The organism is Peribacillus sp. V2I11, assembly GCF_030817135.1.
GTDB classification, from domain to species: domain Bacteria; phylum Bacillota; class Bacilli; order Bacillales; family DSM-1321; genus Peribacillus; species Peribacillus simplex.
Genome location: NZ_JAUSYW010000001.1, coordinates 3,292,916 through 3,350,586, shown reverse-complemented (window position 1 = coordinate 3,350,586; position 57,671 = coordinate 3,292,916). Strand labels below are relative to the sequence as shown.

Genomic DNA, 57,671 nt, shown 5'->3' with positions numbered 1-57,671 from the left:
CCGTCGCAACAAACGGAGCCCAGCTCTGGTCGGCCTGTAACTCTTCCCCTTTTCCTATGAGCTGATCTGTACATAGAAATAAATAGCTCAGTTCATGAAGCCGTTCATCCGTAAAGGTGATGCCTAATTTACGTTCGATCCTTTCAAGCTGTAACCGGATCGAGCTGATTTGCTTTTCATGATTTCCCCATATGCACTCCATGATCAATTCACTATTGGGACTGTTCAGTACATCATGCAGGAGACGTTCAATGATATATCTCTTTACTCGGCTTTCCCCAATCACCACGTAGCCATCTTGTTTGGAATACTTGACCTTGAGCGATATGTCCCTGTTTTTCTCTTTAAGCCTTTTTAAATCCTTCAACACCGTATTTCGTGAAAGCCCGGTGATCGTCTGGAAATGATAGACGGACAAATCTTCTGGGCTTAATAGGATCATGAGGTAAAAAACTTTTTCCCTATCTGTCTCTGAAAATATATAATTGCGTTTTGTCAGTTTTACATTCAATTCTTCATCCCTGATTGTTTCAGAAAAGGAGTAGCCCATTTCACGATTATATTGAATCGGTTGATATCCATGAAATTGGAGCCAGTCATTCGCTTTGCTCAGACCATATTGGATTTGCCTTCTCGTCAGACCTGTTTGGGCTTCAAGTTCTTTCATTTTTGAAATGGGCGAATGCTGTAATAGTTTTAGTAAATTGGCGCTTCTTTCATCTAAAAACATTCTCAATCCCTCTCCCTGCTTCTACGATATCTCACTTCTTATTAAAAATGTAGCGTTTCTAAGTCCGAATGTTGTCATAGGTACTGCACAATAATATACTCTTTAAACATTTGTGCACAATACCGCATCTTTTCTTAAGACATTATTTGTTTCGTAAGCGATTTACAATACAAAGAAAATATTTAGAGGAGGCTATTATGTACAATTTGAGGCATATTGGAATGCTTGATATAGAAGTCTGGGGGCAGGGTGAAGCTGAGGGTTTGGAATGATGAGCCGTTTTAAAGGGGTTAAACTTTGGCGATAGAATTCGGAATACGCATTCTTCACCAAATCAAAATGAAAGGGAAAACACCGTTCATATTTTACAAACCCTCAAAAAGTTCTAGATTTCAGAAATCCGCTCCCGGACCGCCGACTGTCTGCCAAGCCTCCTCGACGCAAGCGTCTGTGGGGTCTCGGCTAGCCAGTTATTCGGCAGGAGTGTCGCAAATTTCTTCAATCCAATAAGGTTTCATCCCATAGAAAACAATAAAAAAATCATGGAGTATAACCAAGTTTTGTTTTAAAAAATTTGTAAAAATCACCTCGGTAAAAGGATTCGGGATGATCATTCCCATTAGTTCGACAAACACGAAGAATGCGAGTTCGCCTGCAATTTTTAATATTAAATAAGTTGCAATTGATTGGAACGGGTGTGCGAGAGTCCTGCGGGTAAAGCGCGTCCAGGGAGACCCCGCAGGCGCAGAGAGCGCCGAGAAGGCTCCCGGACCGCCCGCGGAAAGCGAGTGCCTGAAGAGGACAAATTCTATTAATCATAAAAAAAACTGTAGGCAGACTCGATTTTCATCAAGTTTGCCTACAGTCTGAGAGGGAACAAATGTCCCCTCCTTCATTCAATCAGTGCGTTATCTTTATATCTTGCTGAAGTCGCGCTGAGCTCCCCTATAGCTTCCGATTATGTTTTGATAACCGGGAAGCTGGCTGGAAAGTAAAGCACCAAAACCTTCGACATCGTTGCGCCAATCACGTTGTAATTCGCACGCTACGCTAAACCAGTTCATAAGCTGCACACCACCATGGGCCATACGCGATAATGCAGCATCAGCTACCTGTTTGCTGACTGTTCCAGAAGCATCAGTGACAGCGAATACTTCATAACCTGCGTTCAAAGCGGAAAGTGCCGGGAAAGCAACGCAGACATCTGTAACTACACCCGCGATGATAAGTTGTTTTTTACCAGTTTCTTCGATTGCTTTAACAAACTCTTCATTATCCCATGCGTTAATTTGTCCGGGCCGGGCTATTTTTGGTGCATGAGGAAAAAGTTCTACCGATTTCTACCAATTCCTGCATGAGCGGTCCGTTTGGTCCGTTTTCAAAGCAAAAAAGTGATGTTATTCCTAATCAATAAATATGGAAAAACGTGATAGCTGGGTAAAAAGAACTTCCTATTATTGATCATGAATTCTAAATTGCACGTGCCAAAGTTTATTGGACCCCCTTCCATTTCCTGAATATTTACAAGATACTATAAACTATAAGTCGATTGGGAGGCGTGCAGAAATGGATGAAAAGAAAGTTACATGGTTAGAGCTCTTTTATGATTTGTTATTTGTGGCGGCCGTTGCAGGTGCAACTCATGTTTTACTGCATGTTGAAGATGGATATATCCATCCAGAGTATTTATTAAAGTTCGTGTTGATTTTTATTCCTATCTGGTGGGCTTGGGTAGGGCAAACCATATTTATTAACCGGTTTGGAAAGGATGTATTTCATCAACGGATATTCTTGATACTGCAAATGCTTTTTGTCCTAATTATGACATCAAGCTTATCAGCTGATTTTGATCCTTATTATCTTTCTTTTTTAATTGGTTATATTGGCTTAAGAGCCGTGACTGCTATCCAATATCTTGTTGTACAGCGGATAGAAGAGGGATTTCGAAAAAAAGCAGCACTCTTTTTGGGAAGGTATTTTTGGATTGGAATCGTCATTTCATTATTCTCCGTCCTTTTTGATTCTTGGCTTCGATATGCTGTGTTGTATTTGGGCATCCTGATCGATATCATTATCCCAATTATTGGAAGAAAGTGCTTGGAAAATGTTCCTACAAATACGGCCCACTTGTTAGAGCGCTTTGGTCTATTTACCATCATTCTCTTTGGGGAAGCTCTTATCAGCACCCTTGCGGTCATTCAACCTAAACAAGGAAATTGGGATTCGATAGCCTTTTCCATCATTTCATTTGCCTTGATAATAGCTATGTGGTGGCAATATTTCGATAACATGGAGAAGAAAGTCGACAAGTCTGTACAATCTTCCGGTCAAATTATCATTTATGGTCACCTGTTTATTTTAATGTCTATAAGCATGATTGCAGCAGCCATCAGATTATTGTTTTTACATGAGGTCCATTATTCATTTATCCTCTATTTCGTTTTTGGTTCCGTATTGCTCTATTTCATTTCAACCACTTTTGTTTTCCACCAATATAGACACAAGCACCAGCGGTTGCAAATATATCATTTAGGGTTATTCTTAGGGATTTTAGCAGCCTTTTTTATTTTTAATTTGTTTGTCGTGGTACCGAATATTGTGATAATAGGCGAATTAACACTGTTTTTTATCATCTTTGCTAAACTGACGACCACATAATAAAGGAATCAAAGAAACCAGTATCAAATGATAATACTGGTTTCTTTGTATCGAAGATGGAAGTTTTTGCATTTGACACCAAATTGGTTTATTCATAAACTGATTGTGACAAAGAAAGAATGAGGTGACATTCATGAAAGAAAACACAACGAATCCCTCCACATCTAATAATGAGGAACGACTAGGTTTAATGTTATGGTTCCGAATAACACGAATATATAACCAGAGCATTCGGGAATCCAATCAACATTTAAAGAAATGGAATCTATCGGCAGCCCAATTCGATATCTTGGTTCAAGTGGGTTCCCATGAACGATTGTCTCAGCAAGAACTGGCAAACAAGCTTTTTGTGACAAAAGGCAATATCACTCAACTATTAAGGAAAATGGAAGAGTTGGGATTGATTAAACGGGAACAGGAATGGAAAACAAAATACCTTTCATTGACTGAGGAAGGAAAAGAGTTTTTTCATGAAGTTGTTCCAAAACAAGAGCATTTTCAGGCATCACAGTTTGCCAACTTGAATGAGGCGGAAAAACAACAGCTTTTAGATCTACTTAGTAAAGTTCAAAATTAAAAACAGATCACCCGTTTGAATGGTGACTGTTTTTATTTTGATTATCGAATCGAATTTTCACTTTGAGCAGATGTTACTTCGGTTTTTTCATGAACAATGAAAGCACCACATTCACGATGGCGAAAATCAAACTAATTTTAAATACAAGTGATGAACCTGAGGCAGCGGCTGCCGGTAAATCATTTGCCACATCAGTCAAGTAGCCATTTTGGTTCGCAGAGAATAACGAAACCATGACCGCTATCCCAATTGCCCCTGATACTTGTTGAGATGTTTGCGTAATCGCGATGCCTTCCGGATAGAATTGTTTTGGCAATGCATTCAATGTATTCGTTTGTACTGAAGCAAGTACCATGCCTATACCAAGCATCATCACGATATGCGTAACCATCATGATCCATGGTGCTGTGTCTGTTCCATACATTGCATATAGCCCGTAGCCAATGACAACCAGCATCGTTCCTGGTGTAATCACGGCACGAGGTCCATATTTATCAAATAGCTTGCCGATTATTGGGGCAAAAACACAGTTTAATAGACTGCCTGGCAGCATGATCAGCCCAGTAGCGAACGCAGACACCAATAACGCCATTTGCATATACATTGGTAACACAACCAGCATCGATAACATGTTAAGGAACGTAATCATGTTCATCGCAAGACCCAGTACAAATAGTGGGTATTTGAATGCTTTTAAAATCAACATTGGGTTTTCCATCTTCGTTTGACGGATTGCAAAGAGAATTAGGGCGATCAAACCAACGATGATCGTGCAAATTACCGTCATATCCGTCCAACCATGATCCCCGCCTACACTTACACCGTATACAACTCCACCAAAACCAATCGTCGATAACACAACTGACAAGATATCGATTGATACTTGTCGAGTTTCATTGACATTCGGAATATAGATATAGCCGAAGATAAGCGAGAATAACAAGAACGGAATCGTAAACCAGAATATCCAAGGCCATGATAACGTATCTAAAATCATCCCTGCTAATGTAGGACCGAATGCGGGACCCGCCAAGATGACTAAGCCCATCACACCCATTGCCCCGCCGCGTTTATTCGGTGGGAAAATCGTGAAAATGACATTTTGCGTCAACGGCAAAATGATCGCCAGTCCAGCTGCCTGAATGACACGGGCCGTCAATAACACGCTAAAAACCGGCGCTACTGCAGCGATGACCGTTCCGATGATCGAAAAAAATAAAGACGCCATGAACATTTGGCGTGTTGTGAATTTTTGCATTAAAATTCCTGTTACTGGCACTAAAATGCCAAGCGTTAAAAAGTAGCCTGTTGCAAGCCACTGTATTGTCGTCGCATCCACGCCAAAAATGTGGCTCAATTCACCTAAGGCGATGTTCAATGCGGTTTCACTAAATAGCCCAGCAAAGCCTGCTACCAAAAGAGCAGCCATTATCGGTCCTGTTTTAATACTTTTATTATCCACTTGTTAAAACTCCTTCAATATATTGGGTAACAATTGTAAAATTACTTTTAGCGGCTTTGCCGATTTTTCGGCCAAACAAAGCATCATTGCCCCTTCGATAGAGGCTGTCATCATCAATGCAATATTGGAAGCTAACTCTTTTGAATATCCATCTTCCATTAGCTTTTTAAAATAAATCCCTTGAATTTTCGCATATAGTTCGGCGCAAGCCTTTCGTACAGGATCGCTTAATGTGGCCATTTCACTTACCATGCTGCTAAATGTGTAACCCGTAATCGTCCCTTCACTTTCTAAGTTGACGATTAGCTTATCAATCATAGAATTTGTCGCTTCTAACATTGTCGGATACCGTTCAAAAATATCCACGATATCCATCGTAATTACTTCATTCAAAGAATGAAGGCAAGCAATTAATAATTCCTCTTTTCCATTAGGAAAATGGTGATAAAGCGAACCTTTCGTAACATTACATACTCTTAAGATTTCGCTTAGTCCAACACCTTTATATCCTTTTTATTGGAAAAGAACCGTTGCATGATCGATTATCAACGATTTTGTATCCATTTCCGTAGCACACCCCCGCCATACCAACCGGTCTATTTGTAACTATAACAAAAAAATTTCTTTGGATGTAAGTACTTTTTTACTTCTCTAAATAACGAATTCACAATTTAGACAAACCTTTTATAAACTGCATTTTGATTTTTCTATTCGATTATCAGTTAACATTTTGTATACATATGTATACATACATTTAACATAAGATAAAAATTGTATACAAACTTATACACAGAAAGAGGTTTTAACATGAGAAATGAAAAATTCACAAAAGATGGACATCCGGTGGTGAGCATTTCAAAGGAAAAGACCATGGTTCACACCATCGTGGCCCAAAAACGTTTCGCAGCGGAAGGGCAATTGCTTTTTTAGAAATGATGAATCTTAAACGTTCAACCATTAAGGAACAGTTAGATAAACCGGAATTTCAATCCATTAATCAAATCTTAGTCGGTGAATTAAAAGCCATTGATATGTTAATCAACAAATTCATTCAATTATTTGAAATACAAGAAAATGAAGCAGCCGATAAGAAGGAAACTTCCAATAATGGTAAAAAAGGAATGGAAATGATGATTGAAACAAATTAACAGTTATATCGATTCAGTGTTTTATACCAAAGATGCCCTTTTGGAAGAAGTCATTACGTCCATACAAGAAAACGGAATGCCGTCCATATCGGTATCTCCCTCATCTGGAAAACTCCTTACCATGCTGATATCCATTTCAGGAGCTAAAAATGTTTTGGAAATAGGCGCTCTTGGGGGCTATAGTGGGATTTGCCTAGCCAGGGGATTCGGCAGCGAAGGAAAATTAACCTCCCTTGAATTAAAGAAGGAATACGCAAAGTTAGCTTATGGCAACCTATCCAAAGCTGGCTTTGGCGATCAAGTATCATATATGACCGGAGCAGCTCTGCAAAGCCTGGAAAAACTCGTTCGTGATAACAGGAAATTTGATTTTTTCTTTATAGATGCTGACAAGGACAATTATGAAAATCACCTGCAATATTGCATTAAACTGGCAGAACCGGGTACTTTAATCGTCATGGATAACGTACTTGCGGGAGGAAGTGTCGCCGATCAGGATAATAAACCTAAACATTATACTGCATTTATGAAGGCATTCAATGAAACGGTAGCCAATCATCCTCAATTGGAATCCCTGCTTATTCCAATCGGTGATGGTCTCACCATTTCAAAAGTAAAGAAATGAAGTTTGAAGGTATGTAGCTCAAGCTCATGTGTAAATTGCGTTTCACAAGTAAATTGCTTAAATTAACGAGTAAATAGCACAAACTCACGAGTAAACTGCTCAAATTCACGAGTAAAGTGCTTAAACTCACGAGTAAAACAGTTAAATTCACGAGTAAGGTGCTCAAACTCTCGATATATCGCCAAAACTTTCGATATAATCGCTCAAATTCACGAGTAAACTGCTCAAACTCACGAGTAAATAGCACAAACTTACGAGTAAACTGCTCAAACTCACGAGTAAACTGCTCAAATTCACGAGTAAACTGCTCAAACTCTCGATATATCGCCCTAACTTTCGATATAATCGCTCAAACTCACGATTATATCGATCAATCTTACGTATATATCGCCCAAATATCCTTTTCATGAAGAAAAATAAAATGAATTTCTATAATCCTGAATGAAAATGATTTTTATTATCAATAATAAATATGAAAGAAGGGTAACCAGTTTGATGGTTACCCCGATGGATTTAAATTTCTGGATCAAATGTTTTGCAATCCGTTTCTTCGCTATTTGATGCTTGATTCCCTTTATGACTTACAACATAAATAGCATCTGCACTGCATTTGTTTCCAGAATCCCAATATTTACAATTATTCACTTCACATAGAACATCTTTTGCCATCTTATCACACCTCCTCATTTGCTATCATTAACAAAGTTGGGGTTATTGATACTTTCCTTTTTCAGGTTTTTGTGTCTTGATTTTAAGGAAAACGGAATTGAGGTCATTTTCGAACAAAAATCCGGGCAGCTTCCGCCCGGATCTTTTTTATCATGCTGATTTTTCCAATAGTTCTGCTTGAGGGATTTTCCAGAGCTCCCGCCATTTTTTCAAGGCGGCAACCAGAATGATCAAGCCTAGGATTAACATGGTGATCGATAATATTCCGTTCAAGATGCTGAATCCTGCAGAGTCCGGGTTCAGGTATACGTTCTTCACCATCCAGTACCCTGCTACATTAACCGTTACATATAAGTAGGCAAGGGGTACGAGGCATGTCCAGATATACCAGCGTTTGTCTGCAATTTTCAATACGACGGTCGCACCGATGATGAGTCCAATCGAAGCCATGAGCTGGTTGGATACGCCAAAGAGTGCCCAGATCGAACCAATGTCCCCAGAGTAAAGTAGATATCCCCAGATAAAGCAGGCTAACGCGCTGGCGAAGATGTTACCCGGCAACCAGTCGACCCTTTTTAATGGTTTGTAGAACTCCCCGAAGAAGTCCTGGATTAAGTAACGGGCAACACGTGTCCCCGAATCGATTGCGGTTAATATGAACACCGCCTCGAACATGATGACGAATTGGAAGAAAAACGAAGCCAGTTTGTGAAAGAAGGGTATTTCGGTAAAAATATAGGTCATGCCGACAGCAAGTGTAACGGCCCCGCCTGTCCGTCCCTCCAGATTAATGCCGATTTCTTCACTAAGTTCGTTAAGGTGTACGGTTTCCATACCTAAAGTTTGAAACACTTCAGGTGAAGAGTTAATCGCAAAATAATCCCCTGGCTGCAGCGAAACCGCGGCAATCAAAGCCATGATGGCAACGACACATTCGACAAGCATCGCTCCAAAACCAACGGATTTGATATCACTCCAACGGTTTAACATTTTTGGAGTTGTGCCTGATCCGACAAATGCATGGAATCCTGATATTGCCCCACAGGCGATGGTTATTGAAATGAATGGCCAAACAGGACCGGCTACAATCGGGCCCCCGCCATTAATGAATTCAGTAAACGCAGGAAACTGGATTTCTGGATTCACCACGAAAACGCCGATAATCAATGCGGCAAATACACCGATTTTCATAAAAGTACTCAAGTAATCACGGGGTGCCAGCAGCAGCCAAACAGGCAATGCGGCAGCGAAGAAAGCATAGATTGGCAAAATGATGGCAAGTGTGCTCGCTTCAAGTGTCAATAATTCACCAAGTGCCGTTCCTTGAATGTTCGGACCAAGTAAAATTGCGGCCATGATGAGCGCGAACCCGACGATGGTCGCCCCTTTCAGGTTGCCGGTTTTTTTATGGTAAAGCCCTACACCCATGGCGATGGGAATGGTGATCCCGACAGCAAACGTCCCCCATGGATTATTTTCCAAAGCATGCAGAACGACCATTGAAAGTCCTGCCATCGTGATCGTAATAATAAAAAGCATCGCGAGTCCTGTACAGAAGCCTGCTACAGGTCCAAGTTCTTCTTTCGCAACTTCCGAAAGGGATTTGCCGTCTTTTCGCATCGACGCGAAAAGCACGACGGCATCATGGACGGCTCCCCCGATTACAGCTCCGATCAAAAGCCATAATAAACTTGGCAAATAGCCGAATTGTGCAGCAAGGATCGGCCCCACCAAAGGACCAGCCGCTGCAATGGCTGCAAAATGGTGGCCGAATGCCACCCATTTATTTGTTGGAACATAATCTTTTCCATCTTCTAATTTATGGGCCGGAGTCGGCTTGGAATCATCGAGTTTTAATACTTTGAGTGCTATGAATGTCCCGTATAAACGGTAGGCAATCATTAATATACAAATGGAGCCTATGACAATTGTAACCGCATTCATATTCAACCCCCTCTATTTCTTACATCGTAAAATGATGATATCACAATGAAAGCGGCTTTAATGGGTTTTCAAGCTATAATGCAGATATCGGGGGATGGACTGCATTATGAAGAAGATAAAATGCAGAATTATGAAAATTTTTAAAAACCGATAAGCTGCTTTAGCTCCTTCACATACGTGCGGCTTACCGGAATGTTTGATCCGTCAGTCATAATGAGGTTATAAGTCGAGTTGAACCAAGGCTGTATTTCGGATATATGGATGACATTCACGATAAAACCGCGATGCACCCGTAAAAATGAGCGCTTATCGAGCTTCCTTTCAAGCACGATGAGAGGGTCACCGATTTTATATTCATTTTCTTCGGTTTTAATGATCGTCTTTCCTTCCATGAGACCGATGAATAAAATAGTGTCCCGTTCGATCAGAACGATCCGATCATCTATCACTACAGGCAATTTACCTGTCTGTTCCACCGCCGTTCGGCTGGCGGGAGGTGCTGTCCTCGATTCGTCTTCCCCAATTTGACGCTGCTTCATGAGTTTATCCAATGTTTGACGAATCCTGTTTTCATTAAATGGCTTTAATAGATAATCAAATGCATATAATTCGAAGGCTTGGAGGGCAAACTCATCATAGGCGGTCGCAAAAATGAGCGAAGGTGCCGGGTCAAGTTCCGCCAATTGCTTAGCCAAATGTAAACCATTGCCCTCTGCAAGCTCAATGTCCAAAAAGACAAGTTCAGGCTTAAGACGGGAGATATCCCTCATGGCATCTTCTATCCCCTCGGCCTCACCCACGACTTCAACTTGCCTGCTTCTCTTCAGTAGATATTTCAATTCATCTCTTGCCAGTGGTTCATCCTCTACGATAAATGCTTTCAACATCGTTGACATATGCTCCTTTTTCGCTGAGTGGTATTGATATTTTCACTTTTGTTCCGTGCCCCGTTTCACTTTCTATCGAGAGGCTGGCCTGGCCTTTATAGATCCCTTCCAGCCGTTCACTGATATTATGAAGGGCCGTTCCTGTACCTTTAATCGATTCTACAGCATGCTTACCCAATTCATCTATTCTCCCGCTTGAAATCCCATTTCCGTTATCTTCTACAACAATGCGCATCGTATCGTCTTTAAAGTATGCGTGAATGATGATTTCGCCTTTGCTTTTAACATGTGGAAATGCATGGTGTACCGCATTCTCAACAAGTGGCTGCAACGTGAATGGAGGGATGAGAACTTCCTTAAGCCTTGGCTCAATGCGATAGTCGATATGATATTTATCTGGAAAACGGGCCTGCTCCAGTGATAAATAAGCGTTGACATGCTCCAATTCCTTTTCTAGCGGCACCAGTATTTGTCGGGCCCCTTGTAAATTTGAGCGAAAGAAGGCACTGAGCTCCTGCAATAAATTTCTTGCCTTCTCGACATCCGTCCGGCATAAAACGGATATCGTATTGATTGCATTGAATAAAAAATGAGGATGGACCTGTGCTTGTAGGGCCTTAATTTCAGCATCTTTCAATAATTTCGTTTGCATTTCCGCTTTAGCGAGTTCCAATTGAGTGGAAAATAGTTTCGCCAATCCTTCAGCTAACTCTTGTTCCACTTGGCTTAATTTATCCGGATGCTTGAAATACATCTTCAAAGTCCCTACCGTTTTCTGTTGGACCTGCAACGGCAGGACTACGGCCGCTTGCAATGGGCATTGATCATGAAAACAATAAATATCCTTTTTTGTTTTGGCCACGATGATTTTTCCTTGTTCTAGTGCTTTTTTCGTTAAGCCTGTCGCTATTCCCACCTTAGGGACATGGTGATCTGACGCAGCACCCACATGGGCAAGTACACTATGTTCATTGGTAATGGCCACGGCGTCGGCTTCAGTCAGCCCCAAGATGATTTGGGCGATTCTCTTGCATGAAGTTTGATTCAGACCTTGCCGGAAAAAGGGCAAGGTCTGATCCGCAATCAGGAACGCAAGATTGGTTTGTACCGCCCGCGTCCGTGCTTCGTCCCTCGTGATCGACTGAATGATGAGCATGAATAGTAAAGTCCCGAAACCGTTGATGATGATCATGGGAAGTCCGATTACTTGTACGAGCTCCCACGACCTTTCAAATGGTTTGGCCGTCACCAGGATGATGCCCATTTGGATCGCTTCCAAGGTCATGCAAATGGGAAGGGCAAACCAAGGGGTGATCGTCCCATGCTTTCGGCGCCTTTTCCCCAAAAACCCCGATAAGAACCCAGCCAAAATCGCGGCGATTGCACAAGCACCCGCCGTAAAACCCCCGAGAAAATAACGGTGAAGCCCCGCAATTATACCTACTCCTAACCCAACAAATGGTCCCCCCAGCAGACCGCCGATAGCTACGCCCATGATCCGTGTATTGGCAATCGCATTTTCGGGAGCAATCTCTGCATGCCAATCACCCTCTGGCATGGCATGATTCCCGATTTCGATTCCTGTATAGTTACTTATGATGCCGAACGTTCCAAAGAGTGCGATAAACATGATTTTCTTTGACATTTCATGTTCATGGCCTATCATTTGCCGAAAGGGTTTCATATAAGAAAGCAGGAATGCAGCAATTACGATGATCCCCACTTTTTCAAACAGCGACGGTAATAAATCAATCAAAGCATTCACCCCATTTCTGGCTTTTTCATTCATCTTACACCAGCCATGAAATCCTTGTCGAATTTTGTTTTTACGATTAACACTGATAATCCTAGGGACGCTAATCAAGAACATGGAAACAAATATGTCACATTTGGGACATACGCCTTCAGATACCTCTCTTCAATATATCTTGAAGAAAAAGCTAGAAGCTGCAGACTATTAGATGGGCGTAGGGAACAATGGAATGCTGTGGGTGGGCTCAATCCCGGTATGATCCATTCTAAAAAAAGCCAATAGATACCAAGGCTTTTTCAATAGGAGGAAATCATTTTATCTGAGTCGTTCATAGAAGAATCTGACATGGTGTCACCATCCTCAGGCAGACATTTAACAAGTTTTTCGTCATAGAAGATCCTGACAGATGAAAGCCAACCACCCCAGCAGTTGTTGGGGACCAAAGGTAGTAATTGAATTATTTTTCATTATCCTTTGGCAGTCTTTGAAATGGAACGCTTTTTTTCAATATTCCTATCACTAACAATAACACCGGGAGAAGAAAACAAATGGTTATGGAAAATGGCGTCCACGCTTTTGCAGTAAAGTTTTGACTATGTACTGTATCTGGATGTGTAATGATGGAGAAGGCAAGAATTAAAAATGCTAATGGGAAGTGAAGAGTTTTGTGATTTTTTAATCCAAATACTTGAGCTAACCCCAGAGAGAGTCCATAATAACCAATCGTTAGCTTGAAATAAACGGAAAGAATCCAAATGAAGGCTACAATGATTTCAATACGTTCCAAAAAATCACCAACACTACACCTTTCCCAATCTATAAGAAGGATAGTTTTGTAGTGCGGTAATATGAGTACCCAATACGAGGATACTGAAAATGATCACTAAGAATAGAACGATGCCTCCTTATAATGTTCCTCGATAAAAGTTTTTTTCATTTCATCTTTTTCATTTACAAATGGCATGATCATCAAAAAGAAAACGAGCTGTACATACGGGAGCGCTAAAGTGTGATATGAGCCCTTAATAATTGGTTTCATGCCACTTCAAAAATAGGTTGTATATGTTCTAATTTGATATCAGAGATAAGAAGTGAAAATAACATGAAAAGCATGAATATTATCCAAGGAAAAAAGATTAATGCAGTTCGGCTGATGACTTCCAATCCTAACCGTACCATAATCATTTCGATAGGTGTTCCAACCAAAATTTGTGTCGTTGAAAAACTCCCAATTTCATATAATAAAGCAGACAAAAGGTACAAAATATAAAAAAGAAAGAGCAGTGCTGAAATTTTCCCAACCCATTTACCCAATATTTTTTCATTAACTTCGACATAGGTCTTTGAAGGATAAATAGATGCTAATTTATTATATAAGAAAATAAAACACAAACTGATGAGAGTAGTTAGTTACATAGGAAATCCAGGCATCCTGCTTTGCTATCTTGACAAGAATAGCAGGTACATTAAGTATCGAACCTCCTATCGTAAATATGATGACCAATATAAGGAATTCCCCAGAGCTAATTTTTCCTTTCTCGAGCATAAATACCCCCTAAGACAGAATCCGTTCCATGAAAAGATGCGAAGGGATCATAAATTTTTGTTATCCAGTCTAAGGGATTAGGGATGACAACATTTTTGATTAATAAAATACTCAACGTCATGCCAACTAAAAGCTATAGAATATAAACGGAGATTTCCTCCAGCATTTATTTTTAATAAGTTGAGGTATTTCAAAAAATGAAATAATTGCTCCAGTAAACACTGTGCCAATGATTGCCCCATTGATCTTTACTCCTCGACTTCTTTTTGAAAGGATTCTGTTATGGTGCCTAAATTGCGAACCTTTGCTTTACAAATCTCGAATCGCTGCTTCAACAGCCAGCTGGACATATAGCAGGTAACATGAATGTTATGGTTATGTTCTCACCTTGGATGAAAATATATCCATTTAAATAAAATAATAAGATGGAGGCGATTAATGTATTGGTAGTTACCACAGAAAAAATTGAAGGTTACAAAATTGTAGAAGTAAAAGGACCCGCCTTTGGTCTGATTGTAAGAAGCAGAGGGATCGGCGGCGATATCATGGCAGGGTTAAAATCCTTAGTAGGTGGAGAAATCAAGCAATATACAGCTATGCTTGAAGATTCAAGAAAAGAAGCTATGGACCGTATGATAAAGAATGCCAATCAAATGGGAGCAAACGCAATTGTAATGATGAGATATGATTCTGGGGAAATCGGTAAAAATATGAGTGAAATTGTTGCATATGGAACCGCCGTTATTGTGGAGGCAATATAATGAAATTCATCATAGGGTACTATATATTACAAATTGTTATAGTTATCTTATGCATTTTACTTGGATACTTTATTTATGATAAACGGTTTAAACGTAATCACGGTGTAAAAGTTCCTGATGGATTTCAATCGACAGATGAAATAAATATAGACCCTGTGACTGGAGAAAAAACAAGGGTGTATTATAATCCAGATACGGGTGAACGCTTTTATAAAAAAGAAAAATGATTATAAAAAGCCACGATTTATACAAAAACGTGGCTTTTTATTGTTTTTTATTTACTGAATCAAATGATACTTCACCATCAAATCCATTATTTGTTTCGCAGAAGTTTGCTAAAACCTAATGCTGATTTTAAATATGAATCCCGTTAAATCAACATATATGGGTAAAAACTGGAACCAAATCGCTTTGCGAATGGGTCATCCAATTATATGCTAATTTGTGTTGCATACAAGGGATTTTAATAACACAATCATTTTTGCATTACAGGCTTATAGTGCCCGGGGATACTTTTGGCTGAAATGGCCAATCGGTTCCAGCCGTTGATCGTGATGATGATGGTAACGAGATCGATATATTGTTTTTCATCAAAATGAAGGCGGACCCGCTCATACAGATCATCAGGCACACCGTTAACAGATATGGCCGTGACCGCTTCCGTCAATTCCAGCGCCGCCCTTTCCGACTCAAGATAGAATGGTGATTCACGCCAAGCACTCAAGCAGTAAATTCTTTGTTCCGTTTCACCCATTGCCCGGGCATCCTTTGTGTGCATATCCAAACAGTACGCACAGCCGTTGATTTGAGACGCACGAATTTTAATCAATTCGATTAACTTGCTATCGATTCCCGTTGTTTTCTTGTATTCCTCCAATTCCATCATTAATTTGACCACTTCCCGATTTGTCTTCATGTAGTTAATGCGTTGTTCCATGTCTATCTCCTCCATTAAATCTTTTTAGGTTACACTTATAAGACAAAATAGGGGTTTGATTTGTGACATACAAAAAAGAGAGCCCGTTAAGAGCCCTCGGTCTACCCTATTAAGGAACAGGAATATGATTTAATTTATCGGGGTTGGAAACAATGAAGATTTTGCGGATATTTTTTTGTTTTGAATCCAATTCAAAGCAGATGACTTTGATCGGCTGCCCGTCCTTCATTTGCAAGATTCCTTCCTGACCATTGACCATCACCGGAAGAAGTTCCCCCATGAAACCTCCTTTAGCAGAAACTCCTTTAAGAAAGGAAGAAACGCGCTTTTTGTTTACAATCGGATTTAATGCAGAAAGCACTTTTCCTCCGCCGTCAGTAACAAGTACAACATCTTCTGTAAGAAGATCCAGAAACTCCTCAAAATTTCCTGTCGCAGATGCTTTTATGAATTTTTTTGCCAAAAGATCGACATGTTTCGTATCCTCCGGATGGACTGGCATATCATTCTGTAATTTACGCTTAGCCCGGCTGTAGATCTTTCTGCAGTTCACTTCATTCTTTTCCAGCATCTCGGCAATATCTTCATAGCTGTAAGTGAATGCTTCTCTGAGCACGAACACCGCTCTTTCAACAGGTGACAGCTGTTCCAGCAAAACGAGGAAGGCATAAGCAACCGTTTCATCCGTTACGACCTTATCTAAAGGCTGCTTTGTTCCGTTTACCCGAGGTTCAGGCAGCCAAGGTCCCGTGTAAACCTCTCTTCTCTTACGGGCTGAATTTAAAAAGTTCAGACAGCGATTTGTCGTCATTTTCGCAAGATATGCTTTCATGTCCTTAATTTGTTCGGTATCAAGCTTAAGCTGCAGGAATAAATCATGAACGATATCTTCTGCGTCGGTAACCGATCCAAGCATCCGGTATGCGATGGAAAAAAGAAAAGGTTGATATGTCTTATATAATGTATCCAACTCCACTTATTTCACCCATTTTCTATCAAATTCGTTTTTTCGAGAACGTATGACCTTTCCCATAACTATTCTCTAAACCAATCATTTATCCTTCTTCACCTGGTTTAAAGCAGTAATTCAAACAACATAAAAAAAGAGCAGCCAAAGAGCTGCTCCAGACTGTAGACAAATTCGATTATTATTGATATTGCCTACAGTAGTGAACGTTGATTGGAACGTAGGGCACTCGCTTTCCGCGGTCGGTCCGGGAGCCTCCTCGGCGCTCTTTGCGCCTGTGGTGTCTCCCTTGGACACTCTTTTCCCGCAGGAGTTTCGAACACCCGCTCCAATCAACTTTTTTTAAACTTTAGGTAGAACCCCTTTTGTCTACAAACTCAGAGCAGCCAAAGAGCCATTCGTTCTTTTTAAGGTTTAGTATCTGATGAAATCCGCTATTAATATAAAAACAGCACCTATTACAATCCAGATCAATAACAAGGGCCAGAAGAATTTCACCCATTCTTGATATTTGATTTTAGAGACTGCCAAGCTTCCCATAAGCATGGCAGAGGTAGGGAGAATGCAGTTTGATAGACCATCTCCCAACTGATAAGTAAGGATGGTCGTTTGCCTTGTAACACCGATCAGGTCGGAAAGCGGTGTCAAAATCGGCATGGTCGTTGCTGCCATACCCGTTCCTGAAGTGATGAATACATTCATGATGGTCTGAAATACATACATGCCAAGAACTTGGATCGAACTAGGCAAATGGCCTACTGTTGCTGCAAGTCCATTTACAACTGAATCGATAACATGTCCTTGCTCTAACACTACGACTACACCTTTTGCCAGACCAACAATAAAAGCACCGAATGTAATATCCCTTGCCCCTTGTACAAACTCGCTGGCAATTTTGCTTGGACCATATTTAGATAAAAACCCAACAACAACACCTAATGACAAGAAAAATGCAGCTAATTCTTCCATCCACCAGCCTTTTTCGGAAACACCCCAAATCAAGAAGCTAAATCCTATCAACACGACAATAATCGTTAAGTAATGTCTAGGCTTCATGGAGGATAAAGAGGATATATCTAAATTCCCATGCTTTTCTTCTTTTTCCAAGTCATACACAAGACCGTCATGTGGATTTTTTTTCACTTTTTTTGCATATCTAATGATATAAATGCTCGTGATAATCAGTAAAACCGCCAAAATGATTCCACGTAGCCACATACCGGAAAACATCGGAACTTCAGCAATGGCTTGAGCGATCCCTACATTGAAAGGATTAAGGAGTCCTGCTGTAAAGCCGACAGCTGCGCCGAGCGTCACCATGGCAGTTCCAGTCAAAGCATCATAGCCTAATGACCTCGCAATTGCAATGCCAATGGGTACAAATGCCATGACTTCTGCTGACATTCCAATCGTGAATCCGCCGATTGAAAATAGAGTTAAAAAAATGGGAATGATGACGATCCCTTGGTTCATGAAAGTCTTTCCAACCCTTGCAGCCACGGCTTCAATCGTACCTGTGGAATTAATGATTTGAAATACTCCACCGACAATGAAAATAAAGAAAACTGTGTCACTTGCATCTATAAGGCCATGAACAATTGCTAAAGGAACCTCGAATATACCAATGGGGTTGTTCTCTACAGAATGATAAGAGTTTTCTACTACTACCGTATTACCGGTTTTTTCATCTTCCACTCTGTCAAACTCACCTGCGGGCACTAAATAGCTTAATGCAGCTGCAAATAGGACCATACAAATAATAATTACAAATGTGTGTGGCATTTTTATTATACTTTTTTTGAATGGGGGTTCACTCTTTATTTTTTCTGCACTCACTTTACTCATTTTTCGTACCACCTTTTACATTATTTTCACCTGGATCCCCCGCAAAACGGAATCTTCCCTTATCTTCATTTACATGATTTATTAGCTTTCCACCCTTCGAATTCTTCACGAATTTCTTGAAGAAGCTGAGGGTTCATACATACTTCGTATGCAGTCATCGCTAAAGCCTTTGCTGCTTTATTTAATCCAATCATTCCCCTCTCTGAAGCTGCAGCTTGTACAAACTCTGGAGTATGGGTAATTGCGTCATCCGTTATTTTGATGTACGGATGAATCGTTGCAGTTACTTGTCCAACATTACCAATATCCGATGAACCGATTCCTCCTTTAGCAGGCGGGTCACATACAACCTCCCCTAACATCTCTAGATTATCTTTAAATAAGGCGGCTAATGCTATATTATTATTTCGTTCAGCATATATCAGGCCTTCGGTTATCTCGATCCTGGCACCTAAGGCTTTTGTGGCATGACGAGCTGCAGCATATACTTTCTCACGTACAACATTTAACTCTTCCACAGTGCTTGCCCTCAGTAAAAATTCTGCCTCGCAGTATGCAGGAACTACATTTGTTGCATCCCCGCCCTTTGTTATGATTCCATGGATTCTCACATCATCTTTAAAAAACTGACGTAAAGAATTGATGGCAACAAAAGTATTAATGACTGCATCAAGAGCACTAATTCCTTTTTCGGGAGCAGAAGACGCATGTGATGCTTTTCCATAAAACCTAAAAGATGCATCCACACACGCTAATCCACCACGCAGTACCATGGACTGTTTTTGCGGATGACACATCATGGCTACATCCACATGATCGAAAATGCCATCCTCGACCATCAAAATTTTCCCTCCGCCTTCCTCTTCCGCAGGGGTCCCCAATACGACGATTTTCCCCGGAAGGTCAGGATGAGCATCTTTCAGTGCCAATGCGGCTCCAATGGCTGATGTTCCAATAATATTATGGCCACATCCATGGCCTAGTCCTGCCAGTGCATCATATTCAGCTAAAATGGCAATCGTTGGACCACCGTGATCCCCCTCCCATGTTGCCCTGAATGAAGTTTCTAAATTTGCGACCCCTTTTTCTATCGAGAAGCCGGCCTTCTTTAAAGGCTCCATCAACCATTTCACTGCCTTATATTCATGGAAACTAAGTTCTGGATGAGCATGAATGTTCAATGCAAGCTCACGTAATTGAGCATCACGGGCATCAACTGCCATTTGAATCGATTTCTTTCCTTCCGCAACATGTATTGACATAAATATACAACCTCCATAAAATTCTGAAAATTAAATGTTTCTTTTTAAATATTACGTTCACTTTAATGATAAGTAAAATTAAGGTTTTTTTATGAAACTAAAAAATTTTTTTATAGTTTAATATAGTAACTACTATGAATATTTATAAAATCACTGAAATTTCCGAATGCAAAAAGGGGTTATGCGTGGTCTCATTTTTTGAACCAGCATGGAGCTTTAACGGGATTAACTCTATGGGGATCCCCATAGTTTCAAAACAAGAATTAGTTATAATCAATGATTTTTTACTGTTTTATATGGAGTAAAGTTAGGAAAATGCGGATTTACAACATTAAGGATAATGAAAGGTAAAAAAGCCTAATTTCTCACTAAAATTCTGAGAAATTAGGCTAAGACTGAATTAGAGTTGAAATTAGAGTTAATTGGGGCTCAATTAATTAATCAAAAGAAAGAAAAAAGGCTGCTATCAAAGTTTTTTGAATGCCCCCCTTTTTGGACAAATATATTACCATTCTCTGTTAAAATGGTGTACCCAATTTCGGATACTCATTTAAGGTGCTTCATACCATACGATATCATCAAACATTTTTACAACCCGCGGTAAGAAGCCTTCTTCATAATCCTCCGGGTATTGAACTATCGCATAGTAAACGCGGTCGCCATGTTGAAAAACCGACACTGTACCCAATATTGAATAATTACTGCCCTTCCGGCTAATGTCAAATTCGGCCTCAGACCAATCAAATCGGTTAGGCGTATTATCAGATCGCTGTTTAATCTCAAAGTCGTTGCTTATCACAACTTCCCTCGCAAACTCCGCCTGTTCTTCTATTGTCGCACTCGTACCCTCACTTTTGGAAAATATCTGAACTTTGGCATCCTCATTTCTCTTGCCTGCAAAATTTGCAAAAACAATCATTGCATCTCCTTCACCAGAACTAGCCTCTTCAACGACCATGTCATCCACGATGTAGGTTGAGAATCCCAATGCCTGACTATGATGAAGCTTGAATTGGAATGATTCTTCCATACCTTCTAATATGATCATATCCGTTTTCGTATTTGGCCGATCTTTTGTCAGATCATCGACCGATTCACCTGGAGGATCTTCATCTTGACCGTCGGTTTGCTTAGGATTATCATTTGGCTTTTCTGAAATTGGTGGAGATTCCTTATTTTCCTCCTGGACTCCTTTACAAGCACTAAGTCCTGTTACCAAAATAACGGCTGCCAAAATCAACAATATCTTTTTCATTGGAACCCTCTTTTCATGTGTTTTAACAAATTATTATACGGTCCCATATGTAAAAAAGTTACACTATGCTTCTTTGCTAGTATCAGACTTTATAGACTTAAAAAAGATCGATACTCTCCACTCTTTCCGAGAAAATATATAAGAAATTGTGCATTTGGCTTTATTTTTTATATTATGAAATTGATTCAGTTACTAATTTCAAGGAAAAACTACTTATTAAGTTAATAAGTATCATTTCACAATAAGGCATTATTTAATATCCCTTTTTTCTATAACAAAGACGCCTTCCAGTAAACATGTTCAACATCAAAAAATTGTTCTAATACATCGTTTTCACCAGTTAACGCTTCACGCATCCGTAAGCCATCGACATTAATACGGGCTTGCCGGAAATAATCTTCCCTAATTGAGACAAGAAATCCTAATTGATAGATAGTTTGAATAAGGAGTACTTTTTAAAACCAATTTGAATGTATGATAATGTAAGGAATCACACGTTCAAAAGGCCGCCAATTGGCGGCCTTCATAACTTCCCTTTCCTTATATATACTAATTTAAAAATAAATGTTTATGTATCGTTTATGGTTAAGATCCAATGCTATGTTCTACTGCAGTATCCCAACTAGGAAAATAATACAATGCATTTTTCATTAACTCCGGATCTGTCTTCTTTACCTCTTTCTTTCGAGGTGGCTTCCCTTCTTTTTCTACTAATTCAGAAATTTGATTCACGACTTCTTCAACACTCATATTTACTTCCATCTCTGTTCCCTCCTTCTTGCTATTATTTATATCTTTTCCTAATTGATGAAAAGTAATACAATTTTTCTTTAGCTAAACTACCAGTTTAGTTTAAGAAGGGTATTTTTTTCTCTAATTTGAATGTATGATAATTGAAATGATCGCACAGACAAAAAGCCAACGAATTCGTTGGCTTTTTGTCTAAATAATTCACAAATGCTTTTCCAAGTTATCGTTAGATTCACCTATGGTTAAATTGGCTCCTTTAAGCTTCTAGGGGTCTATTTTGTTTTACCTCTCTTCTTATAGCCTTCAAACTGGCGTAGAATCAATATCTCCTTTAGCAATATAGCTTTTTAATTTCACTCACAAACTTGGAAACACTGGCTAATTGTAAAGATGATTGCCGGTATAACATCCATGTTCTTCTTTTTATCTCTTCTCCATTTTTTAAGATCAAATCATGGGAAAACAAATCATCACTTTTTTGCAAAAAAACACGAGGAATAATGGCATACCCTAGCCCTCTTTTTACCATTTCCCTGCATGTCTCATAGCTGTCCACTTGCATCATTACCAGAGGAGGAGATGTAAACCTTTCATTCCACCAATGATCAATACTTTTTTCAGAGGGAATTTGCGATATATTTCTATATTGCAGCAAAACATTCGGTTCTTTACGATTAATCATCGGAAAATCTGGAAGGCTATCAACAGGTATCTCATCTTTTGAAATGATGCATATATTTTCTTCCTCAAGAAGAAACTTTTCATCGAACCACTCATAATCGCCTTTTACAATCGCAACATCAATCTCACCTTGCATAAGCAATTCCATCATTTCCGTACTGAAGCCCGTATCAACATTTAAATGGACCATAGGACAATTAACCATGTACTCTTCCAAAATGGAAGGCAGGTTATAAAGTCCGAAATGGCTGCTTATACCTAATTTCAAACTCCCCTTCGTTTCACTTCCCATACTCAATAAATACTCTTTTGTTTGACGTAAATCTATGAGCATTTTTTTTGCATAGCTTACCAAATATTCTCCAGCAGGAGTCATTTTTATATTTTTCCCATTTTTAGCTAGTATTTCAGTCTGGAATTCCTTTTCAATTTGTCTTACGCGGTACGTTAATGCGGGTTGGGTCATGTATAGTCGCTCTGCGGCTTTTGTAAGATTCTGGTCTTTATATATATATTGCAAAATTAAACAATCTTTTTCATCCATCCGTTTTCGCCACCCCTAATAGTTTCGCAGCCTAATAATCGGTTTCAGCGATCCTTCATCATTCTATGTAAAGAATATGTTGCCCCCCTTCCTTCATATTAGCTCATGAGTGGTTCCAGGATTTTGCTTAAATCGATTGTCATGATGAGCTTCAATCGTTTGCAAGAAGCTTCGCATGGAGTTTGTCATATAAGCATCTTTACGGTGAATGAAGACAGTCGATATATTTCCGTATTCTTCCGGAATTGCGTGCACGTGCACTTTTTCAGTGGCTGAAAGGTGATTTACTGCTGATTGTGGTACGAGGGTAATGCCAAGACCGAGCGATACGCTGGTTAAGATCGTTTCCAATACATTGAACTCCATGATCCTTTTGGGCATCACTTCTTCTTCTTTCAGCCATTGTTCCATTTTAGAGCGATAGCCACAGCCCTGACTGAATACTAAAAATGGTTCCGTTATAATTTCTTCAAGATCAAATGTTTCATTTCTTGTAACTAATACAAGTTTTTCTGTACACACATCATATGGCTGAATGAGCGGATGTTTAATCGGTCCTGTAACAAAGGCTCCATCCAGCCTATGTTCAATGACATCTTTAATTAAGTCTTCTGTTAACCCCGCCTTTATGGATAAATCGACATTCGGATACTGTTATGATAAGAGGCTAGAATCTTTGGAAGATCACTGACCGTTTCAACTGTACCGATGTTCAATATCCCTGTAGGTGTTTCACTATCCAGGAATACTTGCTTGAGTTCTTCCATATCAAGCAAAATTTTGTTTACATACTCCAGCATTTTTCGGGCCTCTGCAGTTAATGACATACCACGTTTATGCCTATTGAATAATGGCGTCCGTAACTCCTGCTCTAAATGCTTAATCCTCGCCGTTACATTGGATTGGACGTAATTCAACTCAACAGCCGCCTTACTTATACTGCCATATTTGGCGACACACTGGAATATTTGCAAATCCCGCATTTCCATAAAAGTTCCCCCCCTTTCTCAACTATCATTAATAATGATGATTATATTCATTTTAAGTCATTTTACATGATAACGACTTTATCATAAGGTGTGTATAGGAAATTAATCAATCATTATTTTTTGAGGGGAAGCTTTATGAAAAAAAATCAAGTTTTAATCGGTGCACTTTTATGTTTGACAGCCAGCATTTCTTGGGGAGCGATGTTTCCAGTTGCAGAAAGGGCCTTAATGTATATTGATCCTTTTTATTTCTCTTTTTTGCGATATTTAGCTGTTAGCGTAATTTTAGGGATATTGCTTTTAATTAAAGAGGGGGAGAAGTCTTTTAGCCTGGAAGGGAAAGGAAAGAAATTATTGTTTTTTGGAACGATGGCGTTTACTGTATACAACTTTCTCATTTTCGCAGGTCAAGACTTACTGGGACATAACGGGGTAATTGTCGCTTCCATCATGGAATCATTAATGCCCATGATTTCAATTTTAATTCTGTGGGTTTTCAAAAATGCCAGGCCCATGAAATATACCATTGCCAGCATGTTCATTGCCTTGATAGGGGCCATTCTTGTCATTACCAATGGCAATATATCATTCTTATTTTTATTGAAAGATAGCCTCATCCCTATCCTTTTCATTCTCATCGGGGTTATAGGATGGGTTATATATACGATGGGCGGCAACCAATTTAATGGATGGTCAACACTTCGCTATTCGACTTTAACGTGCATCTTAGGAACTGCCGTATCAGCAATCATAACATTCCTCGCAACTGCAATGGGCCTGTCTGTCCCAACAGCAGAGGTTATGCAATCCATTTATGGCGAAATGATTTTCATGATTATTTTCCCCGGTGCCATTGCCCTTTTAAGCTGGAATTTAGGCATTAAACTTTTAACGCCGATCAACGGAATCCTATTCATCAATTTAGTTCCAATAACCACGTTGGTCATCGTTTTTATCCAAGGAAAATCACTATCATCATTCGAATTACTGGGAACTTTTTTAGTGATATATGCTTTGATTCAAAACAATTATTATCAAAGGAAAAACTTGCCTTCCCAAGTTGAGAAATTGAATCCAAGGAAATTGAAAAAAGTCATTTAATTAAAGGTACAAAACATCAATAGGAGGGCAACAATGGATTTATTAACGCTTATGCTAATCTTTGGATTGGCTGTACTTTGGGAATTGGCCACGATTAATAAGAATGTGAAAAAAATGAATGAGCAAAATGCAGAATTAATTAATCTATATCATGATAGAAGTAAAAGAATTAAATAAAATAGACTTTTGGCGATACAACGCAAAAAAGCCTTTCATTTAGAGAGGCTTCAGACTGTAGACAATTTGAACGTTGATTGGAACGTAGGGCACACTCGCTTTCCGCGGGCGGTCCGGGAAGCCTCCTCGGCGCTTTTGCGCCTGCGGTGTCTCCCCTGGACGCGCTTTTCCCGCAGGAGTCTCACGTTCCAATCTACTTTGTTTTAAAGTTTAGACAGAATCCCTTTTTTTTACAAACCGAAGCCTTTTAGAGAGGCTTTTTTGCATATTGGATGATCGTACTATTCACCAAGTTTCTTCCGTATATCCGCTGCAACATTCTTTAACGCCTTTTTTGATCCCCTTTCAAGGTCGCGGTTCATTTTCCTTTCTTTGTAGCTGACAAATAAAGAATTGAGATCATAGCCTTCAGGATATAAATCGACGGCCTTTATTTCAAGCTCGAGCTTATTGGCATGAACCTCCTTGAAGGTATCTTCGAAAAGAACGGTGACATTATTGTATGAATCCTTTTTCTTATAAACGATCGCATATCCATTCAGTTCGCTTACCTTCACCTTGTCACCGACTTCATATTCATACGATGCTTCCTTTGGAATCGCCGCTACCTTCGCTTTTTTGATATTTCCTTCCTGGACACGCTCCAGGTCGTAGTCTTTATTGTCGATATAGAGCTTTGCCTTTTGCAGAACCTTGTCACGGACATTCATTTTTTGGGCTATCCAGAGGGCATTGCTTTCCCCGGATTGACCGATCAACAGCTTATACTTTGGCTCAAGTGTTTCACTATTGAATTGCATGGCCGCATTCATGAAATCACTGTGTATTTCCGAATAGCGCTTGATTTCACCATAATGGGTCGTCGCAACGGTTATGCAGCCCCTCTGATAAAATTCCTCAAGGATGGCAATCGCCAATGCGGCTCCTTCATTCGGTTCCGTTCCGCTTCCGATTTCATCGAACAGCAGCAAAGAGTTATTGGTTAATGCCCCCATGATTTCCGAGATGTTTTTCATATGCGATGAAAACGTGCTCAGTGCATTTTCAATGCTTTGATTATCACCGATATCGACGAATACCTGATCGAAGACGGCTAGCTCCGTCCCCTCTTTCCCGGCAATATGCAGCCCTGACATGACGGCCAATGTAAGGATCCCGATCGTTTTCAGGACGACCGTTTTACCCCCGGCATTAGGGCCTGTAATGATCAAGCTGCGATAGTCCTTACCGATTTCAAAATCCAAAGGTACGCTGTCTTGCGGCAAAAGGGGATGTTTACAGCCTTTTAATTTTATATAACCATGATCATTGATTTTCGGTTCGATGGCATCCATGCTTTTACTGAACTTGGCTTTTGCGAAGATCATGTCATATTGACTGATTAACTCGATGTTTATCTTGATCGGTTTCAGCTGTTCGAAAACCGTTCCGGATAATGTGGCCAAAAGTTGATACTCTTCCATCGATTCCTCCGCTTTAAAACTGGCCAATTCTACATTCAATTTCGTTACCGAGGCAGGTTCAATGAACACGGTAGCCCCTTTTGCGGATACTTCCACGATCGTTCCGGCCACTTGATTTTTATAGGAGGCTTTGATCGGGATGGTGTAGCGATCATCCTTTTTACTGATGAAAAATTCCTGAATGAACTCTTTATTGGCTCCGCTCTTCAAGAACTTATTCAGCCGTTCCTCGATTTTACTTTCTGTCTTGATGATTTGGTTCCTAATCCGTTTCAGGTCCTTGCTTGCTTCGGAAACAACAGCATTTCCTTTGATGGTGAATTGGATTTCTTCTTCAATGCTCCTGAATTCAGTCATGGAGCGGGCGTAGGAATGCAGTGTTGGTGCAAAGAACTCTTTATCGGTCATGAATTTCTTGATATTCCTGCAGCCTCTTAAGAAGTCTGCTATCGCCACTAACTCTGCCGGCTCCAAAATCATCCCTTTTTCCAGTTTGTCGATATGGAGGCCAATATGTGAAATGCCTTTCAAGGGAATATGGCTTTCCGCATTCAGTAAGTTCCTAGCCTCCGTGGTCTCGTTCAAACGATTTTTAACGACTTTCAAAGTGCTGCTCGGCTTAAGCTGATCCAATAATGCCTTTCCCAAACCGCTTACGCAATGGTTTTTCACCATTTCCTTGAGTTGGATATATTGTAATTTTTCATAAGTCATTGTATTCATCTAATGATCCTCCTTGAATGAGTGAGTGATTAAAATTCCCGAATCCAAAAAATGCCCGCAATGGTCCCCCTACCTTTACAAATGAACAAGCCATTTGAGTAGAAAGCTCCTGCGGGCATCGGCCTTATCTATAGATAAGTACCTAAAATCGATAACAAATTGGGCAGCTCGAATAGACCTGCGTACACAAAAAAGCATGATAGGACAAATCCCACCATGCTTTTCGTCGTAACACCTGCATGTTACACGATTTATGGAAAAGGAAGCAGTCTTAAGGTAGGTATTCACAATGCAGTATTGCACTGTGAAAAAAGGCATACTTAATCCACTGACATATCAGTGATTAAATACCTTATTCAACTAAATTAGTTGATACCTACTCCCGACATAAAACACCACACCTTTTCTTAGATTGGAATTAACATACCATATCAGTAAGAAATAGTCAATTTATTCCTTCCTAGATAGTATATTCTTTTTTTATCAAAAGGGTTATTTTTTATGATTTAGGTGATGCAATGAATCATTCTTTCAAGAAACAAAAATGCAGCCAAGCCCATGATTTTAATGATTGCCTCTCTATTCCTAAATGTGAAATTTTCACTTCCGCCACGAAGCATTTCTAGGGCTACTCAACGTTTTAGCACGAATGCTTCCGTAACTCCCCTTTTCATTGTCTGAATATTCACTTTAAAACCGGGGTATGTTATCCTTATATTAACATAAACTAAAAACAGCCCAATTGCTAACATGAGGCTGACAACTAGCAAGAGTGGTTGGTCACAACTAATAACTCTTAATCAGAAGAATCAGAAGAAGAACCATTGCCATCTTGGGAGGATGAGTGGTTCTTTTTCCGTTTCTTAGCGAACAAAGACAGGATAAGAGTGGTTGATACAGCAACAAAAATCTCTTTACCCATATCTGTAATCATGTTCAATAAGAAATGCTCCTTCCCCATCTATAATTAGTGAAAAAGCAAAACTGTGACCTACCACTCTATCCTCAGTTGTCCCTCTATTTTATCATACCCTTCCTTTAATGGTAATTATATGAAAATGAAACGCAAATAAAAAAGGTCGCATTCTCCCCTTCCCCCTTTGTTTACAAGTGCAGCTAACATTCGACGCCTGTTAAGTCATTAAGAATAGGGGATCATCCATTGGATAATCCCCTTTGCGGTTTAAGCCTCATCACTCATTATGAGAGGGACTATTTTCCCTTCATTCACGTTGATCAATCCATGGTCGGTTATTTTCAGGGCCGGGCTGACAGGAAGCGATAAGGTGCTTAATGACATGATGACATTATAGTGTTCGTAGCCTAACGATTTAAGTGCATCTGTCAGGTGCTGAACCTGACTTGATACGATGTCCATCGGCTCTTCGGAAAGAATCCCCCCTACCGGAAGAGGAATCATGGATAGGATCTTGCCATCTTCAACGCAGCAGACTCCGCCTTGCTTCCTTATTACTTCGTTAGCGGCAATCATCATATCCTGCTTATTATGGCCAATCACCAGGAGATTATGGTTATCATGCGAATAGGTTGTGGCAACCGCTCCACGCTTCAAAACATCGCCGGTGATCAACCCGTGCGCCCGATTACCGTTTTTCCCGTATCGTTCGAATGTGGCGATTAAACCATAAGGGCTTTCTTCCCAGCATAGTTGACCATTCTTCCCATCTAAACGATCATGGGTTTCAGATGTGAAAGTAGAACCATTCTGCACGTTTATGATCCGGCACATGCTGCGTTCATGCGGTTCCGGGATTGTGATGGTAAAATCGTTTTCCGTAAGTTCCGCAAGTTTCACACTTTGATAGAAATGCTCAGGAAATTGCCTTTGCTTCACTTCTTGTACATATGGCCGTGAAGATTCATAAACTAGCTCGCCTTTTTTGTATACTTGTTTAATTTCAAATGTTTCCAAGTCCGATAGCAGCAGGAAATCTGCTGTTTTTCCAGGTGCAATGACGCCGCGGTCATACATCCTCATCCGCTGTGCAGGTGTATAGGTGCATGCATAAATGGCTTTTTCCGGAGTCATCCCCATTTTAATGGCTTTCTTTAAAAGGACATTAAGATGTCCCCTGTTTTGGAAAGAGTCGGTCATGACATCATCGGTGACAAAGCAGAAATGCTCATCCACCTGCTTTTCCTTCAAGTAATTCATCACTTCTTCAGTCATTGATTTTTCTTGAATCTCAATGAACATTCCGGCAGCGATCCTCGCACCCATCCCTTCCACGGTCTGGTGTGTATGATCTGAATTCACTCCGGCATAAACAATCTTTTGCAAGTCCAAGTCGAGCAGCTTTGGAACGTGCCCCTCAATGATCAGATCTGGATGACGGGAACGGATATGGGACAAGATCCGATTCGTTTTGCAATCCGGGTCGGTTATGACCTCATAGTAATTCATGATCTCACCGAGACATTTAATGTCTTCCGTTTGCATCAATTCATCTATATCATCTATTTCGATCGAACCGCCTGTTGTTTCCATCGATGTGGCTGGAACGGAACTCGGGATGGCATAAAACATATCCGCTACGCAATCTTGACTTGCTTTGATCATTTCCTTCACACCGGAAATGCCGAAAACATTGGCCATTTCATGCGGTTCCGGCACGATCGTCGTCACGCCATTTTTGATTAACCCGTAGGAAAAAGTCGCATGCGTCACCATCGTACTTTCAATGTGGAGATGGATATCGATCAGACCTGGAACCATATACTTCCCTTGTCCATCGACAATTCGATCCGGATCGAAGGCATCCAATTCACGTTCACCAATATAATAGAACTTTCCATCCTTGATGGCTGCATTCCCTTTAATGAATCTTTTAAAATAGCTGTTAAACACGTTGATATCCCTTACAAGCATATCCATTCGCATAACTTACCCTCCTAAGCTAGTCAACAAGCACCATCTGGTTTCTCGGAATTTCAAGGATGATTTCCTGACCCGTCCGATAGGATTCCGACATTTCCTTGTTCACAGTGAAATCCCCTATTGGAGTTTCAACGACATATTGATAGCTTCTTCCAAGATACGTACTTACCTTAACTCGGCCAGATAAACTATTTTCCTGAACAGCTCCATTGTTATCCTTTTCCCTGATCAACAGATCGTCCGGTCTGATGGCACCTATTTTTCCCGTTGAATTGGTCATCTGTGCATCCTTGTGCAGCACAAATGAGTATCCAGACTTGTTCAGTTCGATTTTATCTTCATGATCTGTCCGCTTATCGAAGTCAATGAAGTTCTTGAAGCCGATGAAGTCTGCGACAAATTTGGTTTCAGGATATTTGTAAATGGTCGCAGGATCACTAAGCTGCTCGATGATCCCTTTATTCATGATCGCCACCTGGTCGGATATTGAAAAGCATTCTTCCTGGTCATGGGAAACATATACCGTTGTAATCCCCAGCTCTTGTTGGATACGGCGAATCTCGACTCTCATATTCACCCTTAAGTTGGCATCAAGGTTACTCAATGGCTCGTCAAATAAGAGGATGTCCGGTTCAATCACCAGTGCCCTGGCAATCGCAACCCGCTGCTTTTGCCCTCCGGAAAGCTCTTGGGGATATCTCTTTTCAAATCCTTTTAAATTAACGATTTCGAGCACATTCATTACTTTTTTTTCGATTTCACTTTTAGAGTTCTTTCTCAGACGGAGACCGAATGCAATATTATCGAATATCGACAAATGCGGGAATAATGCATAGTTTTGGAACACAAAGCCAAAATTCCGCTTGTTGACGGGCACTTTTGTATAGTCCTTTTCCTTGAATAAAAACTTCCCTTCGTTCGCCTGTAAAAAACCGGCAATTAAACGCAGGGTCGTCGTTTTCCCACAGCCGCTCGGGCCAAGAAGGGATACCAGTTTCCCTTTTTCAATCTCAAGATTGAAATCTTTTAATATATTCTGTTTGTTATATGCTACAGATATATCTTGTAAAGTGAATAAAGCCATCCATCATTACCTCCTTTATCGTTTTGTGAAATAAGACAATCCCATGAGCCGTTCTACTATGAACATGAAGAAAGCCGTTATGAACATGAGTAATACGGAAATGGCCGAAATGGTAGGATCGAAGTAGTTCTCCACATACGTCAGCATCTGAATCGGAAACGTACTTACCCCAGGGCCTGTCATATAAACTGAAATGTCTACATTATTGAAGGATTCCAAGAAGGCGATCATGACTGCCGCCAGAATCCCTGATTTTATATTCGGGAGGACGACTGTAAAGAATGTGCCCAATTTACTGGCTCCGAGACTCTCCGCCGCTTCTTCAATGGAGAAGTCAAAGTTTGATAAGCTTGAAGAAATCACACGGATGATGAATGGCAGCATGATAACAGTATGTCCCACAAACAGGGCCGCATAAATCGGAAGCTGATAAGTCCCTACAATATAACGTAAAAACGCAAATCCCAGCACAATTCCCGGTATTAATATGGGAGAAACGAAAAAGGCATTAATCACGCTTTTCCCTTTGAAATCAAATCGGCTTAATGCATAGGCAGCCGGCACTCCCAATAACAGTGCCAAAAGGTTGCCTCCGAGTGAAACAAGGATGGACGTTTTAAAAGCGACCAAAAACATTTCCACATTAAAAATATTTTCGTACCATCTTAAAGAAAACTCTTCTGGCGGGAACTTCAGAATATTTCCGCCTTCAAATGACGTAACGGATATGATAAGCAAAGGCCCTAGTAAAAAAAGGAACACCAGGAGAGTAAACAGGGCCAATCCTCGATTTTTTTCCTGCATACACCTCTACCCCTTTGGATTTAATTTTTTTGCCAAACCATTCATGATCGATATGATAAGAACTGTCACGGCAATCATTATGGTAGCGACAATCGATGCCACTTGCCATTCGTTCAATGTAATCGCGTTTTGATAAAGAAATGTCGAAATGACCCGTTGTTTCCCACCAAGTAAAGCAGGGGTTGTATAGGCCGTGAAGCTCCCTACAAAAACAAGGATGCTGCCAATGACCAAACCTGGAACCGAAAGCGGAATGATCACTTTTGAGAATACTGCCAATCTTGATGCTCCAAGGCTCTCGGCCGCTTTTAATAAGTCAGTCTCGATGTTCTCCATTACACCCACCAGCGTCACGATGATCAATGGCAGGAATAAATGGACCAATCCGATGATGATGGCAGTAGGCGTGTACAATATATCAAGCGGCTTTTCAATCAAGCCCATGCCCATAAGCAATTTATTCACCACACCGTTTTTACCAATGATCACCATCCAGCTGAATGAGCGGACCACTGGGCTTGTTAGTAGCGGGAAGATCGTCAGCAAAAGCATGATCGCTTTTTTTCGTTGTTTCAGTTTTGAAATATAATAAGCTGCTGGAAATCCTAATAGAATGCAAATGATTGTCGTGAACAGACTCACCCTAAGTGTCGTCAGCAGAATTTCAATAAAGTATCGATCTTGGAAAAAATCGAGATATCCTTGTATGGAAAAACCGCCGCTTTCATTAGTGAATGTCGTGCCAATCGTCATTAGGATCGGAATGATCATGAAAATCGTTAAAAATAGAACGCCTGGAAACAGCAGTAGCGTTTTTTCACCTCGGAACCCCCTGTTCGTATTATTTATGAATTGATTATGCGAATGAACAGGTCGAAAAACGCTTCCGCATCGATGTCCAGACAAACATGCGCATTTGGCGACCTCATCAGCCTATTTTGAAAGTCACAAACCATCTGTCCGTCACAAAGTTCACTCTTTGTTTCAACATCCACATAATATTCTTCTCTGGTGACAAGATCTTCTTGCAAAGCAATGGCTACAGCTAATGGATCATGCATCGCACATGCCCATATACCGTTACGTTCAAAATACCTTTTCCGATAATCTGATGTACTTTCCCTTATATAGTCAGCAAGTTCATGGTTTTGAATCAATCGGATATGCTCTTCACCCAATAGAACCTTTCTCGTGACATCAAGACCAACTTGTGTGATCGATTCGAATCCCGCCTGTAATACGATTTTGGCTGCTTCAGGATCGACATATGTGTTATATTCCGAGGTTGGCGTGACATTGCCAACCCCTTGAATAACTCCGCCCATGAAAATGACTTCTTTAACAAGCTTGGTGATTTGCGGACATTTTTTCACCGCTAATGCCAAATTTGTAAGAGGTCCCGTCATGACAAGCGTCACTTCACCAGGAAAATTCAAAATGGAATTGATGATGAAATCAGAAGCAAATCCATCATCAGGCTGCTTTTTGACTGGCACATCCTTCAAGGCTCCGCCAATCCCGTCTTCGCCATGGATCCGGTGTTCAAAAAAGGGGCGCCTGATAATTGGGCTATCTGCCCCCTTTATGACTGAAATGTCCTGTTCACTCAATAAATCCAATATTTTGCATGTATTCAGTGTGGCCGTATCAAGTGATACATTCCCGTTCACTGTTGTTACCGCCAATATGTCGAATTGACGGCTTTTAACAGCAAGAATGATCCCGATCGCATCATCTATCCCAGTATCTACATCAAGAATCATTTTTTTCTTCATCAAGCACACCTCTTTTCTTTCTTAGTGTGTAAGTTCACGATTCCAACGATCGATCCATTGTTTAGAGTCTTCATTTACAAACTTCATGTCTAATACACGCAGGCTGTTAATGACGTCATCTCCATAGGTTAAGCCTTTCGCTTCCGTTTTAGAGAGCTTGACTTCCGTATTGACAGGAGAATCCACTTTCGCTTTCGCTGATTTTTCCTGAACTTCCTTGCTTAAGATGTAATTCATGAATTCGCCGGCCAATTCTTTTTGATCGCTGGCTTTAACGATATTCACCGTATTCATCACTGCGTAGCCGCCTTCTTCAGGGGAAATGAACTTAGCATTAGGAACGGCTTCCTGTAAATCGCCAAAATACATTTCCATGATCGGGCCTGCAGCGATTTCCCCTTGCGAGAACATGTTGACGAACTCTGAAGTTTGCCCATATTCCTTAACCGCATTCGGCATGATCTTCTTCATTTGATCGAAGGCTTTATCTTCATTGAACTCTTTACTTCCGCTAACTTTTGAAGCGGCATCCAAAAACATCGGTCCAGTTGTTGAAGTGATGGACGGAATCGTGATCTTTCCTGCCAAATCCTTGCTCCAAAGATCTTTCCAAGAAGTGATCGGTTTACTCACTTCATCGGGATTATAGGCAATGCCAAATTGTGCAATCGTATAGGCTGGTCCAAAGTCTTCGCCATTCGGCGCTTTTGCTTTGTCGTATATATTATCAATATTCGGAATTTTACTATGGTCAACTTTCTCAAATAACCCTTCATCGATGCCCTGCTGTGCATAGTAGTCGGATAAATAGATAACATCCACATCGCTATTCGCTTGGCGTACCTTGTTCAATCGATCTGCATTATTTCCTGAATCAACGACAATCTCGACATTATGCTCCTTTTCAAATGGCTCATAGACTTCCGGACGGAAGAAATCATCGGCGAATCCCCAAGTGGAGACCACTAATTTGGCTGGTTTTTCCTTTCCATCCTCCTTTGAAGAGCATGCGGCTAAAACTAATGTGAAAAGCGATAACATCATCAATATTTTTTTCATCATCCAAACCTCCATTTTATATTGTTTAAAATTTCCTTTTTACTGATATAAATGTAAAAAAAGACAATCTTAAATAGAATTGAATTCTACCCAAGATTGTCTTTTCTTTGTAAACAAAGATAAACTTATCATTTGGTTCACATGTCGCGTTCCCTCCAGATAAATCCGAAGGGAAATCCATTTATATGATTATATAATTTTTTCCTTCAATACAATATTGGTGAATGCCAGCTGCGTCGCTGAGTCATAATCCCTCAGGACAGCTTCAATATCCCAATTCGTTTGCGTTTCCAGCTTTTGTTTCAGTTTCTTTTTATAAAGCAGGGACATATGGAAGTCAACCTCCTGCTTCAGGCTGGGAACTTCCCCTTCTAAAGCTTCAGAGCGCGGGGCACGTCGATGTTTGGCCTGAAATGTAATCACATTCTGCTCAACAGTAACCTTCAGCAGTGTCGTGCCAAAGCCGAACAATTCCTTCGATACCTCATTATACATATGAGAAAGCAATTTCTTCGTTTCGTTAGAGTTTATCGGTAAGATGACTATCACCTGCCAAACTATCATTTGAGGTAATTATATATACTTTTTCTTAATCGCACAAGATAATATTCGGATTTCGCACAAAAAAAATGTTTTTTTTTATTATATAGTACATTTACACACCAATACACGAATTATAAAAATATGCAAATGGGATTTCAATATATTTATATAACTTTATATCCAATCCAGCACCTTCTATTAATGAAAACTTTTTCAGAGAAATAAGCGCAAGATTGAAAACAATTGATATAACCTTGCATCGTATTGAAAACGCTCTCACCTGGATTTAATATAGCTAGTATAGAGTGATCAAAAATAGAAAGAGTATCAAAGGCTCGTTAAATAAGGGAGGAATTATTATGAAGAAAGCTTTTGAGAAAGCGCAGCAGTTCGGTAAATCTTTTATGCTCCCGATTGCCGTTTTGCCAGCGGCCGGTTTATTGCTGGGAATTGGCGGTGCTCTTTCAAATCCAAATACAGTTGAGGCCTATCCTTTTTTAGACTTTGCTTGGCTGCAGGCCATTTTCACGATCATGAGCTCTGCAGGAAGCATCGTATTCGGCAACTTGCCGGTCATTTTTGCCGTAGGTGTTGCAGTAGGATTGGCACGTTCGGATAAAGGGACCGCTGCACTGGCAGCCATGATCGGCTACTTCGTCATGAACAGTTCAATAAATGCACTGCTTCAAATAAACGGGGAACTTGCCAAAGAGAATTTGGCAGGTGCCGGACAGGGTATGGCGGTCGGGATCCAAACACTGGAGACCGGTGTGTTTGGCGGTATCGTGTTAGGTGTCGTCGCCGCATTTTTGCACAATAAATATAATAAAATTCAGCTTCCGCAAGTTTTAGGGTTTTTCGGTGGTTCCCGTTTCATTCCGATCATCGTTTCCTTCGCATCCATCTTGGTTGGAGCCGTGCTTTTTATCGTGTGGCCTTATTTCCAGCTTCTCATTAACCAATTAGGTGCGCTGGTAACGAGCACAGGTACGATCGGGACTTTCTTTTACGGTTTCATATTACGGATGCTCGGGCCGTTGGGGTTACACCATATTTTCTACCTTCCCTTCTGGCAAACAGCTTTAGGCGGAACGATGGAGATAAAAGGGCAGATTGTAAGCGGGACCCAGAATATCTTCTTTGCGCAATTGGCCGATCCGACTACCGTCAAGTATTATGAGGGTGTTTCCCGGTTCATGTCCGGACGGTTCATCACGATGATGTTTGGTTTACCCGGTGCGGCACTGGCCATTTATCACTGCGCTAAACCTAAGAATAAGAAAGTCGTGGCCGGCTTGCTTCTTTCAGCTGCCTTGACCTCTTTCTTAACAGGCATCACCGAACCGCTTGAATTCAGTTTCTTATTTGTCGCCCCGATCCTTTATGTTTTTCATGCCTTGTTTGACGGACTTGCCTTCATGATGGCAGATATATTCAATATAACGATCGGTCAAACCTTTTCTGGAGGATTTATTGATTTCACTTTATTCGGGATACTCCAGGGAATCAGTAAAACAAACTGGGTTTATGTACTGCTCGTCGGCATTCCATGGTTTTTCCTATACTACTTCACTTTTAAATTCTTGATCAGGAAGAAGAATTTGAAAGTGGTCGGCCGTGAAGATGATGAACAAGCCGCCGTTACACAAGTAACCGCATCAGAGAGAACCCAGACCATCGTTGATGGATTAGGCGGACAGGAAAATATAGAAATAGTCGATTGCTGTGCAACGCGTCTGCGTGTCACGGTAAAGGATGAAGCATTGGTGAAAGAAGACGTCATTAAACAAACCGGTTCAAAAGGCGTCGTAAAAAAAGGAAATGGCATTCAAATAGTATACGGCCCCCAAGTGACGATCATCAAAAATGAAGTGGAAGAATACTTGGGTCATTGAGAACATAGATAACGATAAGGACGTGTTAAACATGCAACAGGTGCTGGATAAAATTCACAAAGGCTTAATTGTATCATGTCAAGCATTGGAGAATGAGCCGCTGCACAGCTCTTTTATTATGGGGCGCATGGCCATTGCTGCCAAAGAAGGCGGTGCAACGTGCATTCGCGCAAACTCCGTAGCTGACATAATGGAAATCAAGAAAAATGTGGACCTTCCAGTCATAGGGATCATTAAACAGGTGTATGGACAAAACGATGTCTATATTACTCCCACCATGGCAGAAATTGATGCATTGATGGAAACTAAAGCGGAAATCATTGCGACGGATGCTACAGCCCGGGTAAGACCGGACGGTAAAACGTTAAAACAGTTTTATGGTGAAATACGAGCAAAATATCCGGATGTTTTTCTAATGGCTGATGTATCCACCATTGAGGAAGCAGTATATGCTGACGATTTAGGATTCGATATTGTGGCGCCCACTTTATACGGCTATACGAACGAAACGTTCGGCCGGAAAATATATCAGGATAATTATGCTGTGCTCAAAGAGATAGTAAAAGAAGTGAAAAAAGCAAAAGTGATCGCTGAAGGAAATGTCATAACACCAGAAATCGCTCGCTCTGTATTGGATATGAATGTACATGCAGTAGTAGTGGGCGGTGCCATTACCAGACCGCAGCAAATCACTAAAAGATTCGTGGACGCTATCCAAAAATAGAAATTGCCCATAGTAATGAAAAGACCCAGACTGGCAACAGTTTGGGTCTTTTTTTTCGATTCAAATTCCTGTTTCCGTTCCTCCGGTTATTGACATTCCTAATGGATACATTAAACAATGAATACATATAAGAAATTTGAAATGGGTGATCACATGGAATACCTAGCGGAAAACCTCATATATGGCATTGAGTGCAGCATGGACAAATTCACCAAAACAGAAGAAGAATTGGCCAATTATATTCTGCAGCGCCCTGAAGAAGTAAGTCAGTTAACCATTAGTCAAATAGCTAAAAAAGCTTCATATTTCACCTGCAACCATTACGCGTTTTTGCCAGAAATTAGCCTTTTCTGGGTTCAATGAGTTCAGGCATGAGTTAAAAAGGTTCGTGGATCTCCGAAATACACCGAAAAATATGAAGAACATCAAGCAAGTGGATTATTTCGCTAAACTGTATCAAGATCACTTAGGTATCATTGATAATACCTTTCATATAACCACATATGACGATATCCAAAAAGCTGTATCTTTCCTTACACAGGCAAATAAGATACATGTTTATGGAATAGGGAGTTCAGGTATAGCGGCCCAGGAGTTCAAGTCCAAGTTTTTCCGTATCGGCTTAACTGTTGAAGCCATTACAGATCCCCACCAGTCAATGATGGATGCAGCTTTAAGTAACGAGAATAGTGTTGTCATCGGCATTTCCATTTCCGGAACAACGAAAGAAGTGATTTCTGCAGTTAAAATCGCTAAGAAACAAGGCTCGCGTATCTTGATCTTTACTGGAGATAAGAATTCCGAGCTCTCACAGCTTGGCGATATATCACTATTGGTCACGAGCAAGAACAGCATGCATATGGGACAAAACATCTCTCCATTGCTTCCGCTACTATTACTTTTTGATTTAATATATACAGAGTTGGTTGCTAAAGATTATAAAAACAGGATAAGCATCAGGGAAAAGACTTTAAAGGTATTAACCGAGACCGACTGACTTTTGGCCGATCGTTAAAAAAAGTACATGGACTTACCCATACACGAATTATACAAAATGCATTGGTTATTTTTTGAGATTTTATTTACGACTGCATACAGTTGTAATCACCCAAAATATGTTCACCCTTATTATATTCTTATAAAAACGACTCCCCCACAGCGCCCGTACAACTACAGCTTTATGATTGGCAGAAAACGGGGCAAATCCATTGTTGGTGATATGATGGCAGGGCTGAAAGTTATCAGTTTTGTTTGTTTAGAACCTGACCGAAAGTCATTATAGTTATTCATCATAAAAAAAACTGCATCTCCAATTGGTTAGTTGTTACTAACAATTGGGGTGCAGTTCCTTTTAAAAGACGTCTTTTTTTTCCTTTTACACTAAATTCCTTATTACTGGCATGGAACGTTCTTGGAGGCTCTCGGAAAGAAGACTATACGCGACTACTTTATTCTTGTACTGTTTGACTACATCCACGTGGTCGTTGTAAATGTACACAAATAATCTAACATCGTTTTTTCCTCTTTTAGTATCAATGATTATTGGAGTCCCACTGTTCTCTGGATGTAAAAACAAGTGCTCGTTCCCTGGGAATATATGATTTTTTTTCAAAAACTTAGCTTCGTTATAATAATTGATTACCTGAATTTTGTCTCCACCTTCCAAACGTTTTCCATCAAATGTTACGATTGCATTCACGTCACCAATTTCTGAATGCATTTTAAATTTACTCATAATCCAATTCACTGCATCGGTTGGAAGACAGGTAACTAATAATTTAAGCAAACTTAAGATAATTGTCAAAATCAATACAGGCACTGTCATATTTCATCATCTCCGCTACGTTATAATTTAAATATTAAATGAAAGAGGTGATCAGTTATTCTTTGAAGTGACCGTTCTATTAACGTTTCATTTTTGGTGAAAAGTTGTACTTGAAAGGAGGGCTCAAAACATAATCAAACTCTATCCATATATTTTTTGTTTAAATTTTTAACCACAAATGTCAAAAGCTTCATTTGATTGTTCTCTCAGCTTTCAAAGGTGATTTTTTTAAGGTATCTATCAGATTCTTTTCATTCATATTTTCGCCACAATTGTGAACAACTTCACATTTTTCCACAAATAGAGTATGTCTTGTAAATCACTCGTACAAAACATGACATTTATACAATTAAGCCTATATTTCTATGCATTTTGATATACTATTATAATAATCATTCACGTGGTATCTTAGGCTAATTTTATTACGAAGTAGATGATGCCCACAGTTAATACTAGGACAAGACCAATATAAATATAACTAAGGTTCAACAAATTCCCCCTCGTTGCTGCTGAATAATCACTATCACTCTTCCCCGTTAATGAAAGGGTGCCAACCAGAGCAACTAAACTAATGGCTACTACTAATATTACACTTATCGTCATGATTCAACGCCTCCCAATATTATTATCTATTTCCTTGAACCATTTCAAATCATTCCGATTCTCATCGTATATCGCAGTGTAACCACATAAAAATCGCACCTAATTTGCATGTCAAAATTAAATTGTCCAGGTAGATCGCTCTTCGTGTTTACTGAGTATATATATTAGAAAAAGCCTACTTCTCTATAATAAAAGAACAACCAATTTTAGGACCATCCAATCAAGTGAAATTTTCACCATCCACTTGTTGAATTCTTTCGTTACTATACATGGAAAAGTGCAAAGCGCCACTGAAGAAATGGCTAAGATACCACGTATTGCAGGAACTCAGACCTAACTTGCTTCCTCGAAAAAGACAAAAAAAGAATCATGACTTTTCATGATTCCAGTTTGCAGACAAAAGGGGTTCGGAAAACGTAACTTTCATCAAATGATGTTCCTGAACCAACTGACCCAAAACAACACCTTCAACTCCTCAGGTATGGTTACAATTTAGATGGAACCACTTATGTCGACAACAGGAATGTGCCATGATCGGCACCTTACACACTGTAGATAAACTCTCGATAATAATGGAGTTGCCTACAGTTTTTTTAATCCGCCCTCGGCGCAAGCGCCTAAGGGGTCTCCCATGGACGTCCTTTTCCCGCAGGAGTCTCGACCTTACGTTCCAATCAACTTTGTTTTAAAGTCATGGTTCGTAATGGTCTCATCCTGAACCATGATTTAAAGAAGACCTGGTTACCTTCATGTTTTTTTACTTTTTATATGGATGAAACCCTCATTAGATTGAAGAAATTTGCGACACTCCTGCCGAATTACTGTTTAGCCGAGACACCACAAGCGCTTGCGCCGAGGAGGCTTGGCAGACAGTCGGCGGAAAGGGAGCGGATTTCTGAAATCAACGGAACTTTTCAATTAAAAAACTGCAGGCAAACCGAACAAGTTTGTCTACAGTCTGGAATCATGGATTCATCATGATTCTCTCTCGTGAATATCCAAGCATATGATTATAAACTTTTTACAGCCTCTGCAAACCTTTTGATGCCTTCGTGAATGGCATCCTCATTTTCCCTTGCAAAAGTAAAGCGTACGTATTCCTTATTTGTACCTAGTGTTGAACCCGGAACGTATATGATTCCTCTTTTGATGGATTCCTCCAGTAACTTTATTTCGTTCAATGGCACTTTCAGCTTACACCACAAATGAATTCCGCCATTTGGCGAACAATAATCAACTTTTTTTTGCAGGAATTGTTGAAGACTCGAAACCATTGCATCCCTTCTTTTTTCCAGTTCCCCCCTTAAGTAGGCAATATGGGCAGGGAAATACTCTGAATCCAAAAAATCGTTTGCTATCCATTGAGTGAACGAGCCATGACCGAAGTCAACCTGCTGCTTAGCATCGGATAGTCTCTCTATAACCGGTTTCGGTCCTATAATCCACCCAATTCTTAAACCTGAAGCAACAATTTTTGACAAAGAGCTAATATATAAAACATTTCCGTTGTTGTCCATCGATTTAAGAGTGGAAATCTCTTCCCCAGCAAAGGAAGTTAAACTATAAGGATCGTCTTCTATGACCGGTATTCCATATTCGGATGAAAGTTCAAGAATCCTTTTACGACGGTTGATATGAAGGACAGTTCCTGTAGGATTTTGAAATACAGGGTTCAAAAAAATCATCCTGATCCGATGTTTTTTATGGAGTTCCAGTAAATCCTCTGGGTTGATGCCATCTTTATCCACTGGCAAAGGAAAAATTCTTAGCCCCGCGGATTGAAAGATGGGAAGGTTGTAACTATATGATGGATCTTCCAATACAACGGCATCTCCTGGCTTTAACAAGCATTGGACCACCAGATGTATGGCTTGCTGTGCACCAGAAGTAATGAGTATAGAAGATGGGTGCGTGTCAATTCTCCTATACTGTTTAACATGATTGGTTATCGTTTCCCTTAAAACCGCATTGCCTTGAGGGTGATCATAACCTAAGCTACCAATGAAGGACCTATTAGAAATGATTTCACGTAAGGATTGGACTGGAAATAAGTCTTCTGAAAGCTCCCCACTAGCTAAGTTAATAAGGTTATGCCCTTCCGTCTCTTTACGTATTCTTTGGGTTACTGGCATATTGGGCAAAAAAGAACCCGCTTCGATATATCTATTCCAACTAGGTATACGTTTTCGGGTAATTCCCCAGATATCCTTGCTGATCATCGTTCCGCTTCCTTTTTTTCGTTCAACAAGCCCATTTGCTTCCAATTCATCGTAAGCCGCAACAACTGTACTTCTGTTAACTCCCAGTTCACTTGCCAAGAAGCGTTCAGACGGCAGCGGCTTATCCAATAAAAATGTTCCATCAGCAATGCCACTCTCGATGTAAGCTGCTATTTGTTTATATAAAGGCTTCTTGGATTTTCTGTCAGTTTTCCATTCCATAAGCTACATCCTTTAAAATGTTTAGTTAAAAGCGTACTAAATTATTAACTTTATATACTTATTCATTCCCAAAAGCAGTAAAACCTTTTAGTTCAGTATAATCTTCAGCCGAGATTATTGCACTCTTAGGATGGAAGCTGTACTCCATAATAAAAACGGCCTCCATTTCTTAAATGAAATGGAGGCCGTTTTTATTTTCTTCAACTATGCAGACTCCCCTTCAGCCAAGGGCGATCCCGATAGTGTCCGATCGGGATTTGGATCAGGCTCGTTTTCCTTTGCGGACCATCTATCTTGTAAAGTTCATCACACATATTCACATCAAAGCCGAGCAGCGGGTGCCCGTTCATTCCGAGGGCTGACGACGCTAGCAGTAATTTCTGAACGAGCATCCCCGCCTCCATTTGCTTGATGCGGTATCCTCTATATCCAAGTTGCGTTTTGGAATGATCCCGCTCGCCAACTACATGTATGCAAATCGGGACTTGCTGAAAATTCATGATATCGAGGGACATTCCGTATTGCAATCGGAGCCGATGATCTCCTGATTGTATCTGTCGTAATGAATGTGTCGTGCTGTCATAATGGTATGCACCATCCTGAATGTCTTCCACATTATACAAACAAGCATATAAGGAAACGCGATGCTCGTTGTTCTCGTTTATTCCATCCAAGTCATTTCGATAGGAGAACGAAGCGGTTGCCTCCTGCAGGAGTGCCGCCAGTTGCCATTGACTGACTTTCCCCAGTATGAAGTCCATTTCAGGTGAAAATCGCTCTCGGCAAACTGACGCCAAATCATAGGACAACCGCTTCACGATAGGAAGGGCTACAATTTGTCCTTCGGATTCCGCCCCATTCTTTGGATTGATCCGCCGGAATGATTGGGTGGATTCGATCATGGATGCTTCATTCATTTTAGTTAACATCGGAAATTCCCTGATCCTCTTCGACCGAACATAGTGTTCAGGCTGGATGCCCGGCAATTCCCTGCATAATTCCGTCGAAGTGACAGGTCCGTCCATACTCCTTTCTTCTCTAAATCTAAAAGTAGATTCTGCCGATAAGGGGATCACCGCATATGTGCTCTCTTCCTCTTCCGAAAGCCCGAGCAGATGATTGATGGCCCGATCAAGGAATTGGAAGCACACCCCTGCTGCGATTCCAAACCGTTTCGCCACTTCGAGCAACTGTCCAAGAAGCACGCCCGCATCCAGACCTTGCAGACGGTATGAAAAGTTATTATATTTGTAGAAGTTTTTCCAAAACATCGTCGATACAAAAACCGTGCCAAAGCATGCGGACATATCAAAGGTATCACCAAGAGCCTTTGTTACATATGAATCAAAATCCCCTTCCCGCAGCAATACCAACCGGTGGTGTGCCGCATCATAATGGTATACGCCAGCAGGTAATCCCTCCATCTTCAAGTACACGTACAATTCGCTTGGATACAAAGCTCCCCCTGAGGCCGGAAAACGCCGGAATGACTGCATGAGGTCCTCAGATTCCGAGGATCTCGGTACCTGACTGACTTGGGTCAGGCCATATGCATACCAGAGGAAATGACCGATTCCTTCGAGGTCCTGCTTTGAAGTCCCGCTGCACTCCTCGAGCGTCAGCGGCACCTCCAGTGATAGTGGAAAAACAGGCAAGTCACGGTAAAGCTTATACGTTAGCGGTGCATCATCCCAATCCACTTCCCAATCCGGCGGACTTGCCTTTTCGATATCAAAATGCAAATTGTGCAAAAATGCGTCTAGACTCATCCTCCAACCTCCTAAGTCACCGCTTATGGAAAAGGATGCGGGTGCGGATTGAGCTGTTCGAATTCAAGCGGCCGTTCAGCATATCCAAGTTCCATCGGAACCCTCAGTATTCTCTCAAGCCCCGATATGCGGGTAAGATGATGGCCGAATGTCATCGGCAGCATCCCCGGGATCAGCACCTTCACGCAATGTAATCCATTCCGTGCAATTTCCGGTGTCGTCTGATCCACCACAATCACCTCGAGTTGCAATCGGCGAAACTCCTGAAGGATTTCCTGCAAATCTTCCGTCAAGTCCGGATGGTTCACCTTTTCCCCGTATTCTTCAGCGAATGTTCGAATCGGGCGGTCATCATCCAGCAGAAACTGCAGTCGCTCTTCGGCTTGCGGTAAACCGTACAGCATGCCATGATCATCCATTTTCCGTACCAGTGAGGAATCATGCAGCATTTTCTCAACCTCTTCCTGGTTCTCTTCCAATTTATCGTCAAGTGTCAGCATCATGCCAGCCAACTCGAAGACCGCGCTTTTCACAGCCCGGATCGGGTCCAGATGGGCCCCTGCCGCACAAATGATATTCAATCCTTTTTGTTTCCTGTTTTTCGCCAACGCCCATACGCTTGGTATCCCGTGTTCCATAGTCGAATTAAACAAATGGATATCATATCCCGCTGCCGCCCTCGCCCTGTCAATCATCAGTTCCAGTTCTTTGTCATTTGCAGAATAAGGGTCAAGGCGTGTGAGGGGCAGCTGCGCATACCAGGTAAGCAGGAACGAATCACGTTCCACCACTTCCATGATTCCGTAGAAAATGGCCTCCTCCAAACTTCCCCCTAAAGCACAGCCATTGGAAGTTTCATAGACAAATCCGTGACCGCAGCCCAAGCTGTAATAAGAAAGCAATTCCGGGACCAAGATCGGCCGCTCTTGCAAAAATGAGTGGCCCCACACCCAATCTATCGAGCGGTCAGGGTTAAACGGTTGAAACGGGAAATCATGCTGTGCATAATTTTCCTTCGAGTGTACCCCTATCCTGACTGGATCGAGCGCAGAATCTTTCACGTTGTTGTAGCTGTCATGTATGACTGTCCGTTTGCCGCGGGGCTCCATTCCGCAATACCTTTCCAATCCCTCCAATATCGCAGTCATCTCACTGACCGCGTATGAGAGGGTCCGGCCTGCCGCCCCCTCATCTCCAATGAACAACGGCAAATTAACACTTACATCGGCAAATGGCGGCACAAGGTCTATCATTTTATTATTCAAGAATCCTGTGCGGTGGTCCAAGTAATCCTTGGCCAGAACTTCCTTCAGCTCCTCCATTGAACGGGTACGGTAACCATCGGGACTGATTTTCGGACTTGGCTGCAACGAAATCCTTGCACGCTCCTTCGAGTCATCAGGTAATGTTGAGCAAACCGGACACAATGGATCTGGTAAAAATGAGTGCCATGAACCATTCAGCGTTTTCAGGCTGATTATTGATACATGCCCTTCCGACCTGGCGCGTTCTCCTTTCATCGTCTTCCTTACCTCTTCACAAATCAAGTGCGCCATCTGTAAAAGGCCTGTGCGGGATGCCGCAGCATCACGCTCCATTCCCCCATTTTCCTGTAGCTGTTTGCGGATTTCCCACATTTCTTTTCGATCACGCCCGGCCATGAGATGCCTTTGGTCTGCACACTGTGAGCAGCCAGGAACACCCGGGCGGACCAACGGACCTACCACTCCCTCTCCAAATGATACAAACCCCCGCAGCCATGGAATGCCTGCTTCCTTTATCACCTCTTCCGCCTTTAGATGGACAGCGGGATTCCAAGCATCTTGCAGCAGAAGGACCATAGCCGTCGTTTGCGGTATTCCTGCCTCGAAATCGGTTTGGCGATTCACCTGATATTGGCCGGACAGGTCCCCATGAACATGGTCGGCCAACACTCCTTCCCCGACAACCAATACGTCAGTTTTCACCCTGATTCCTCCTCTCGCAAAAACACCCCAAACACACCTGCAATTTCTTCCTTCAGGAAAGGTTCCAGATCCATTTCGAAAACATGGATTCGCTTACTGTTCTTCTTCAAGACTTGAATGGCGGACTGTACTAGTTCGGAATTCCCTTTCACCTCACACGAAGGAATCACAAGATTCAGGGGCATCTTTTCTTCCTCAAGAACAGGCGATGCCACTAAACCTGGAGCTGTGAGGCAAACGGTCTGGTTTTGGACTTTCATGACGGCCTTTTGCAAGGCATTCCGTAATGCGATCGTTACATTCAAACCGACAGCGCCAGACCACCCATCGCTCGTTCCGGCCCAAACTACCGGGAAACCGGACACTTCCTCACCCAACGCGATGATTGGATCTCCTTGCAGCCGGGTCAGCGCCTGTAAATAATACCTGCAGCGCTCATCTTCCACCTGAGCCAACTGCACCGTCACAAGTTTTTCCTGATTGAACCGTTTATTGCCAAACTCTGTATCCAAACTGCTTTGCAGTCCACGGCAAACACATTCAGCAAAAGTTTCCCCTGCCCCGACACCGATCGATTCCTTTATAACGTCTGCCCCCTGAAGCGGAGGAAGAGTCGAAACGAGCTGGCTAAGTGTTCGGGATACATATGCTTCAACCCCTGCAAGACCGGTTTCCCTCCTCGCTTCCTGATGCGTCAGATCTGAACGGATAATTTCGGGCAGTATTTCGGCCGGACCGGACGACAGCGGATCAACAACCTGAACGCAGCATTGAGCCAACGGCAGCTGTTTTAAATCCCCTTCATCCCAACTATGAAAGATTCCGGATTCCGAGGATGTCAACCTGCTGAAATACATAAACACCTTCCCCGGCTCACCCGGTTCCGATTTCTGTTCGAGCCGCCGTTCAAAATCTTCAATCCATGCAGCAGTCCCTTTTCCCGTTACCCCCGGGTGGGGAATGAACGGATGCCATTTCCCCTCCAATGTATCCATATCCAACAGATAAAATTGATTGGCCTGTTCTGCTGTATTAACGCCTGTAGCCTCTTTAAACCACTCGAATACCATTATATTGGCTAACATCGCTCCGGCTGTGGCGGAAAAAGAAGATGGTGCCTGATTCTTTTCCAGCTCAGCTTGATGTAAACGAAGCCACGCTGACTCCCAACATCCCTTGGAATCCGGATGGACAAGCGGACCAGCCATGCCTACTTGATTGATGATCAATGCAGGAAACAGGATCTTGCTCCCTTGCCTGCAAACCGAATGAATTTCTCTTAATTCCTCTATATCGCCCTCCTGCGACACATATAATATCGAGTCAAAAGGCCTCACGATCTCCTGCCATTCAATCTCTGCTCCCTTTTCAAGCACGACCTCCTCTATCGCAGCCTCGTCGTCCGTCTTACGCGCATGTGCCACGATTCCATTCAACCGTTTTCTATTGGTCGGCATCGTGTCCGTAATGAGGATATGGAATGCAGGCAATCCGGATTCGATCAGTGAGGACACCAATGAAAGGAACAATGGGCCAGAGCCTATAGCCAACGCCTTTTTCTTTCGATAAGCTTCAAAACGGTGAGCCCCGGAATCGCCGCAACTTTCCAGGAACTCGATTTGCGAAGCATACCTTTCAAGAACTTGATTCCTTAATTGATGGGGACTGTCCTGACTTACATCCCGAACAAACCCATTACGGTACAAAACCTCGGCGATTTCCATCACCCTGTTCCGGTATGGGCCAGGCAATCCATCGGTCAACTCGCTTAATGTATGGTTCCCGTTGAACATAGGTAATAACTTTTCAATCCACTGGACGATCGTGCTGCCCTCCATTCGGAACGAACTTATGTTATTCCTGAAATACACACCTCTGTTTGGTTCCGGTAGAAAAAACGTATCCCTTTTCACTTTCAAACGCATAGAAGGGGTCAAATTCACCATTCCGCTCCTCCTAACCCGATGCATTCTAAGTACTGCTTTCAGCACAGTACTTCACTTTAATCCTATGTACGGCAATTTGTCCCTTATGTCTAATACAATAAAGAAAAGTCCCTGCTGCACCGCAGGGACTTTTCTTTAGAAGACCTGAAACCTTAACCGCCGCAACGTCCGCAACGTCCGCAACGACCGCCGCACCCTCCGCAGCGTCCGCATCGACCACAGCGACCGCAACCAAAGCAACCAAAGCACAAGAAACAGCCAAAACAACCAAAGCAACCACCCACACCAATGAATTGTCGAGACGAATCATCCAAATTGTACTGGTTTTGCTCCCAAGGAACTGGCTGAGTTACCTGGAAATCATCGACATTCAGATTTTGCAATTGATTTTGAAACTCATTCATTTATATAACCTCCATGTATTATTTATAAGGTAATGCTTGGAATAGAAAGGGAAGCCAGAACGAAATGGTAAGGGAATTAACCCACGTCAAGTATTCCCTCCAACAAAATATGTAAAGGGAGCGGGTATTGCCACTGATTAAAAAGCCTATTTTCCCATTAAAAGACAAATGAAAAAACAGAAAACCAGAAGGTTAACACCCTTCCGGTTTTCATGATCGCCTCTTAAATTAAGTAATTACAAGTCACTTGGCATTTTCATTTTCCTTATTTCAATGGGATGATCCTTTATGTATAGCCATTACTTTCGAAGTCACATTAGTTCTGCAATTGTTCATAACGATTCCAGTTTACCGATTTTTCCAGCACGATTGATATCAATACTCCCATTATGAGCCCATTCGTCAAAAAGGGCTGTAAAAGCGTGGGAACGTTCGAAAATGCATTAGGCAGGATATTCATCAAACTCACTCCAATCAATACTGGTACGGCAAGCCTGAATATCGTGTCTGAAGTGAAATGCTGACCCTTGACGCTGTTGAAAGCCGTACCGAACAGTTGAAGGTAAGCAACGAACAATACTGCATTCCCGACAGTTATCGGCATGGTGGCCAGGAAAGAGATAAAAGGAGGAATGAGCCCAATTATGGTCAATAACATGCCTCCAAGTAAGAAGGGCCTCCGCTCATAGATTTGAGTGCTCTGCAAAAATCCGATGGATGAAGTAAAAGGTGTATACGGAACAAGGCCAAGCACCGGAGCGAAAATGGTAAAACCGCCAGTCATGAATAAAGAATTTCGATACTGCTTGTGTTCAGCATCATCACCGATTAATTCTGATGCGGCTTGAATGGAAGCGAACGTGTTGCATAAATTCAGTAATCCTGCAAAAAAGGAAATCGCTATTATCCCGAACTCCAGGTTTGGAGCACCTAATGGGAAAAATGAAAAAACGGCACCCGTCGATCCAATTTCCTCCCCGGCGTCCGTAAATAGCAGCCCGTAAAAAATCCATCCCACTATAATCCCGATCAATATGGAGAAATTGCTTATGGTCCTTGGTCCTTTTATCTTTAATATACTTACTAAAAGTACAATCCCCACTGATAGGAAACTGACCGGGATGTTAATTTCCCCATTCTCCGTAATCCCCAGCATCCCCTTAAAAAAGACAAAAATGAGCTGGAACGTCAGAAGGAATAAATAAACCGTCATGACCATGGGAGTGAAAATCTTCTGAACATAAGAAATCAGGTTGAAGGCAGAAATAATGAGGGTCACGACACCAGCTGCAATGAGGCCAGTAGCTATTCCCCCTCCTATCTCGGCATAACCGAGCCCTATGGAGGGTGCAGATAACCCTAAATTTAACATCACTCCCCACAATAGACCGGAGTGCCCTTCCATAAGTGGATACTTATGCCCCTTCCACCCCTGAAACACGCAAGCAATCCCGGTGAAAATGAGCGAGCTTCTCATGGTCATTTCCGTAACATTGGGAGGAAGATCAAAAGCTGCGCCAATTGATATGGGCACTACTACCGTATTTGCAAAAATAAAAAACAACCATTGAAAAGAAGAAAATAGAGTCACAGAAGATCTCCAACTTTTCATAGATTCCATCTCCTTTGAACATGATACTTTTCAAGCTCATGGTGAATTTCAATTGCCCTTCGCTTTAACAATGGCGATGGGACAACATCATGTTAATAAACGCGGTCCCCGGATGGTCCTGCTGCCTTGCCGGACACATGATCAATGTCATATGACCTTTGCAGACCCATGCGAAATGATAACGTTACCATTAATAGTAACAAAGACTGCCGCTCCCTGCTAATTTGTCGGCTTGACTCTGTAAGGCAAATGGACAAGCAGAAGCCAGCCCGGTTAAAGTATATCGGGCCACAACGATATGACATGGAGGGCTAACCAATATGGCCAACAAAAAATCACTTCCACAGCATATAATATAGGTTAGTAAAAGTACACGGAAGCGGAAACCTTTCAAAACCCAAAACGAAAAAGGAAATCCGGAAGTATCCAGAAATCCTTTTTCGTTTAGTCTTACTGTTCAATTGACTGCTTTTGTTTATATAGTGAACCGGAAACCAAGTTTCCCTTGTAAATGACCGCTTTACGTTCAGAACGCCTGGCAACTGCCTCTGCAGAACAGCTTGCGTCAATTAACACCAGACTTGCAGCATCCCCCGCTTTCGGCCATACCTGGTTACCCTTTTCATCCAATGGGGTCTTTCCGCCAGTTATATACCCGAGTGTTCGGGAAAGCGAGACTTCATCAATCCATTTGAAACGTTCTGCGAGCCTTCCTGCTCTCTCCAAGATGTCACCATTCCCAAGAGGTGACCATACATCAAAGATATTATCATTTCCTACCGATACTTCACCCCCTCTTTCATGTAATAAATCAACAGGGGACATCTGCCTGTTAATAGGGACACTGGTGACGATGGAAATCCCCGCATCCCCCAGAATGTCAGCCAGCTCATAGGCTTCTTCCCTGGATACGTCCCCGATACCGAAAGCATGGCTTAATGCTACCCTGCCTTCCCAGCCCGCTTGCTTGGTCAGAGCTGCCAAACGTTTCATGGTGAACGTGCCCAGATGGCCTGGATCATGTAAATGCAAGTCCACATCAGCGTTCGCTTCCACTGCTAAATCCATCAATTGGTCCAGCGATGCTTCAATATTGTTATCGACTGTGGCTGGATCCACCGCCCCGACGATTCCTGCCCCGTTTCGCAATGCCTCCCTGACAAGCTTGACAGAACCGGACCGCAACAATCCGTGCTGCGCAAATGCGACTATTTCTGAACTGAGTCTATTAGAATAGCCAGCAAGCGCCTGTTTTACTTGCTCTAAGTTTTGCAATCCTACTTCCGGATAGTTATCAACATGAGTCCGTATATGTGCAGAGCCAGAAGCTAAAAGGATCTCCAGTAAAGATTCTGCACGTTTACATGTGCTTGTTGCAATGGAAGGCAGGACCCTCTTCTCATTTTCAAAGCGTTCAATGACACTTGAAGAGGGAGTGCACGCCCTCCAAACATCCCCCATCAGTGTCTTAATCGGCCAGTTTTTCTTTGACCTGACATCATGGCAGCGATTATTCATGATGGAAATCAAAAAGGTTCCATTGACATTCTCTTTATCTGGCCTTATATGGATCATCTTCCCGCTCTCCTTTTCATCCCTGTTCATCATGGTTATCTTTACGGGCGGCTTCACTGATATACACTCGATTCTGGCTGGATTGGCAAACAAAATAACCACACCATTCTTTTTCATCCTTTTTGTGCTCTGCGCTTTCAGTGCAATCACCTCAACATTCGGTGCCTGCCTGCATTCATTGGTAAGCCTGATCGTAGGCAATATTCTTGAACCATTAAAAACAAAAAAAAGCGACCAGCAAAAAATAAGGATGGCCTGCCTGCTTTCAATCTGTATTGGAGGATTGGTTTTCGTTGCTACACTCTTCTATTCCCCAAACCTATTGGAGCTCTTATTTTATTCAGGCAATATATACTCGGCACTGCTGGCTCCAATCCTGGTTATCGTATTCAGTAAAGGGAAAGTGGCTGATTACATACCGATAAGCGCGGTCCTGGCCATTGTGGCTTCATACATCATCCAGCCTTATGTAAGTGAATTCCAAAGCATATGGTTTAGTGGTTTAGCTTCATTGTCGATCCTAGTGATTTGTACGATCCTTACGCTTATTAAGAACAAATGGAGATTCGTGAAAACAAAACTATGAATACGGCAAACCCCATTCATTATGCATGAATGGGGTTCTTCTTTAATCTCGTAAAAACTTAGCTAGCCACCTTTCTGAAATACCGATAAACCTTCTCTAGCTTTTGAGTTTGTTTCCCCTTTGGGCTTTCCATATTTCCGAATTCGAAAAACTTCACTTTTTTGATTCCGACAAAATTGAATAAGGCTCTTTTCATCAATATTTTATGTGAATCATTCAACCAGAGAAGCGGATACTTTGCAGGTCCCTTCATCGTGGACACACATACGACCGACTTTCCTTTTAGAAGGCCTTCCGGGAACAATCCCTTTTTATCCCTGTAGGCAAAATTCGCAGAAAATAATTGATCAATGTACCCCATCAGCATTGCCGGGGGCCTCCCCCACCAGATCGGATAAACAAAGACAATCTTGTCGGCCCAAGTAATTTGATTTCTATATTTTTCAAGCTGAGGATCACGATGCATATCTCGCCTTCGTTTATGCTCATTGAACTCCAAGAGCGGATTGAAGCCCTCTTCATATAAATCCAAGACCTGCAGCCCCTTTATGTTCGGGTTCTCCTTACTTCCTTTGACGACTTTTTCTAAAAAAGCATGGCTTAGGCTTTTATGATTTGGATATGTGTAGATGACCAGCATGTTCATGACGTACCCCCCTATTTACTTATCATTTGATAACAATCATATAACATCATCTTTTTTATTGTCAAATGATAATTGTATTTTGATAACACTTTTGGTATCTTCTCAGTAAGAGGTGAAAGTTTTGGACAAAAAAGCTCTTTTTGAAAAAATGGTCACATTTACAACTTCCGTACATCAAGTCACACACGAATTGACACAAAACGCCAAATCCGATTCCGTCACGCCCGTGCAATATAAAATTCTTGAATATATAACAGTCAGTCAGCCTGTCACACCAAGTGAAATCAGTGACTGTCAGCATATCTCCATGCCTAACACGAGCCGTGAATTGAAAAAATTAAGCGGAAAGAATTTAATTAAAAAAATAAGTGATTCGGAAGATAGACGGAAACAATACATCCGCCTCTCCAAAGAAGGGGAAATGATGATGAACGAGGCTTTCGCAATCGTAGAATCCCGTTTCCAAAGCCGGCTGCAACATGCATCAAAGGAAGATTTAGCGGATATTGACCGTGCCCTGGACATTCTTCAAACAAAACTTTTTTACTAATGAATACACAAAAATGGCTCCCGCAATTGAAGTTGACAACTGATCAACTTCAACCGCGGGAGCTCCTTCATTATCTCCATGCACGTTTTATTATCAGGTACCGCAAAAAGTCCGGTAAGGTTTTGTTGACTCAGGCAGTGCGGCGTATTCTGCTTGTTTTTCGCAGTGTGCATAAGGATTTGCAAGAACATCCAACAGCCGTTCCATCACGCTGTAGTCCTCTTTTTCCACTGCCGCCTCCAACGCCTCTTCCACCCGGTGGTTCCGCGGAATCACTGCAGGATTGCTGTTCTGCATCAACTGATTCGAAGATTCCTTCGATTCCTTCTGCCTTCCCAGTCTCGCCTGCCAGAGCTCTTGCCACTGAGCGAATTCCGGTGTCCCGAAAAGGACCGTATCCTCCATTTTATCAAAGGTCAAACCACGGAAGGTATTGGTATAGTCGGCACCATGCTTTTTCATCATGCTGAGGATGCCATTAATAAGGGCTTCATCCTGTGTCTCTTCGTTGAATATCCCCAGTTTCGCCCTCATTCCCGCTAACCAATTAGCGTGATAAAGATCATTAAAAACGGAAATCTCATCTTGGGCCAGCGTAACCGCCTGATCCTCATCATCATGCAGCAGCGGCAATAGGGATTCAGCGAATCGTGCAAGATTCCAACCCCCAATTACCGGCTGGTTACCATAGGCATAGCGGCCTTGCCTATCAATTGAACTGAATACTGTTGCAGGATCAAAAGCATCCATGAAGGCGCAAGGGCCATAATCGATGGTTTCCCCGCTAATCGTCATGTTGTCGGTATTCATCACCCCATGGATGAAGCCAACCAGCTGCCATTGGGCAATAAGCTTGGCCTGACGCTTGATCACTTCCTGAAGGAGCGCAAGATAACGGCCTTCACCGGCTTCAATATCTGGAAAATGACGCTTTATTGCATAGTCGGCAAGTGTCCGGAGTTCCTCGACCGTACCCCATTTTGCACCGAATTGAAAGGTTCCGACACGAAGATGACTCGAAGCCACACGAGTCATGATGGCACCAGGCAGCCCCGTTTCACGGATTACCGTTTCACCGGTCGTCACCACTGCCAGACTTCGGGTGGTGGGAATGCCGAGCCCGTGCATCGCTTCGCTGATGATGTATTCGCGCAGCATCGGTCCAAGTGCAGCCCGGCCATCGCCACCGCGGGAGTATGGCGTTCTTCCCGGACCCTTCAGCTGGATATCATACCGCTCGCCTTGAGGCAAAATCTGCTCGCCAAGCAGTATCGCCCGGCCGTCGCCTAACATATTAAAATGCCCGAATTGATGACCCGCGTAAGCTTGGGCAAGAGGCGAAGCACCTTCTGGAACCTCGTTGCCGGCAAACACCGCCACGCCATCATCGCTTTGCAGCTTTTGAACGTCCAAACCAAGGGATGCAGCCACACGATCATTGAGAATGATCAACTCCGGTGAACGTACAGGAGTCGGGTTCGTGCTCGTGAAAAATTTTTCCGGAAGACGGGCATAACTATTATCTAAATTCCATCCAGTTTCATTTGTCATGGTTTCTCCTTTTCTTGTTTTGACTTTATTGTATAAAGGTCTTTCTCTCATGATTCAGGTAATAAACGTCAAAAACCACAGGTGCAGTCCATTTTAATGTCTACTTCTGCCAATTAATTATACCGTCTAAGGATAAAAATGGCTCTTTTAAAGTCATGTAAAATCAATGGCCCCTCACGGAATTTCATAAAACGATTTTGTGAAGCGCCAATACCTCGTTGTCCCTTAGAAATAAAGAAAGCAGGTACCCTTAATGGGTTCCTGCTTAAGAATATCTTAGTCGATTCCCGTTTAAAATTGTGATACGGTTCAGCGTGATTAAATGAAATCAGGACGAAAGAAGTATGATTTCCTGATTGATTCCATCCACAGAACTTTTCAGTTATTCATTATTAAGCTCATCCCCATTAATAATAATCATAGCATTTTGTTTCCCACTATTTAAAACTAATTTGATGTTTCCTTCTCCAGACAATGATTCAAATGAACGAATTGCATCGCCTTTTATTTTTTCAGGGATTACCTTTTCTCCCTTTGAATTAATTACTTATACATTCTATTTCACCACCAGCTTGATCGTTCTTTATTGAAATTGTATTTTTTTCTTTTAAAATAGTTTTTATTTCTAGCGTTTTCTTTTTATGAAGGTTGCCTGAGATACTCATATCAGCCACCAATTCTTTTGAGTCTTTTAAATATGTTGTATTAATTTCAATTCCATCCCGTGCCATTGTTCCTGAATCTGTTAAGGTATTCATTAAGATTAGTCCAAGCAGCATGAAAGCACCTATTACCAATATTAATTTTTTCAAATACTATCATTCCCTCCTTTTAATTCTCTTTTCAAAAAATCGTGATAGGAATATTTTAAAAATTTCCAGCACCTCCCCTAAGTAATATTGCTACAGTAATGGTTAATATAGGTATATTTTATTATAAAAATAACTTATTTTATGAAAAAATCAACAAAAGCGCGAGCCTTTAGTTTTATTTTCGCCATAAAATAAGGAAAAGGGATGTTATAAATTCGCTTATGCAAAAAAGCCGCCGTTGATTCGGCAGGCTTCAGTTTGTCGACAAAAGGGGGTTCGGAATGGTCTCATCCCGAACCATGATTTTAATGAGACTTGGTTATCCTTCATGGTTTTTTACTTTTCTATATGAATGAAACCCTCATTGGATTGAAGATTTGCGACACTCCTGCCGAATAACTGGCTAGACGAGTCCCCACAGACGCTTGCGGCGGGGAGGCTTGGCAGACAGTCGGCGGAAAGGGAGCGGATTTCTGAAATCAACTGGAACGTTTTTCAAAGAAAAAAACTGTAGGCAAACTCGCTTTCTACGAATTTGTCTACAGTCTGAAGCCTGCCGTTGATCCGGCAGGCTTTTTATATCATCTATGATTTTCACAAACAGGTGAACAGAAACTTGCTAATCGTGTGGAGGATTCATGTTTTCAGCATGCCTCCCCCACCTTTTTCTGTCTTCTTCCTTCCCGCTTCGTCTCCAACATCCCTCTCCCAATCCAGGATATGCTTAATTCAGTAAAGTCAGGCTGATAAAGGCAATGCCAAATATACAGTACAGAATGAGGGTAAAGGGCTGGGGAAAAATAATATATACCATCATGCTAATGATCATCAGCAGGATGCTGAAGGCATTTATCCTATCTCTCCACATACTCACCTTTGTCAACTCCTTTTCCATTGCGTTCAAGCGTAAGGTACATTTTCATCGCATACTTCTTCCGGTGCTGCCTGGTCGGCTTTGAGGAAACGCCATAAAAATTCTCCTCCCACAGTCAAAGCGAATATCAGCAAAAATAGAGTTTCTTCTTCATGTTATAATGGCTGTGTGCCTAATTTGTATTTTTTCATTTTTCGTTAGTAAGTAAGCGACTGATAATTTATAATTATAAAATTGAACCCACTAAACAGCCATGTAGCCAAAATGATAAAT

At 41.5% G+C, this 57,671-nt stretch carries 51 protein-coding genes and 5 pseudogenes (1 of these 56 cut by a window edge); 14 read left to right on the top strand and 42 right to left on the bottom strand.

Translation table 11 applies throughout. The features are described 5' to 3' along the window. Both QFZ73_RS16330 and QFZ73_RS16325 read right to left on the bottom strand, forming a co-directional pair. Positions 1-730: the 5' portion of a BglG family transcription antiterminator gene (locus tag QFZ73_RS16330; RefSeq protein WP_307268158.1), read on the bottom strand. 1,337 nt of this gene lie to the left of the window's left edge; only the first 730 of its 2,067 coding nucleotides appear in the window; it begins with the start codon at positions 728-730; its stop codon lies beyond the left edge, outside the window. Positions 731-1,644: 914 nt separating this feature from the next. Further along, positions 1,645-2,113: pseudogene (locus tag QFZ73_RS16325) on the bottom strand (isochorismatase family protein); the annotation flags it as partial. Between the two features lie 183 nt (positions 2,114-2,296). Here QFZ73_RS16325 and QFZ73_RS16320 point away from each other — a divergent pair. Beyond that, positions 2,297-3,388: a low temperature requirement protein A gene (locus QFZ73_RS16320; protein ID WP_307268155.1), complete on the top strand. Its 1,092-nt coding sequence runs from the start codon at positions 2,297-2,299 to the stop codon at positions 3,386-3,388. 133 nt (positions 3,389-3,521) lie between these two features. Next, complete coding sequence (locus QFZ73_RS16315) at positions 3,522-3,965, top strand: MarR family winged helix-turn-helix transcriptional regulator (RefSeq protein ID WP_251430263.1); 444 nt, start codon at positions 3,522-3,524, stop codon at positions 3,963-3,965. 73 nt (positions 3,966-4,038) lie between these two features. On the opposite strand, the gene QFZ73_RS16310 is transcribed toward QFZ73_RS16315, so the two are convergent. The 3 genes and pseudogenes from QFZ73_RS16310 to QFZ73_RS16300 form a co-directional block, all read right to left on the bottom strand. Then, positions 4,039-5,394 carry a DHA2 family efflux MFS transporter permease subunit gene (locus tag QFZ73_RS16310; protein WP_307272834.1) on the bottom strand — a complete coding sequence of 452 codons (1,356 nt, stop codon included), beginning with the start codon at positions 5,392-5,394 and terminating at the stop codon, positions 4,039-4,041. A 36-nt stretch (positions 5,395-5,430) separates the two neighbouring features. Further along, the gene (locus QFZ73_RS16305; protein WP_251430260.1) at positions 5,431-5,802 is read right to left on the bottom strand and encodes an LmrA/YxaF family transcription factor; all 372 of its coding nucleotides are present in this window, start codon (positions 5,800-5,802) and stop codon (positions 5,431-5,433) included. A gap of 39 nt (positions 5,803-5,841) precedes the next feature. After that, positions 5,842-5,928, bottom strand: a pseudogene (locus QFZ73_RS16300) (TetR/AcrR family transcriptional regulator); the annotation flags it as partial. A 306-nt stretch (positions 5,929-6,234) separates the two neighbouring features. On the opposite strand from QFZ73_RS16300, the pseudogene QFZ73_RS29160 reads away from it, so the two are divergent. Both QFZ73_RS29160 and QFZ73_RS16290 read left to right on the top strand, forming a co-directional pair. Continuing rightward, positions 6,235-6,575 (top strand): annotated as a pseudogene (locus tag QFZ73_RS29160) (hypothetical protein). Then, a complete protein-coding gene (locus QFZ73_RS16290) occupies positions 6,562-7,200 on the top strand; it encodes an O-methyltransferase (protein ID WP_307268146.1) in 639 nt (212 codons plus the stop codon). Before QFZ73_RS29160 ends, QFZ73_RS16290 begins: the two are co-directional and overlap by 14 nt. A 513-nt stretch (positions 7,201-7,713) precedes the next feature. On the opposite strand, the gene QFZ73_RS16285 is transcribed toward QFZ73_RS16290, so the two are convergent. The 6 genes and pseudogenes from QFZ73_RS16285 to QFZ73_RS16260 form a co-directional block, all read right to left on the bottom strand. After that, positions 7,714-7,869, bottom strand: coding sequence for a DUF1540 domain-containing protein (locus QFZ73_RS16285; RefSeq protein ID WP_307268143.1), 156 nt, complete (start codon positions 7,867-7,869; stop codon positions 7,714-7,716). 150 nt (positions 7,870-8,019) lie between these two features. Continuing rightward, positions 8,020-9,813: a carbon starvation protein CstA gene (gene cstA, locus QFZ73_RS16280; RefSeq protein WP_307268140.1), complete on the bottom strand. Its 1,794-nt coding sequence runs from the start codon at positions 9,811-9,813 to the stop codon at positions 8,020-8,022. A 140-nt stretch (positions 9,814-9,953) separates the two neighbouring features. Beyond that, on the bottom strand, positions 9,954-10,700 hold the full coding sequence (locus QFZ73_RS16275) for a LytR/AlgR family response regulator transcription factor (RefSeq protein WP_307268136.1): 747 nt from the start codon (positions 10,698-10,700) through the stop codon (positions 9,954-9,956). Next, complete coding sequence (locus tag QFZ73_RS16270; protein ID WP_307268132.1) at positions 10,672-12,489, bottom strand: sensor histidine kinase; 1,818 nt, start codon at positions 12,487-12,489, stop codon at positions 10,672-10,674. Before QFZ73_RS16270 ends, QFZ73_RS16275 begins: the two co-directional genes overlap by 29 nt. A gap of 421 nt (positions 12,490-12,910) precedes the next feature. Further along, positions 12,911-13,845, bottom strand: a pseudogene (locus tag QFZ73_RS16265) (GerAB/ArcD/ProY family transporter). Continuing rightward, a complete protein-coding gene (locus QFZ73_RS16260; protein ID WP_251430243.1) occupies positions 13,823-13,999 on the bottom strand; it encodes a GerAB/ArcD/ProY family transporter in 177 nt (58 codons plus the stop codon). Before QFZ73_RS16260 ends, QFZ73_RS16265 begins: the two are co-directional and overlap by 23 nt. 425 nt (positions 14,000-14,424) lie before the next feature. Here QFZ73_RS16260 and QFZ73_RS16255 point away from each other — a divergent pair, with 425 nt between their 5' ends. Continuing rightward, a complete protein-coding gene (locus QFZ73_RS16255) occupies positions 14,425-14,760 on the top strand; it encodes a YbjQ family protein (RefSeq protein ID WP_307268127.1) in 336 nt (111 codons plus the stop codon). Beyond that, positions 14,760-14,987 (top strand): hypothetical protein, encoded by a 228-nt coding sequence (locus tag QFZ73_RS16250; protein WP_214786810.1) that lies wholly within the window; start codon positions 14,760-14,762, stop codon positions 14,985-14,987. Before QFZ73_RS16255 ends, QFZ73_RS16250 begins: the two co-directional genes overlap by 1 nt. 248 nt (positions 14,988-15,235) lie before the next feature. Here the strand turns inward: QFZ73_RS16250 and QFZ73_RS16245 are convergent, their stop codons facing one another. From QFZ73_RS16245 to QFZ73_RS16210, 8 genes and pseudogenes are all read right to left on the bottom strand, one after another. Continuing rightward, positions 15,236-15,697, bottom strand: coding sequence for a carboxymuconolactone decarboxylase family protein (locus QFZ73_RS16245; RefSeq protein WP_251430240.1), 462 nt, complete (start codon positions 15,695-15,697; stop codon positions 15,236-15,238). A 109-nt stretch (positions 15,698-15,806) separates the two neighbouring features. Beyond that, positions 15,807-16,673 (bottom strand): RNA polymerase sigma-70 factor, encoded by an 867-nt coding sequence (locus QFZ73_RS16240; protein ID WP_251430353.1) that lies wholly within the window; start codon positions 16,671-16,673, stop codon positions 15,807-15,809. A 405-nt stretch (positions 16,674-17,078) separates the two neighbouring features. After that, a complete protein-coding gene (locus QFZ73_RS16235; RefSeq protein ID WP_307268120.1) occupies positions 17,079-18,509 on the bottom strand; it encodes a YfcC family protein in 1,431 nt (476 codons plus the stop codon). Between the two features lie 65 nt (positions 18,510-18,574). Then, the gene (locus QFZ73_RS16230; RefSeq protein ID WP_307268117.1) at positions 18,575-19,771 is read right to left on the bottom strand and encodes a M20 family metallopeptidase; all 1,197 of its coding nucleotides are present in this window, start codon (positions 19,769-19,771) and stop codon (positions 18,575-18,577) included. 550 nt (positions 19,772-20,321) lie between these two features. Next, the gene (locus QFZ73_RS16225) at positions 20,322-21,026 is read right to left on the bottom strand and encodes an LptM family lipoprotein (RefSeq protein WP_307268113.1); all 705 of its coding nucleotides are present in this window, start codon (positions 21,024-21,026) and stop codon (positions 20,322-20,324) included. Positions 21,027-21,611: 585 nt separating this feature from the next. Beyond that, positions 21,612-21,788, bottom strand: a complete 177-nt coding sequence (locus tag QFZ73_RS16220) for a hypothetical protein (RefSeq protein WP_307268111.1) — start codon at positions 21,786-21,788, stop codon at positions 21,612-21,614. A gap of 319 nt (positions 21,789-22,107) precedes the next feature. Beyond that, a complete protein-coding gene (locus tag QFZ73_RS16215; protein WP_307268107.1) occupies positions 22,108-23,001 on the bottom strand; it encodes a LysR family transcriptional regulator in 894 nt (297 codons plus the stop codon). A 93-nt stretch (positions 23,002-23,094) separates the two neighbouring features. Beyond that, positions 23,095-23,990: pseudogene (locus QFZ73_RS16210) on the bottom strand (LysR family transcriptional regulator). 135 nt (positions 23,991-24,125) lie between these two features. Here QFZ73_RS16210 and QFZ73_RS16205 point away from each other — a divergent pair. Further along, on the top strand, positions 24,126-25,091 hold the full coding sequence (locus QFZ73_RS16205; protein ID WP_307268104.1) for a DMT family transporter: 966 nt from the start codon (positions 24,126-24,128) through the stop codon (positions 25,089-25,091). A 33-nt stretch (positions 25,092-25,124) separates the two neighbouring features. After that, on the top strand, positions 25,125-25,268 hold the full coding sequence (locus tag QFZ73_RS16200; RefSeq protein ID WP_185152122.1) for a hypothetical protein: 144 nt from the start codon (positions 25,125-25,127) through the stop codon (positions 25,266-25,268). A gap of 281 nt (positions 25,269-25,549) precedes the next feature. Here QFZ73_RS16200 and QFZ73_RS16195 read toward each other — a convergent pair whose 3' ends face one another. From QFZ73_RS16195 to QFZ73_RS16155, 9 genes are all read right to left on the bottom strand, one after another. Further along, a complete protein-coding gene (locus QFZ73_RS16195) occupies positions 25,550-27,454 on the bottom strand; it encodes an endonuclease MutS2 (protein ID WP_307268099.1) in 1,905 nt (634 codons plus the stop codon). A 796-nt stretch (positions 27,455-28,250) separates the two neighbouring features. After that, entirely contained in the window at positions 28,251-28,394 is a 144-nt protein-coding gene (locus QFZ73_RS16190; RefSeq protein ID WP_307268096.1) for a hypothetical protein, read from the bottom strand. A 243-nt stretch (positions 28,395-28,637) separates the two neighbouring features. After that, a complete protein-coding gene (locus QFZ73_RS16185; protein WP_307268093.1) occupies positions 28,638-30,356 on the bottom strand; it encodes an adenine deaminase C-terminal domain-containing protein in 1,719 nt (572 codons plus the stop codon). 16 nt (positions 30,357-30,372) lie between these two features. Further along, positions 30,373-31,437, bottom strand: coding sequence for an ABC transporter ATP-binding protein (locus QFZ73_RS16180; protein WP_251430219.1), 1,065 nt, complete (start codon positions 31,435-31,437; stop codon positions 30,373-30,375). A gap of 15 nt (positions 31,438-31,452) precedes the next feature. Then, on the bottom strand, positions 31,453-32,241 hold the full coding sequence (locus QFZ73_RS16175) for an ABC transporter permease (protein ID WP_063235123.1): 789 nt from the start codon (positions 32,239-32,241) through the stop codon (positions 31,453-31,455). Between the two features lie 6 nt (positions 32,242-32,247). After that, positions 32,248-33,012 (bottom strand): ABC transporter permease, encoded by a 765-nt coding sequence (locus tag QFZ73_RS16170; RefSeq protein WP_285847087.1) that lies wholly within the window; start codon positions 33,010-33,012, stop codon positions 32,248-32,250. Between the two features lie 74 nt (positions 33,013-33,086). Further along, the gene (locus QFZ73_RS16165; RefSeq protein ID WP_307268082.1) at positions 33,087-34,016 is read right to left on the bottom strand and encodes a nucleoside hydrolase; all 930 of its coding nucleotides are present in this window, start codon (positions 34,014-34,016) and stop codon (positions 33,087-33,089) included. A gap of 21 nt (positions 34,017-34,037) precedes the next feature. Further along, positions 34,038-35,075, bottom strand: a complete 1,038-nt coding sequence (locus tag QFZ73_RS16160) for an ABC transporter substrate-binding protein (protein ID WP_373458944.1) — start codon at positions 35,073-35,075, stop codon at positions 34,038-34,040. Between the two features lie 189 nt (positions 35,076-35,264). Continuing rightward, positions 35,265-35,639 (bottom strand): DUF2294 domain-containing protein, encoded by a 375-nt coding sequence (locus QFZ73_RS16155; protein WP_285847047.1) that lies wholly within the window; start codon positions 35,637-35,639, stop codon positions 35,265-35,267. Positions 35,640-35,977: 338 nt separating this feature from the next. On the opposite strand from QFZ73_RS16155, the gene QFZ73_RS16150 reads away from it, so the two are divergent. From QFZ73_RS16150 to QFZ73_RS16135, 4 genes are all read left to right on the top strand, one after another. Further along, positions 35,978-37,513: a maltose/glucose-specific PTS transporter subunit IIC gene (locus QFZ73_RS16150; RefSeq protein ID WP_307268077.1), complete on the top strand. Its 1,536-nt coding sequence runs from the start codon at positions 35,978-35,980 to the stop codon at positions 37,511-37,513. A gap of 31 nt (positions 37,514-37,544) precedes the next feature. Further along, positions 37,545-38,237, top strand: a complete 693-nt coding sequence (locus QFZ73_RS16145; RefSeq protein WP_307272828.1) for an N-acetylmannosamine-6-phosphate 2-epimerase — start codon at positions 37,545-37,547, stop codon at positions 38,235-38,237. 117 nt (positions 38,238-38,354) lie between these two features. Further along, entirely contained in the window at positions 38,355-38,600 is a 246-nt protein-coding gene (locus QFZ73_RS16140) for a hypothetical protein (protein ID WP_307268074.1), read from the top strand. Next, entirely contained in the window at positions 38,542-39,234 is a 693-nt protein-coding gene (locus QFZ73_RS16135; RefSeq protein WP_307272825.1) for a MurR/RpiR family transcriptional regulator, read from the top strand. The genes QFZ73_RS16140 and QFZ73_RS16135 overlap by 59 nt, the downstream gene beginning before the upstream one ends. A 378-nt stretch (positions 39,235-39,612) precedes the next feature. Here QFZ73_RS16135 and QFZ73_RS16130 read toward each other — a convergent pair whose 3' ends face one another. The 10 genes from QFZ73_RS16130 to QFZ73_RS16085 all read right to left on the bottom strand — a co-directional run bounded on the left by QFZ73_RS16130 (position 39,613) and on the right by QFZ73_RS16085 (position 52,322). Continuing rightward, positions 39,613-40,062, bottom strand: coding sequence for a YfmQ family protein (locus QFZ73_RS16130; protein ID WP_251430199.1), 450 nt, complete (start codon positions 40,060-40,062; stop codon positions 39,613-39,615). A gap of 408 nt (positions 40,063-40,470) precedes the next feature. Further along, the gene (locus QFZ73_RS16125; protein WP_307268070.1) at positions 40,471-40,665 is read right to left on the bottom strand and encodes a M48 family metalloprotease; all 195 of its coding nucleotides are present in this window, start codon (positions 40,663-40,665) and stop codon (positions 40,471-40,473) included. Between the two features lie 1,010 nt (positions 40,666-41,675). Further along, positions 41,676-43,106 carry a MocR-like pyridoxine biosynthesis transcription factor PdxR gene (pdxR, locus tag QFZ73_RS16120; protein ID WP_251430194.1) on the bottom strand — a complete coding sequence of 477 codons (1,431 nt, stop codon included), beginning with the start codon at positions 43,104-43,106 and terminating at the stop codon, positions 41,676-41,678. A 200-nt stretch (positions 43,107-43,306) separates the two neighbouring features. Then, a complete protein-coding gene (locus QFZ73_RS16115; protein ID WP_307268063.1) occupies positions 43,307-44,875 on the bottom strand; it encodes a SagB family peptide dehydrogenase in 1,569 nt (522 codons plus the stop codon). Positions 44,876-44,898: 23 nt separating this feature from the next. Beyond that, the gene (locus tag QFZ73_RS16110; RefSeq protein ID WP_307268060.1) at positions 44,899-46,842 is read right to left on the bottom strand and encodes a TOMM precursor leader peptide-binding protein; all 1,944 of its coding nucleotides are present in this window, start codon (positions 46,840-46,842) and stop codon (positions 44,899-44,901) included. Beyond that, positions 46,839-48,788: a putative thiazole-containing bacteriocin maturation protein gene (locus tag QFZ73_RS16105; RefSeq protein ID WP_307268057.1), complete on the bottom strand. Its 1,950-nt coding sequence runs from the start codon at positions 48,786-48,788 to the stop codon at positions 46,839-46,841. Before QFZ73_RS16105 ends, QFZ73_RS16110 begins: the two co-directional genes overlap by 4 nt. 25 nt (positions 48,789-48,813) lie before the next feature. Further along, positions 48,814-49,059: a hypothetical protein gene (locus tag QFZ73_RS16100; RefSeq protein ID WP_307273108.1), complete on the bottom strand. Its 246-nt coding sequence runs from the start codon at positions 49,057-49,059 to the stop codon at positions 48,814-48,816. Then, positions 48,941-49,192 carry a heterocycloanthracin/sonorensin family bacteriocin gene (locus tag QFZ73_RS16095; protein ID WP_307268053.1) on the bottom strand — a complete coding sequence of 84 codons (252 nt, stop codon included), beginning with the start codon at positions 49,190-49,192 and terminating at the stop codon, positions 48,941-48,943. Before QFZ73_RS16095 ends, QFZ73_RS16100 begins: the two co-directional genes overlap by 119 nt. A 316-nt stretch (positions 49,193-49,508) precedes the next feature. Then, positions 49,509-50,804, bottom strand: a complete 1,296-nt coding sequence (locus QFZ73_RS16090) for a uracil/xanthine transporter (protein WP_307268049.1) — start codon at positions 50,802-50,804, stop codon at positions 49,509-49,511. A gap of 450 nt (positions 50,805-51,254) precedes the next feature. Then, positions 51,255-52,322: an amidohydrolase gene (locus QFZ73_RS16085; protein WP_307272823.1), complete on the bottom strand. Its 1,068-nt coding sequence runs from the start codon at positions 52,320-52,322 to the stop codon at positions 51,255-51,257. On the opposite strand from QFZ73_RS16085, the gene QFZ73_RS16080 reads away from it, so the two are divergent. After that, complete coding sequence (locus QFZ73_RS16080; RefSeq protein WP_307268047.1) at positions 52,321-52,965, top strand: SLC5/6 family protein; 645 nt, start codon at positions 52,321-52,323, stop codon at positions 52,963-52,965. The two genes, QFZ73_RS16085 and QFZ73_RS16080, sit on opposite strands and share 2 nt — an antisense overlap. Positions 52,966-53,023: 58 nt before the next feature. On the opposite strand, the gene QFZ73_RS16075 is transcribed toward QFZ73_RS16080, so the two are convergent. Further along, the gene (locus tag QFZ73_RS16075; protein WP_251430170.1) at positions 53,024-53,611 is read right to left on the bottom strand and encodes an NAD(P)H-dependent oxidoreductase; all 588 of its coding nucleotides are present in this window, start codon (positions 53,609-53,611) and stop codon (positions 53,024-53,026) included. A gap of 121 nt (positions 53,612-53,732) precedes the next feature. Between QFZ73_RS16075 and QFZ73_RS16070 the strand changes: the two genes are divergently transcribed. Next, complete coding sequence (locus tag QFZ73_RS16070; RefSeq protein WP_307268042.1) at positions 53,733-54,161, top strand: MarR family winged helix-turn-helix transcriptional regulator; 429 nt, start codon at positions 53,733-53,735, stop codon at positions 54,159-54,161. Positions 54,162-54,254: 93 nt separating this feature from the next. On the opposite strand, the gene QFZ73_RS16065 is transcribed toward QFZ73_RS16070, so the two are convergent. From QFZ73_RS16065 to QFZ73_RS16055, 3 genes are all read right to left on the bottom strand, one after another. Further along, complete coding sequence (locus QFZ73_RS16065; protein WP_307268039.1) at positions 54,255-55,712, bottom strand: protein adenylyltransferase SelO; 1,458 nt, start codon at positions 55,710-55,712, stop codon at positions 54,255-54,257. Positions 55,713-56,251: 539 nt separating this feature from the next. Beyond that, entirely contained in the window at positions 56,252-56,524 is a 273-nt protein-coding gene (locus tag QFZ73_RS16060) for a hypothetical protein (protein WP_251430161.1), read from the bottom strand. 724 nt (positions 56,525-57,248) lie between these two features. Next, positions 57,249-57,398, bottom strand: coding sequence for a hypothetical protein (locus QFZ73_RS16055; protein WP_251430157.1), 150 nt, complete (start codon positions 57,396-57,398; stop codon positions 57,249-57,251). Between the last annotated feature and the right edge of the window lie 273 nt (positions 57,399-57,671).

Bases quoted from the DNA above. Each gene is read 5' to 3' on its own strand.
- QFZ73_RS16320 (WP_307268155.1), top strand. From the start codon at position 2,297: ATGGATGAAAAGAAAGTTACATGGTTAGAGCTCTTTTATGATTTGTTA.
- QFZ73_RS16315 (WP_251430263.1), top strand. From the start codon at position 3,522: ATGAAAGAAAACACAACGAATCCCTCCACATCTAATAATGAGGAACGA.
- QFZ73_RS16310 (WP_307272834.1), bottom strand. From the start codon at position 5,394: ATGGCTGCTCTTTTGGTAGCAGGCTTTGCTGGGCTATTTAGTGAAACC.
- QFZ73_RS16305 (WP_251430260.1), bottom strand. From the start codon at position 5,802: ATGGATATCGTGGATATTTTTGAACGGTATCCGACAATGTTAGAAGCG.
- QFZ73_RS16285 (WP_307268143.1), bottom strand. From the start codon at position 7,869: ATGGCAAAAGATGTTCTATGTGAAGTGAATAATTGTAAATATTGGGAT.
- cstA (WP_307268140.1), bottom strand. From the start codon at position 9,813: ATGAATGCGGTTACAATTGTCATAGGCTCCATTTGTATATTAATGATT.
- QFZ73_RS16275 (WP_307268136.1), bottom strand. From the start codon at position 10,700: ATGTTGAAAGCATTTATCGTAGAGGATGAACCACTGGCAAGAGATGAA.
- QFZ73_RS16270 (WP_307268132.1), bottom strand. From the start codon at position 12,489: ATGAATGAAAAAGCCAGAAATGGGGTGAATGCTTTGATTGATTTATTA.
- QFZ73_RS16260 (WP_251430243.1), bottom strand. From the start codon at position 13,999: ATGCTCGAGAAAGGAAAAATTAGCTCTGGGGAATTCCTTATATTGGTC.
- QFZ73_RS16255 (WP_307268127.1), top strand. From the start codon at position 14,425: ATGGAGGCGATTAATGTATTGGTAGTTACCACAGAAAAAATTGAAGGT.
- QFZ73_RS16250 (WP_214786810.1), top strand. From the start codon at position 14,760: ATGAAATTCATCATAGGGTACTATATATTACAAATTGTTATAGTTATC.
- QFZ73_RS16245 (WP_251430240.1), bottom strand. From the start codon at position 15,697: ATGGAACAACGCATTAACTACATGAAGACAAATCGGGAAGTGGTCAAA.
- QFZ73_RS16235 (WP_307268120.1), bottom strand. From the start codon at position 18,509: ATGAGTAAAGTGAGTGCAGAAAAAATAAAGAGTGAACCCCCATTCAAA.
- QFZ73_RS16230 (WP_307268117.1), bottom strand. From the start codon at position 19,771: ATGTCAATACATGTTGCGGAAGGAAAGAAATCGATTCAAATGGCAGTT.
- QFZ73_RS16225 (WP_307268113.1), bottom strand. From the start codon at position 21,026: ATGAAAAAGATATTGTTGATTTTGGCAGCCGTTATTTTGGTAACAGGA.
- QFZ73_RS16220 (WP_307268111.1), bottom strand. From the start codon at position 21,788: ATGGAAGTAAATATGAGTGTTGAAGAAGTCGTGAATCAAATTTCTGAA.
- QFZ73_RS16215 (WP_307268107.1), bottom strand. From the start codon at position 23,001: ATGGATGAAAAAGATTGTTTAATTTTGCAATATATATATAAAGACCAG.
- QFZ73_RS16205 (WP_307268104.1), top strand. From the start codon at position 24,126: ATGAAAAAAAATCAAGTTTTAATCGGTGCACTTTTATGTTTGACAGCC.
- QFZ73_RS16200 (WP_185152122.1), top strand. From the start codon at position 25,125: ATGGATTTATTAACGCTTATGCTAATCTTTGGATTGGCTGTACTTTGG.
- QFZ73_RS16195 (WP_307268099.1), bottom strand. From the start codon at position 27,454: ATGAATACAATGACTTATGAAAAATTACAATATATCCAACTCAAGGAA.
- QFZ73_RS16185 (WP_307268093.1), bottom strand. From the start codon at position 30,356: ATGCGAATGGATATGCTTGTAAGGGATATCAACGTGTTTAACAGCTAT.
- QFZ73_RS16180 (WP_251430219.1), bottom strand. From the start codon at position 31,437: ATGGCTTTATTCACTTTACAAGATATATCTGTAGCATATAACAAACAG.
- QFZ73_RS16175 (WP_063235123.1), bottom strand. From the start codon at position 32,241: ATGCAGGAAAAAAATCGAGGATTGGCCCTGTTTACTCTCCTGGTGTTC.
- QFZ73_RS16170 (WP_285847087.1), bottom strand. From the start codon at position 33,012: ATGATCATTCCGATCCTAATGACGATTGGCACGACATTCACTAATGAA.
- QFZ73_RS16165 (WP_307268082.1), bottom strand. From the start codon at position 34,016: ATGAAGAAAAAAATGATTCTTGATGTAGATACTGGGATAGATGATGCG.
- QFZ73_RS16160 (WP_373458944.1), bottom strand. From the start codon at position 35,075: ATGAAAAAAATATTGATGATGTTATCGCTTTTCACATTAGTTTTAGCC.
- QFZ73_RS16155 (WP_285847047.1), bottom strand. From the start codon at position 35,639: ATGATAGTTTGGCAGGTGATAGTCATCTTACCGATAAACTCTAACGAA.
- QFZ73_RS16150 (WP_307268077.1), top strand. From the start codon at position 35,978: ATGAAGAAAGCTTTTGAGAAAGCGCAGCAGTTCGGTAAATCTTTTATG.
- QFZ73_RS16145 (WP_307272828.1), top strand. From the start codon at position 37,545: ATGCAACAGGTGCTGGATAAAATTCACAAAGGCTTAATTGTATCATGT.
- QFZ73_RS16140 (WP_307268074.1), top strand. From the start codon at position 38,355: ATGAATACATATAAGAAATTTGAAATGGGTGATCACATGGAATACCTA.
- QFZ73_RS16130 (WP_251430199.1), bottom strand. From the start codon at position 40,062: ATGACAGTGCCTGTATTGATTTTGACAATTATCTTAAGTTTGCTTAAA.
- QFZ73_RS16125 (WP_307268070.1), bottom strand. From the start codon at position 40,665: ATGACGATAAGTGTAATATTAGTAGTAGCCATTAGTTTAGTTGCTCTG.
- pdxR (WP_251430194.1), bottom strand. From the start codon at position 43,106: ATGGAATGGAAAACTGACAGAAAATCCAAGAAGCCTTTATATAAACAA.
- QFZ73_RS16115 (WP_307268063.1), bottom strand. From the start codon at position 44,875: ATGAGTCTAGACGCATTTTTGCACAATTTGCATTTTGATATCGAAAAG.
- QFZ73_RS16105 (WP_307268057.1), bottom strand. From the start codon at position 48,788: ATGGTGAATTTGACCCCTTCTATGCGTTTGAAAGTGAAAAGGGATACG.
- QFZ73_RS16095 (WP_307268053.1), bottom strand. From the start codon at position 49,192: ATGAATGAGTTTCAAAATCAATTGCAAAATCTGAATGTCGATGATTTC.
- QFZ73_RS16090 (WP_307268049.1), bottom strand. From the start codon at position 50,804: ATGAAAAGTTGGAGATCTTCTGTGACTCTATTTTCTTCTTTTCAATGG.
- QFZ73_RS16080 (WP_307268047.1), top strand. From the start codon at position 52,321: ATGATGGAAATCAAAAAGGTTCCATTGACATTCTCTTTATCTGGCCTT.
- QFZ73_RS16085 (WP_307272823.1), bottom strand. From the start codon at position 52,322: ATGAATAATCGCTGCCATGATGTCAGGTCAAAGAAAAACTGGCCGATT.
- QFZ73_RS16075 (WP_251430170.1), bottom strand. From the start codon at position 53,611: ATGAACATGCTGGTCATCTACACATATCCAAATCATAAAAGCCTAAGC.
- QFZ73_RS16065 (WP_307268039.1), bottom strand. From the start codon at position 55,712: ATGACAAATGAAACTGGATGGAATTTAGATAATAGTTATGCCCGTCTT.